Origin of the sequence: Amycolatopsis sp. TNS106, assembly GCF_019330265.1 — a bacterium.
GTDB lineage: Bacteria > Actinomycetota > Actinomycetes > Mycobacteriales > Pseudonocardiaceae > Amycolatopsis > Amycolatopsis lurida.
The window spans coordinates 8543074-8598573 of the sequence record NZ_CP024972.1 but is presented as its reverse complement, the minus strand read 5'-3'; the positions used below and the strand labels follow the sequence as shown (position 1 = coordinate 8598573).

Genomic DNA, 55500 nt, shown 5'->3' with positions numbered 1-55500 from the left:
GCGCAGCAGGTTTTCGTGCTCGTGCAACGAGTTCATCGAGTTCGCCAGCCGGTCCCGTCGAGATCCGGCCGATCCCGGGTCGAGTGCGGCGAGGAAGTCCACGGCCGCCGTCGCGCCCGCGAGCGTTTCGTAGGGCAGCGTCCCGAATTCGAACCGTTCCGGGACGGTGCCGGGCGACGGCACGAGCTTGTCCGGCTCGACGGTTTCCAGGAGGGCCGGCGACGCGCCGAGCACCCCGCAGTGCGGGCCGAGGAACTTGTACGGCGAGCAGACGAAGAAATCCGCTCCCAGCGCGGGAACGTCCACCAGATCGTGGGCGGCGTAGTGCACTCCGTCGACGAACAGCAGCGCCCCGGCGTCGTGGGCGAGATCGGCGATCCGGCGGATGGGCGGCTTCGTGCCGAGGACGTTCGAAGCGGCCGTGACCGCGACCAGCCTGGTCCTCTCGGTGAGGACCAGGGAATCGAGGTCGAGCTCGGTGGTCAGAGGATCGATGTCGAGCCAGCGGACGGTCATCCCGGTTCGCTCCGCGGCCTGGACCCACGGCCTGACGTTGGCGTCGTGATCGAGACGGCTGACGACGATCTCGTCCCCCTCACGCCAGCTTTTGGCCAGGTGCCGGGAAAAGTCGTACGTCAGCTGGGTGGCGCTGCGGCCGTGGACGACACCTTCGGCGGGCACGCCGAAGAAGTCGGCATAGGCGGATCGGAACGCCGCGACGGCGTTCTCCGCGTTGAGTTCGGACGGGCTGACCTTGCCCCGGTTCGACAGCGGCCCGGTGAGTGTCCGGGCGATGGCGTCGGCGACGGGCCGGGGTGTCTGGGTACCCGCTGGTCCGTCGAAGAAGGCGGTTCCGTCGGCGAGGGAAGGGAAGTGGAGCCGGAGGGCGGCGACGTCGATGGCCATGCCCCCGACTCTGACATTCGAAGAGGGACCGAGTAAACGCTTCGTGGCCGGAACTTTCTCCGGCCACGAAGCGCTCGGACTCAGTACAGCTTCAACCGGTACGCGCCGGATTGCGCGGTGCCGGCGAACAGATACCGGCCGTCCGCGCTGATCGCCAGGGAGAGCACCCTGGGATCGGGCAGCGCGCCGGGCACGGGCGACCAGGTGCGGCCGAAGTCCGTGCTGCGCAGCACGCCTCCCCCGGTCGCGTTGCTCGCGAACCACACCCGGAAATCGAACGGATCCGGCAGGATCCGGCTGATCTCACGGGGGTCCTCGCCGTCGTGAACCCGGCGGAACGTCCGGCCGCCGTCCTCGCTCAGGTGGATGCCCGCGCCGCCGATGAGCACGCGGCCGCCACCCCACCGGCTGACCGAGATCGAACTGACCGGTTGGCTCGTCACATGGGTCCAGGTCTTGCCGCCGTCGTCCGACCGGGACAGGCCGTCGAAGTCCCCGCCCCAGACCCGGTCCGGGTTCCACGGATCACCGGCGAACGCGATGAAGCCCTTGTCGGACGCGAGCTTTTCCCAGGTCTTCCCGGCGTCATCGCTCCGGTAGAGCACGTAGCCGCTGGGCGCGAAGGCCGAGACGAGCAGCCGGTCCGGGTCGGCCGGGTGAGTGAAGATGGCCCTGGGGAGCCCCTCCTTCGCCTTCGCCGCGAACTGCCAGGTCCGCCCGCCGTCACCGCTGCGGAGCACGTCGAGCGCGAACCCGTTCCGGGTCACCTGCCAGACGACGTCGGGCCGTCCCGGCGACACGGACAGGCGCGCGTCCTCGTGCAGCCGGTCGGTGGGATGCGACTGCCACACGCGGTCCGCCGCGGAGACCTTGCCGCGCGGGAGCGGGGTGTTGTAGATCTCCTGCACACCCGCCGCGACGACGCTCTCGCGCAGGAGGTTCCCGGTGGTCACGAGGTCGCGGATGGATTCGGCAGGCACGCCGATCTGCTGATACCCGCTCTTGCCGCCGTCCGCGTACACGCCGCGGTAGAACGAGGAGATGAGCGTGGTGGCGGGTTTGCCCGGCGAGGCAGGAAGGTCGATCATGTCGCTGATGCCCTCGCCCGGGGCGGGCACCGGTTTGCGCGTCCAGGTGCGGCCGAAGTCCGAGCTGACGTCTATGTCGTTATACGTCGCGATGTACAGCCGCCCGCCGACGAAGTGCGGTTCACGCAGGGGCTGCTCGCCGGGATCGCGCCGTAGCACCGTCCACGTCTTGCCCCCGTCGGTGGATCCGTGCAGCTCGGGGCCGACCGTGACCACGAACCGTTCGCCGTCCGAGGCGACCTGATTGATCTCGCCGTTGGTCCGGTAGACGAGTTCGGCCCGCGGCTCCTTGCCGCTGACCCCGCGGACCGCCCACAGCGCGTACTCCGGGTACACCGTCGTGAAGTAGGCGTCGTCGCCGACCATCGTGAGCCTGAGCCCGCCGGTGGGCGCGGCGATCCCCTCGCGGGGCCAGGTCCTCGGCACGTCGTTCCAGTGCTCGCCGCCGTCGATGCTGACGCTCAGCGTATCGAGGTTCTGCACCACGACGACCCGGCCCGCCGGGTCCGTGGCCATGCCGAACGCGCCGTCGGGGTACCACTCGCGCAGGGTCTCCCAGGTCTGGCCGCGGTCGGTGGTCCTCAGCAGCATCCCGTGCCACTCGCCGGGCATCCCGCCGGGCGAGTTGCCCACCGCGAGCATCCGGTCCGGGTTCACCGGATCGGCGAAGAATCCCTGGATGGCGGTGTCTTCCGGCAGACCCCGGCGCGCGGTCCAGGAGGCGCCACGATCGGTGGAGAGCCACAGGGCGGGCGGACTGGGCACCATCATCGCGAGCCCGGCGGGCGAAACCGCCAGCAGCCCGCCGACGCTGTTCGGGCCGACCGGGTCCCAGCCGCCGTGCGGCAGCCCGGTGGCGTTGACCTCGGCGGGCGGCAGCTGGGGTTCGGCGGTGGCCACCGACGTCGCCCCGGTGGTCCCGAGAGCCGTCAGCAGCCCGAGAACGAACATGCGTTTGGTGATCGATCTCAGTTTCATGCGGGAGATCTTGGCGCAAGTTCCCGAAAAGAGATAGAGGATTCGTCGGATCTTTGCTTGGCGATAACCCCTTGCCTGCTCGGCGATCCCTTGTCAAGGCTTGACAACGGACAAACTCATCCGATCACTAGCGGACGATGATCGCGATCAGCGCGGCGACGAGCAAGGCGAGGTACGCGATCGCGTGCGCGCGATCCGGGATCCGGCCGACCACGCGGCGCGTCACGGCGATGGTCGGCAGCGATCCGCACAGCAGCGCTCCCGCGGCCACCAGATCGATGTAGCCGAGGTGGGCGGGGGCCGGAGCCGTGCCCGTCGCCGCGAAGGCGTAGACCGCCGTGCCGATCACCGCCACCGGCAGGCTCAGCGGGTTCGCCAGCGCGGTCGCGTCGGCCATGGGCAGGCCCTTGCGCCGCATGAGCGGGACGGTGAGGACACTGCCCCCGACCCCGAGGAAGCTCGCCACGGCACCGATCCCGGTCCCGCCCGCCGTGGTGGTGATCCCGCCGAGCGCACGCGGCAGGCTGTCGTCCCGCCTGCTCACGAAGCCCTTCCGGAGCACGCTGTCGGCGATCGTCAGCGCGAGGTAAGCGACGAAGAGCCAGCGCAGGACACTCTCGTCGGCCACGGTGGCCGCGAAGGAGCCGAGCACGGCACCCAGGCCGATGAACGCGACGAGCGGCCAAAGGTAGTCGCGGCGAAGCCGTCCCGCCCGCAGTTGCGCGAGGGTCGCGCTCCCGGCGTTGACCACCATCACCGCGGTCGACGTGGCCACCGCCACGTGCATCGCGCCCAGCGCGTGCTCCGGCTGCGCGAGCGCGAAGGCGTAGACGACGGGCACGGTGATGAAGCCGCCGCCGAATCCGAAAAGGACGGTGGTGACCCCGCTCAGGCAACCGAACCCGAGGAGCACCGAGATCTCGATCAGCACCCCGTCGACGGTAGGCGTCCACGGCGCGGCGGGCATTCGAAAGAGCGCCAGTTTCTTTCGTGGAACGGACACCCGGCGTAGGCTCGGTGAGATGCGCGGCATCCCCATCGACGAGGTCGACCACCTCGACCGCGCGGTGGTGGCGATCCGCACCGATTACCCACCGGGGCACCGGATCCGCCCGCATCGGCACCGGCGGGCCCAGTTCCTCTACAGCGCGACGGGATCGATGCGGGTCGAAACGGCCGACGGCACATGGACCATCCCGACGCGGCGGGCGGTGCTCGTGCCGCCGGAGACGGTCCATCAGGTCTTCACCACGACCGTGAGCACCCGGAGCCTGTACATCGAGCCGAAGGCGGTGCCGTGGTTCCCGCGCCGCTGCCAGGTCGTCGAAGTTTCCGCGCTGCTCCGGGAACTTCTGAACGAGGCCGTCGTCGTGCCGGAGCTGTACACCCCGCGTGGACGGGACGCCGCGATCATCGGCCTGACCCTGCACGAGATCCGCCGCTCCGCCCCGGTCCGGCTCGATCTCCCGCTGCCGAGGCACGACCGGCTGCGCACCCTCTGTGAGTCCTTTTTGGACGATCCGGACATCCATGATCCGGTCGCCGGCTGGGCCGACCGGCTGCACGTGAGCGAGCGGACGCTGAACCGGCTCTTCACCGCCGAAACCGGACTGAGTTTCGCCCGCTGGCGGCAGCGAGCCTGCGTCCTGCATTCCTTGTCGCTGCTGTCGGACGGCCTTCCCATCGCCGGGATCGCCGCCTCGCTCGGCTACGAGAGTCCCGCCGCGTTCTCCACGATGTTCACCCGGCTTCTCGGCACCTCGCCGAAGGACTATCGCGCCGCTGTCTCGCGGTGAGACACGACACCCCTCCGACCCCGGCGGACAAGGGAGTTCAGCCGGTCACGATCGACGGAGGAATCCGGTTTTCCTGAGCGTCCGCGCGGGCTCAGCCCCGCTGCGCCCGCGCCGCCCCGAAGCAGTACACGCCGAAGGCCGCGACCCCGGCGGCCACCACGAGGAGCAGCACCGTGCCGAACGGCTGGGCGGCCAAGGTCCGCAGAGCGGCGTCGAGCCCGCCGGAGCGGGCCGCGTCGTGCGTCAGCGCCGCGAAACCGACGAGTACCGCGACCACTCCGAACACGACACCCCTTGCCACGTAACCGATCCTGCCGAGCCGCTCCACCCACCGCCGAGTACCCGACGGGAGCCGCGAGAGGTCGAGATCCTGCTCGAAGGTCCGGCGTACGCCCTTCACCACCGAGCCCACCGCGACGCCGAACACGACGACGGCCACCACGGTCACCAGGAACGGCCCGGCCGGCAACCCGAGCAGGCGCGCGGTGAACTCCTGCTGCTTCTGGTCGCCGCTGCCCTGCTGCCCCGCGCCCGCGGCGACCCTGGCCGCGTAGACGCCCAGGGAAATCCCCACCACGCACCGCACTCCGGACGTCACCCGCTTGACGGTCCGGGTCCTGCGCTTGTCGATCCAGGTGTAGCCGACCGCGGCCAGCAACGCCTGCCACAGGCCGTAGGCGACCAGTCCGGCCGCCAGCACCCACAACAGCACACCGCCCACCGCGGTCGAGCCGACCTCGGTGATCGCGCCGCGGCCGTCGGCCTCCTGGCCGCCACTGCCGACGGCGACGCGCACCGCCAGGTACCCGATGAGCAGATACACCAGGCCGTAGCACCCCATCCCGATCCGTCCGAGCACCTGGACGGCCGTGTTGTGCCGCACCTGTCTCGCCTTGGTCGCGGACATCCGGTCCACCTCCTCCTGAGTCACCATCGAGTGTCACGGCCGACGGCCATGACCGCCGCGTGACTGCTCCGTCCGGCCCAGCGGGCGAGGGAGGTGGTGCCGCTTAAGCCGGAAGCCAGTCGCCGGTGTCGCGATGCCGGCCGAGCCCGACGGCCCCTGACCACGCCGAGCCGTCGAAGCTCCCGGGAATCGGACCGACGCCGGCCGGGGCGGCGTCGCCTTCGGCCAGGTGCAGCGGGCCGAGGACCGTCTCGTCGCCGTTTCACACCTGCTCGAAAGCCGTACCTTCGACGGCGGGTCCAGGAACTCGTCTACCGGCCCACCCGGCGCGAATCGCACCGACCATCCACAAAGGACGGTCGCGTCGACCCGCTCAGACGGTGCCCGACGCGACCGCCGGACGGCGGTGAGCACCGAGCCAGGGCGCCAGGAGGGCTTCGAGGTCGGCGTCCGACAACGCGTACGGCCCGCCGTGGAACTCGTGCCACCGCGAAGCGTCCCGCGCCGCCATGTACTCCACCTCGAACGCCCGCATCAGGACGTACATGAAGGTCACCGAGCTGAACCGGTCGCCGAGCAACGTCCTGGCCTCGCGCGCGACACCGGTCGCGCCGTGGCCGATCACGTCCGCGAGCTTCAGCTCCTCCGCAGCCGGGTCCAGCAGGCTGGGGGCATACATCACGACAAAATCTCCATCACTGAAAGGGAAGAACTCAGTTCTCGGCGGCGAGCTGACCGCAGGCCGCCGCGATCTCCTGACCACGCGTGTCACGGACCGTGCACGCCACTCCGCCCGCGTTCACCAGCCGGACGAACTCCCGCTCCACCGGCTTCGGCGAGGCGTCCCATTTGCTGCCCGGCGTCGGGTTCAGCGGGATCACGTTCACGTGCACCAGCTGGCCGAGGTGCTGCCGAAGCCGCTTCGCCAGCAGCTCGGCACGCCAAGGCTGATCGTTGACGTCCCGGATCAGCGCGTACTCGATCGACACCCGGCGGCCGGAGGTGTCCGCGTAGTACCGGGCCGCGGACAGGACCTCGTCCACCGACCAGCGCTCGTTCACCGGCACCAGCGTGTCCCGCAGCTCGTCGTCCGGCGTGTGCAGCGAAACCGCGAGCCGCACCTGCATCTTCTCGTCCGCCAGCTTGCGGATCGCCGGCGCGAGACCCACCGTCGACACCGTCACCGAACGCTGGCCGATGCCGAGCCCGTCCGGCGCGGGATCCGTGATCCGCCGGACCGCCGCCACGACTCGTTTGTAGTTCGCCAACGGCTCGCCCATGCCCATGAAGACGATGTTCGACAGACGGCCGGGGCCACCGGGCATCGATCCGTCGCGCATCACCGCGGCCGCGGCGCGGACCTGGTCGACGATCTCCGCGGTCGACAGGTTCCGGTCGAGACCGCCCTGACCGGTCGCGCAGAACGGGCACGCCATGCCGCAGCCTGCCTGGCTGGAGATGCACAGCGTCGCGCGGTCCGGGTAGCGCATCAGCACGCTCTCCAGCAGCGTCCCGTCGTGCGCGCGCCACAACGTCTTGCGCGTGGTGCCGTCGTCGCACGCGAGCGCCTTGATCTCGGTGAGCAGCGTCGGCATCAGATCGCCGACGAGCTTCTCCCGCGACGCCGCCGGGATGTCGGTCATCTCCTCCGGGTTCACCGTGAGCCGCGAGAAGTAGTGGTTCGAAAGCTGCTTCGCGCGGAACGGCTTCTCCCCCAGCTCGGCGACGGCAGCGGCCCGCTCGGCGGCGGAAAGGTCGGCGAGGTGGCGCGGCGGGAGGCCGCGCTTGGGCGCGTCGAAGACGAGAGGGAGGGCAGTCATAGCTCACTCAGTGTCCCATGTCCACCTTTGCCGCGCCTGGGCCGCCCCGGATCGCTGTTTCCCAGGTCACGTGAACCGCACCCGGGCCGACCGTGCGGATCGCACATCAGGAGACGTCGGGAGGTCACGGCCGGCCCGAGACTTGGTCATGTCACGCCACGGAGCGTGACGACCCCGAGTGAATTACCGGAGGAACCATGATCTCGACCTACGAGCGTCCCGCCGCCGTCGTCGTCCACAACCGGGCCGTGGTCCACAACCGCGCGGTCGTCCACAACCGGGCCGTCGTGCACAACCGCGCGGTCGTCCACAACCGTTCCGCCGCCAAGTAACCGGCCGACAAAGCCGCCCGCGCCGCCGCGGTCCCGCGCACCGGGATCGCGGCGGCGAGGCGGGAGTCCTGGAGACGATGGGGTTGCCATGGGGTCCGAAGAGGTCAGACCGCGGCTCGACGGAATCGAGATCACCGATCTCGAACCGGAGCTCTGCTTTCTCGTCACGCCCAACGGCGGGCAGTTCTACATCGCCGCGCCCACCCGGGAGTTCCGCGCTTGGGCGAGCCGCTGCGACGGCACCCGGACTCGCGCCGAACTCCTGGCCGGCATGCCTCCGGACTACGAGGAAATGATGGAGATCCTCGAAGCGGACGGCTGCCTCCGCCCCGGCCCGGACGCCGGGACGGAAGACATCGCCTCGACCTCGATCCTCCTCACCGGCTCGCCCGTGCTCATCGAGCCCTTGGCGGAAATCCTCGGCGGCAGCGGATATGCGAGCGTCGAGACGGTTCCCTACTTCCACGATCTGTCCGAACGGGACATCGGGAACACGGTCGTGGTCGCGGCCTTCGATCATCCCGCCTACACCGAATCGATCGCCTTGGACGCGTTGTGCGCCGGCAGCGGAGTGCGCTGGCTGCCGTTGCGCCGGGAACGCGGCCGCGTGATCGCCGGACCGGCCATCGCCCCCGGCGGCATCGATTTCGCCGACGTCGTCGCGCGGCGCCGCTCCGCCGCACAGGACCCGCGTGTCGTCGAGGCGTTCCTTTCGGCCTCCTCGGACTCCACCCCGCTTCGGCCCGGCGACGCACGCTGGGCCCTGACCACCTTCGCCGTCCATCTCGAACGCTGGCTCTCCGGCGGGCGATCCGGTATGACCACCGGCGAGATCGAACTGAATCCGGCCGACCTCACCGAGATCCGCCGCCCGATCCTCCCCGTACCCGACCGGGCCCGCCCCGTTCCCGACGCGACCGACCCCGAACTGCTGGTGGACGACCAGACCGGGATCGTGACCGGTGTCGGCGAGATCCCGCCCGCCCCGGGAATGCCCGCCCGGCTGCGGGTCTGCGCGGTCGATGTCGCGGACATGCGCCGCGTGACGAACTGGCCCAACGACCGTCAGGCGTTCGGCACGTCGTGGCACGACTTCGACCTCGCGCGCCAATCGGCCATCGGCGAAGCGGTGGAGCGCTACTGCGGAAGCTGGCTCGCTCCGGAGCGCGAAGTGTGCTTCGGCAGCTACAAGCAATTCGACCGCTACGGAGTCCCTGCACTCGATCCGCAGCGGCTGAATCTCTACTCGGCCACGCAGTACCGGTCCCGGGGTTTCCCGTTCGCACCACTGACCCAGGACACGGAATGCTCGTGGGTGGAAGGCTTCTCCCACACCACCGGCGAACCCGTCTGGGTTCCGGCGTTCCTGTTCTCGAACGAACGCCGACCGGGGGAAGCGTCTTTCGCCGATCCGCTGATCGCCGGCCTCGCCAGCGGGACCACCGAAGAACACGCCGTCACCTCCGGCCTCGAAGAGGTCCTCGAGCGCGACACGACCATGCTCTGGTGGGCGAACACGCCACGCCTCGGCAGGCTCACGATCCCGGACGAGATCCGGTCGCTCATCGCCGACGCCACCGACGACTACGACGTCACGCTCATCCATTTGGACAACGAGTTCGACGTCCCGGTGGTCGCCGCGGTGGTACTCGACCGCGTGAAACGCTGGCTGTCGATCGGCTTCGCGACCCGGCCGGACGCGTTGGAGGCCGCGAAGAAGGCTCTCGCCGAAGGGTTCACGCTCCAGCACACCTGCCGTGCCCTCGACGACGAGCGCGAGCTGTCCGGCATGCGCCGGGACCTGCCGCATCTGGGCAACCTCAAACCGCACCGGGCCGACCGGCGCTACCTGGACTCGTACCGCGAAGACTTCGCCGACGTCGTGGATCTCCTTTGCCAGCAACAGATCTACCTCGATCCGCGCGCCGTGAAGCGAGTGGCTCCCTGGGTCATGGACCTGCCGGCCCGCGGCTGGGACGACCTTCCCGCCCTCGGGGAACGGCGGCTCAAGGCCTACCAAGCCCGGGTCGAAGCCCGGGGGTTCGAGGTGATCAGCGTCGACCTGACGACCTGCGACGTCGCGGCCGCCGGATTCCGCGCCGCGCATACGCTGGTCCCGGGGCTCGTCTCGAACTTCCCCGCCGGATCACCGTTGTGGGGCAACGGAAGGATCGCCGGCGCGGCGGTGACCCTCGGCTGGCGGGACGAACCGCTCGCCGAGCACGAACTCAACGTCTTCCCGCTCCCCCACGCGTGATGGCCGCCGCCGATCTGCTCGGCCTGCCGAGCACTCGCGGCCGGTTCCCGCTCATCGCGGCGCAAAGCGTCGACGCGCTGGGGACCGGTTTGTTCCTGCCCTTCGCCGTCGTGTACTTCCACGCGGCGAAGGGGCTGTCGCTCACGGCCGTCGGAGCGGCCCTGTCGATCGCGGCGATGCTGGCCCTGCCGTCGGGACCGCTCGCGGGACGGCTGATCGACCGGTTCGGGCCGGGGCGGATGGTGATCACCGCCAACCTGATCCGCGCGGTGACCTTCACCGGCTACGTCTTCGCCGGCGAGGCATGGCACCTGGTCGTCCTGGCGGCGGTGACGTTCTGGGGCGAGGGCCTGTTCTGGCCGTCGACCGGCGCGCTGGTGGCACAGGTGGCCGACGACGGTCAGCGCGCCCGCTGGTACGCGATGGAACGCGCGCTGCGCAACGTCGGCATCGGGCTCGGCGGGCTCCTCGGCGCCGCGATGGTCGCCTGGGGCGGCACCGGCGGCTACACGGTGATCGTCCTGGTCAACGCGGCGAGTTTCGTCGTCGCCGCGGTTCTGGTCGCGTCGTGGCGGGCTCCGGCGAGCACCCCGCCCGAGACCGGATCCGAGGCGGTTCCCGCGGGTGGCTACCGGAAGGTGCTCGCCGACCGGATCTTTCGCGGCGTACTCGTGAGCGTCTTCGTCTTCGCGTTGTGCGACCTGGCGTTGACCGTCTTGCTGAGCGCGTACGTCCTCGACGGCTTGAAACTGCCGGCTTGGCAGCCGGGAGTCCTGTTCGCGATCAACACGGTGCTGGTCGTGCTGGCGCAGACCGTGGTGTCGCGCCGGGTCGAGCGGCGCCGCATGCCTCGCACGCTCCAGATTTCGGCCGCGGTGTGGGCGGTGTCGTTCGTCCTGTTCGCGCTGGTGCCCACCGGGCACCCCACGACGGCGTTCCTCGTGCTCACGCTCGCGGTGACCGTCTTCACCGGTGCCGAACTGCTCCAGGCGCCGACCAGCAGCGCGCTGACCGTCGCGATCGCCCCGGCACGCTTGCGCGGCCGCTATCTCGGCCTCGAAGAACTCGTGTGGAGCGCGGCGCGGGTGATCGCCCCGGCGACGTTCACCTGGCTGCTGTCCCACGGCGCGGCTTTGCCGTGGCTGGTGCTGATCGGCTGTTGTGGCGTGGCGATCGTGGTGCTGGGCAGACTGAATCGTGCGCTCTGAACTGGACGACGTCTATCGCCGCGTCTACCGCGAACCGCCGTACCTCGAAGGCGAGGACGACGTCGCCCGGTTCGGCGTGCTGTTCGCCGAGCACGCCACGCTCCCCGGGTTCGCCATGACGACAGTGCGCGAAGGCGGCGCACTCGGCGGCTTCGCCTACGGGGTACGCCAAGAAGCCGGCTGGTGGCCCGAACGTGCGACGCCTCCGCCGTCCTGGCTCGACGGCGAAGAGGTGTTCTACGTGTACGAGCTGGCGCTCCTCCCCGAGCTCCGTGGTCGCGGGCTTGGCCGCGCTCTGCTCGATGACCTGCTGAAAGAGCGGCCTGAGCGGTTCGCCGTCCTGGCGTCCCGCGTCGAGGCGCCCGCTCGGCGGCTGTACCGCCGTTGGGGCTGGCGGAAGGTCGGCGAGTTCGACTCCGGCGGCATCGACCTCCTCGCGCTCGACCTCTCCTGAGACCCAGATCACCGAAGAGAGGTTGCCGTACGACTGTTTCCGATATATCGTGAACGTGTCGAGACAGTACGTAGAAAGGATTCACCTCATGCGACGACGACCCTTCCCTCCAGAACACGGCCGACCGGCCTTCGGACCTTGGGCCCGCGGCGGCTTCGGCGACTTCCCGCCGGGCCCGGGCGGACCGGGCCATCGGCACCGGCACGGCCGCCGCGGTGGCCCCGGACGGCGCGGCAAACGCGGTGACGTCCGCGCCGCGATCCTGGCGCTGCTTTCCGAGCAGCCGAGGCACGGTTACGAGATCATCCGCGAGATCGGCGAACGCAGCGGCGGGTTCTGGAAGCCGAGCCCCGGCTCGGTCTACCCGACCCTGCAGTTGCTGGCCGACGAAGGCCTGGTGATCAGCAAGGACGAGAACGGCAAGAAGCTGTTCGAGCTCACCGAATCCGGCCGCGCCGCGGCCGAGCAGCAGGACGCCGTCCCGCCGTGGGAGCAGATCGCCCACGACGTCGACCCGGTCGAGGTCAACCTGCGCAAGGCGGGCGCGACCCTGGCCGCGGCGGTCGCCCAGGTGATGCACGCCGGCACCGAAAGCCAGCAGGCCCGCACCGTCGACGTGCTCAACGAGGCACGCCGGACGATCTACGGCATCCTCGGCGAGGCGGAGGACGCCGCTCCGGACGAGGACGCGGAGTGACCTGGCACGACGAGGCCGGTGGGCTTGGCGCGCGTATGCACGCGATAGCCCACCGGCAGCGTCATCCGCTTCTCCCCGGAAGCTGACGAAACCTCGTTCAGGCGCCGGACCTCCGCGATCGCCTTCGCCGCGACCGGAGCGCTGAACTCGATCTTCAGCACCGCTTCCATCGCGGCGGCGTCCTCGAACAGCCACCGCGTCATCACCTTGCGGCAGTCGAATCCCTGACGGGTGAAGAACTTCTCCACGCCGGGCGGGTCGTAGTGCGGCAGATCCAGCCGCATCCAGCGTCCGTAGGGCTCACTCGCCACATCGAGATCCACGACCATCATCAGCCCACCCGGCCGCAGCACCCGCTCCGCTTCACGAAGACCGGGTTCACAACCGGGGCCGAAGAAGTACGCGGTGCGTGCGTGGACGACGTCGAAAGCCGCGTCCGGCAAGGGAAGCCGCTGCGCACGCCCGTGCCGTACCTCGACGTTTTCCAGTCGCCCCACCCGTTTCCGCGCGTCACGGACGAGCGGCTCATGGGGCTCGATCCCGACCACCGACCGCGCCGTCGCGGCGAACCGCGGCAGATGGAAACCGTCACCACAGCCGATGTCGAGGACGTCCGCACCGGACCAATCACGATATCCGGCGAGCACGCGCCAGATCTCGTCGTCGACGTCCTGTGCGCGGTTCTCGACCTCGTAGGCCTTTTGGTAGTACCAGATGTTCGGGCTCGGCAACACCTCCTCACCGCCGCGGCGGAGGGAGGAGAGGGCTCGGGGAAACCAGCGCACGGAAGCTCCAACGAAGGGACACCGGGCGGGGTTCCGGGGTCATCCGGTCGAAATCTCTCACGGAAACAATGCGGTCAGCGACTAGACTTTACTCCCACCGGTAAGGGAGAACCGCATGTCGCTCGGCTCGGCCGCCCACACTTCCGTCATACCTTCGGGAATTCCGTGCTGGATCGAGCTCGCGTGCAGAGACGAAACGGCCGCACAAACCTTCTACAGCGGGCTTTTCGACTGGGAGTACGTCGTCCGGCGTGATCCGGCGACGCCGACCGGCCGCTACTCGATCGCGACGCTGAACGGCGTCCCGGCCGGTGGTCTGTACCGCGCGGGCTCGGGCGGGCCGTCCGGCTGGAGCGTCCACATCTCGGTGCCCCAGGCGGCGGCCGCCGCCGAATGGGTGGACAGTCTCGGTGGCCGGGTCACGCTCGGGCCGGTGGCGATCCCCCATCGCGGCAACATCGTCCACGCCGTCGACGCGTGCGGCGCACACGTCGTCTTCTGGGAGCCGCCCGCCACCTGGGAGTTCGCGACGGGAGTGCCGAACACCTTCAGTGGCGCGGATCTCAACACCCACGACGGAGCGGCGGCGGATCACTTCTACTGCCGCCTCTTCGACTACACCAGCCACCAGATCGGCGACGGTGCCACCCTCGACTACGCCGAATGGCTCATCGAGCACGAACCCGTGCTGTACCGGTACGTGATGGGTTCGGAGTATCGGCCGGACACTCCCCCGCATTGGATGGTCTACATCGAACTCGATCCGGCCCGCGGCGCCGACGCCGCGGCGGGACAGGCCTTGATGCTCGGCGGCGCCGTCGTGGTCCAGCCCTACGACACCCCGTACGGCCGGATGGCGATCCTGGCCGACCCGGACGGTTCGGTGTTCGCCGTGATCGACCACTCCCGGGCCGTCGAGGGCTGGGGCACCGCCGAAGTCGACGATCCCTACGACGACTGAGCCCCGCGCTCCGGTCAGATTCCCGCCCAGAATCGGCAATCGTGCACCGCCGCGAGGTCGACCGGGCCGATCGCGTCCGGCGCCAGCGATTGTGTCCGCGGCGAGGGACGCCATTTCGGCAGTTCTTCGCCGTTCGGGTCACCGGTGCGCGCGAACGCGGTCCAGTACCGGATCATTCGCGCTCCCAGTTCCCGCTGCGCGCGCGTCAATTCCGCCGGAGGCGCGACCACATCGGACAAATAGGCCAATTCGGCGCCATGAGAAGCGCCCATGGACATTCCGGGCGGAGCCGGGAGGAGCGAGGGTCCGTCGCGATCCGCGAACTCGTAACCGAAGGTCCGGGTGCGCTCGCGCAGCAGTCGCTCGGTCTCCAGCTGGGTGCAGCCCCAGATCCGGTCGGTCATCGCGTCCGCGAACGCCATCGACGGGCCGCCGTGCTTCGCCGACGGGTACCGGGCTGCGACAAGCGGCGCCTTCTCCCCGAAAGCGGTCCGTAGCAATCCTTGGTACTGCTGTTCGGTGAACGGATGCCCGGCGAACATGGCGACGAACATCCTCGCCTCGTCCCTCGTGATCCCCGTCAGCACCGGCACGCGGGCGAAGCGACCCGCCTTCAGTGCCTCGGCCGGATGCTCGGGCAGCAGGCCGGTGCCGAACGCGGGCGGCGCGAACGGCTGGTTCACCAAGGCCTTGACCGGAAGCCGCCGGAGACAGGCGACGTCGGCGCAGCCGAGTTTCCCGGCCGCGTCGGCACCCATCGCTTCGACGTCCGTCCGGGACAGGTACGGCGTGCCCGCGGGCAGGCCGGGAACGAACCCGCCGTCGGGCCAGTTCAAGGTGCACGGACTGCTCTGGATGATCACGCGGTGGAAGAGCCCCGCGGCCGACGGGGAGGCCAGCTGGGCGCAGGCGCTCATCGAACCGGCCGATTCGCCGAACAGCGTGACGTTCCCGGGATCTCCCCCGAAGGCGCGCGCGTTGCGCTGCACCCAGCGAAGTGCGGCTTGCTGGTCTTGAAGGCCGAACACGCCGGAGTCGCGGCCGAGTTCCGGATGCCCGAAGAAGCCGAACACCCCCAGCCGGTAGTTCACCGTCACCACGACGACGTCCCCGCCCAGCGCCATGCGCTTGAAGTCGTAGTCGCTGCCCGCCCCGTAGGTGAAGCTGCCACCGTGGACCCAGACCATCACCGGACGCGGCTTCCACGCCGGCTTGGCCGGGCTGATCACGTTGAGGTACAGGCAATCCTCATTGTCACTCGGCGCCGGACCGAGCCCCGCCTCCTGCGCGCACCGAGGTCCCGGTTTGCTCGCGTCCCGCACGGCGGTCCACGGTCCGGGACTTCGGGGTGGCGCCCAGCGCAGGTCGCCGACGGGTGGCGCCGCGAACGGAATGCCGTGGAAACTCCGGTATTCGCCCGTGTCCACGCCTCGAACGGGACCGGAATCCGTGCGGACGACCGGGCTTTCGCCCGCCTCCGCCACGGTCGTCGTCAAGGCCCCCAGCGTCATCACGCTCAGTGCCATGGACAGAAGCCGCTTACTCAGCCGTTGAGTGCGCATGCCCCCGACCATGACAGAGCGCCGGACTCGTCACAGGGACTTGGCCTAAAGAGGCACGAATGCGGAGAGCAGCAGCCAGGAGACGACGGCGGAAGGGAGCAACGAGTCGAGCCGGTCCATCAGCCCGCCGTGGCCCGGCAGCATGTTCCCCATGTCCTTGACGCCGAGGTCGCGCTTGATCAGCGACTCGACGAGGTCGCCCAGCGTCGCCGTGCAGACGATCGCCGCGCCGAACAGCACGCCCTGCCAGGCGTGACCGTCGAGGAGAAGGCTGAGGGTCAGGGAGCCGGCGACCACACCGGCCACGAGCGAACCGGCGAATCCTTCCCAGGTCTTCTTCGGGCTGATGCTGGGCGCCATCGGATGCTTGCCGCCCAGTACACCGGCGATGTAGCCGCCGGTGTCCGAAGCGACCACACCGATCATGAACGCCAGCACGCGGCCGACACCGTCCGCGGGCGGGACGAGCATGGCGGCGAAGGCACCGAAAAGCGGGATGTACGCGGCGGCGAAGACCGACGCGCTGATGTCGCGCAGGTAGCCGTCCGCGCCGCCGGGCAACCGCCACAGGAGGCAGACGAGCACCGTCAGCACGAACGCCGTCAGCGCGCCTTCACGGCCGTACGGCCACGCCAGCCAGATCATCGCCTGACCGCCGACGAGCACCGGGACCAGCGCGATCCGGATGCCCGCCGCGCGCTTCAGTGCCCCGGCCAGCTCGATCGTGCCGACCGCGATGGCGATCGCGATGATGCCGATGAACAGAAAGCGGACGGTGAGCAGGGACGTGACGATCGCCGCGCCCAGCAGCAGCCCGACCCCGATCGCGGCGGGCAGGTTGCGGCCGGCGCGGGAAACCTTCTTCGCCGGTTCCGGCTTTTCGGCCGGAACCGGTTCCGGGTTCTCCACCCGGTCCTCGCGTTCCTCGCTCACCTGGCTCATCAGACCTCGAGTAGCTCGGCTTCCTTGTGTTTCACCAGCTCGTCGACCTTGTGGCTGTAGGTGTCGGTGAGGTTCTGGAGTTCCTTCTCGGCGTGGACGACCTCGTCCTCGCCCGCCTCGCCGTCCTTCTTGATCCGGTCGAGCTCTTCCTTGGCCTTGCGGCGGACGCTGCGGATCGAGACGCGGGCGTCCTCACCCTTGGCCTTGGCGACCTTCACCATCTCCTTGCGGCGCTCTTCGGTGAGCTGCGGGATGACGATGCGGATCACGTTGCCGTCGTTGCTCGGGTTGACCCCGAGGTCCGACTCGCGGATCGCCTTCTCGATGGCGTTGAGCGAGGTCTGGTCGTACGGCTTGATCAACGCCATCCGGGCTTCGGGGATGTTGACGCTCGCCATCTGGTTCAGCGGGGTCGGCGCGCCGTAGTACTCGACGACAATGCGCGAGAACATCCCGGGATGAGCCCGGCCGGTGCGTACCGACGACAGGTCCTCCTTGGCGACGGACACCGCTTTTTCCATCTTCTCCTCGGCGTCGAGGAGGGTCTCGTCGATCACGGCAACTCCCGTAGTTGTGTATGCGTACCGATTGCGAAGATCAGAGCAGGCCTACGCGGGCACCCCGTCGGCGGGGGTGTCGACCAGGGTGCCGATCCTCTCACCACTGACCGCGCGGGCGATGTTCCCCTCGGTGAGCAGATTGAACACGATGATCGGCATGTTGTTGTCCATGCACAGGCTGAACGCGGTGGCGTCGGCGACCTTGAGATCCCGTTCCAGCACCTCGCGGTGGCTGATCTCGTGGAACATCTCGGCGGTCGGGTCGCTCTTCGGGTCCGCGGTGTAGACGCCGTCGACGGCCTTCGCCATCAAGACGGCCTCACAGCCGAGTTCGAGCGCGCGCTGCGCGGCGGCGGTGTCGGTCGAGAAGTACGGCATGCCGACCCCGGCGCCGAAGATGACGACGCGGCCCTTCTCCAGGTGACGCTCGGCGCGGCGCGGGATGTACGGCTCGGCGACCTGTCCCATGGTGATGGCGGTCTGCACGCGGGTCGGCAGGCCCTCCTTCTCCAGGAAGTCCTGCAACGCCAGGCAGTTCATGACGGTGCCGAGCATCGCCATGTAGTCCGCGCGGTCGCGGTCCATGCCGCGCTGCGACAGCTCCGCGCCGCGGAAGTAGTTGCCGCCGCCGATCACGACGGCGATCTGCACGCCCGTCCGCGCGACGTCGGCGATCTGCTGAGCGACCGAGTGCACCACATCCGGATCAACCCCGATGGAACCGCCGCCGAACATCTCGCCGCCCAGCTTCAGCAGCACCCGCCGGTATCCGCCTTCGACCCGGACACCCATGTCGCCCTCCCTAATGCTCTGAACCCGACTGTGCCCCGTCCCCGATGGACGGAGACGGGGCACAGTGGTGATTCTTGTGTTCCGCGCCTGGATCAGGCCTGGCCGACCTCGAACCGGGCGAACCGGCTCACGGACACGCCGGCCTCGTCGAGCAGGGCCTTGACGGTCTTCTTGTTGTCCTTGACCGACGGCTGCTCGAGCAGGACGTTGTCCTTGTAGTACGCGTTGACCTTGCCCTCGATGATCTTCGGCATGGCCTGCTCCGGCTTGCCCTCTTCACGGGCGGTCGCCTCGGCGACGCGGCGCTCGTTCTCGACGATCTCGGCCGGGACCTCTTCGCGGGTGAGGTACTTGGCCTTGAGCGCGGCGACCTGCATGGCGGCGCCACGAGCGGCTTCGGCGGCGGCTTCGCCCTCACCGGTGTACTCGATGAGCACGCCGACGGCGGGCGGGAGGTCCGCACCGCGACGGTGCAGGTACGTGGTGGTGGTGCCCTCGTAGGCGGCGACACGGCGCAGCTCGAGCTTCTCGCCGATACGGGCGGCCAGCTCCTGGACCTGCTCGTCGACGGTCTTGCCGTCGAGCGAGGCGGCCTTCAGCTTCTCGACGTCGCTGGTCTTCTCGGCCTTCGCGACCTCGACGATCTTCGCGGCGAGGGCCTGGAAGTCCTCGTTCTTCGCGACGAAGTCGGTCTCGGAGTCGAGCTCGATCAGCACGCCGCCGTCACCGGCGACGAGGCCCTCGGCGGTGGCGCGCTCGGCGCGCTTGCCGACGTCCTTGGCGCCCTTGATGCGCAGGAACTCGACGGCCTTGTCGAAGTCGCCGTCGTTCTCCTCCAGCGCCTTCTTGCAGTTCATCATGCCGGAGCCGGTGAGCTCCCGGAGACGCTTCACGTCTGCGGCGGTGTAGTTCGCCATCGTGGGTGTGTCCGTCCTTTTTCAGGTACGAGAAAGTCTTGTGGGGAAGTCACCCGCAGGGTCGCCGGGAGGCGGCCCTGCGGGCGGGGTCGATCAGGAGGAGGCGGTGGCCTGCTCGGCCGGAGCCTCGGTGGCGGCCTCGGTCGCGGCGGCGGCTTCCTTGGCGTCCGCGGCGGCGGTCTCGGAGCCGGCGAGCAGCTCCTTCTCCCACTCGGCCAGCGGCTCGTCCGTGGCGACGCCGGCCTCGGGCTTGGCGTCGGCGGAGGAACCGTTGCGGCTGGAGCGGGCCATCAGACCGGCGGCGGCGGCCTCGGCCACGACCTTGGTCAGCAGCGCGGCCGAACGGATGGCGTCGTCGTTACCCGGGATCGGGTAGTCGACCTCGTCCGGGTCGCAGTTGGTGTCCAGGATCGCGACGACCGGGATGTTCAGCTTGCGAGCCTCGCCGACGGCGATGTGCTCCTTCTTCGTGTCGACGATCCACACGATGCTCGGCACCTTGGCCATGTCGCGGATACCGCCGAGGGTCTTCTCGAGCTTGTCCTTCTCACGGGTGAGCGTGAGGATTTCGCGCTTGGTCAGGCCGGCGAAGCCGCCGGTCTGCTCCTGCGACTCGAGCTCCTTCAGGCGGAGGAGACGCTTGTGCACCGTCTGGAAGTTGGTCAGCATGCCGCCGAGCCAGCGCTGGTTCACGTAGGGCATGCCCACGCGCGAGGCTTCGGCCGCGATGGCTTCCTGTGCCTGCTTCTTCGTGCCGACGAACATGATGGTGCCGCCGTGCGCGACGGTTTCCTTGATGAACTCGTACGCACGGTCGATGTAGGTCAGCGTCTGCTGCAGGTCGATGATGTAGATGCCGTTGCGCTCGGTGAAGATGTAGCGCTTCATCTTCGGGTTCCACCGACGGGTCTGGTGCCCGAAGTGCACGCCGCTGTCGAGCAGCTGCTTCATGGTGACGACGGCCATTGCCGGAATCAACCTCTTCTGTGTCGTGCGCGCCCGGCTCCGCCGGAACGCGCTTGCTCGGTTCGTCGCTCTCGGCCGGGTGGCCGATCGCCCTGGTGCCGATGCTCGGGCCCGGACCCGGGAGCGAAGTACCCCAGGGACCGCCGGGCCGTGTGCCCCCGGCTGTCCTGACCCTCCGTGAGGAGATCGGCCATCGGGAGCGCGCACGTGCACGCGAAGTCAGTCCGCTGCCGCGGACCGCGCAAAAGAGTCTACTCCCTGTCGCCACCGGGTACCGCACCGGCAGGCCCTGATGAGAGGGGTTGTCCACAACCGCCTCGGTTATCCACAGATTCCACCGGCGCGCCCCGCACGCCACGCCGGTACCCCAACCTCGAACACATGACATCCACGACTTCTTCTCGCCCTGTCACCAGGCATTCCTTCGCGATCGACCGCACCGGCGGCAGGCACCGCCGCCCCGGGCACGTCCGGCCCCTTCCCCGCCTCGCGATCCTCGCGACCGTGCTCGCGATCCTCACGTCCGCGACGATGCCCGGGACGGCTCGAGGGGCGCCCTCGCCACAGGGGCGCCTCTCCTGGCCGCTCTCGCCGACACCGAGCGTCACCAGGTACTTCGAGCCGCCGTCGACCCCGTACGGCCCCGGCCACCGGGGCGTCGACCTCGCCGCTCCACCGGGCACGCACGTGCTCGCGGCCGCCGAAGGAGTGGTGATGTTCGCCGGGCAGGTGGCCGGTCGCGGGGTGGTGTCGATCGATCACGACGGAGGACTGCGCACCACCTACCAACCGCTCGCCCCGACGGTCACCGCGGGTGACCAGGTCTACCGGGGCCAGGTGCTCGGCACCCTCGCGGCGGGCCACCCGGGCTGCCCGAAACCGGCGTGCCTGCATTTCGGCGTCCGGCGGGGCGAGGAATACGTCGACCCGCTCGCGGTACTCGGAGAGCCGTCCGAGATCCGCCTCAAGCCCTGGGAGGGAGACTGAGTGCCCTCTGCGAGATCGGGCGGTGCCCGCTTGTCCACGTGATCGGCGGGACCTGCGCTCCGGCTTCGCCAGTGTGGGCCTCGCGCTCCTACTTTGTCGCCGGCGCGGCGCTCCTCGCCCTTGTCTCCGTCCGTGGCGGATCGGGGTGATTCACGTGTCCAGGCACGGGAGACACGTGACCGGAGAACGAACATGCGTGCTCAGGGAGCGATCACGCCGACGGGGCTCCGCATCGCGTGTTCGGCCCAGGCACAGTTGTCGTCCGCCCAAACACGCGCCGTCCGCCCAAACACACGCGCCGTCCGCCCAAACACAGGCGTCGTCCGGCTGCGCCGAGAGCATGCGAATGAATCCGCGAGAGAGGGATCCCGAACCACGCCGAGGCAGCAAGGCGGGCTTCGCAGCCCACACGAAGCGGCTGCCGAACCTTGGGCCCGGCGGCGTATCGGCTAGGCCTGCTCGACCAGTTTGGCGCGCAACCGCATGACGGCGCGGGTGTGCAACTGGCTGACCCGCGACTCGGTGACGCCGAGGACCTTGCCGATCTCGGCGAGCGTCAGGCTTTCGAAGTAGTAGAGCCCGACCACGATTCGGTCGCGTTCGGTGAGCTGGGCGATCGCCTGCGCGAGCTGACGGCGGTTGTCCTGGTCGACCAGGACGGCCACCGGGTCGACGGCGCCGTCGTCGGGAAGGGTGTCGACCAGCGAGCCGCTGTCCTTGCCCGCGGCGACCAGGTCTTCCAAGGCGATGACGCTGGTCAGCTGCATCTGGCCGTAGAACTCGCGAAGGTCGTCGACGCTGATTTCGAGCTCGGCCGCGAGTTCGGCGTCGGTCGGGGTGCGGTTCAGCCGGGCGCCGAGGCGTTCCAGGGCACGTTCGGCCTCACGGGCCTTGCTGCGCACCGCTCTGGGGACCCAGTCCTGGGAGCGGAGGTCGTCGAGGATCGCGCCCCGGATGCGCTGCATGGCGTAGGTCTCGAACCGCAGCCCCCTGGCGGGTTCGAACTTTTCGATCGCGTCGACCAGGCCGAAGATTCCGGACTGGATCAGGTCGCCGACGTCGACATGGGTCGGCAGCCCGGTGCCGACCCGGCCGGCGACGTATTTGACGAGCGGGGCGTAGTGCAGCACGAGCCGGTCGCGCACGACCTGGTCCGGAGACTCGGTGAACTCACGCCACAGCGCCTGGATCCCGGCGTCCACCTCGTAGCCGGTCCGCGCTTCGGGCGTGACGGCAGGACCGTCCCCGCCGGGGCGGTGTTTCCCGGCGGCTTCGGTGACATGTGGGTCGGCGGTCATCGGGCCGCCGTTCTCAGCATGCGACTCAGAGTGGTCTCCGTGCTCGTGCGGATGCGCGTGCGCCGCCGGTTCGGGCCGCCGGGTCACCTGCCGAGTCCTCCCCGGCATCATCGGGCCCGGGGGTGCGCGCGGTCGTGGATCGCCTTCAGCCGATCGACGGTCACATGAGTGTAGAGCTGCGTTGTCGCCAGCGTAGCGTGACCAAGCAGTTCCTGAACGCTCCGAAGATCAGCGCCGCCTTCGAGCAGATGGGTGGCCGCGGAATGCCTCAGACCGTGCGGCCCCATGTCGTTCGCACCCGGCACCGAACCGACGGCGTCGTGGACGACCCGGCGAGCCGTCCGGGGATCCAGCCTGCCTCCCCGCGCCCCGAGGAACAGGGCCTCCTCCCCCGGCCCCTTCTTTTCGACGGCGAGCTTTCCCCTGCCCTCGTCCAGCCACGCCCGCAAGGCGGCCTCCGCGGGGACGCCGAACGGCACGACACGTTCCTTGCCGCCCTTGCCCAGCACGAGCACCACCCGGCGGGAGAAGTCGACGTCAGCCACGTCCAGTCCGCACAGTTCCGAGACCCGCACACCGGTCGCGTAGAGCAGTTCCACGATGGCACTGTCCCGCAAAGCCACCGGGTCGCGCTGTTCGGCACCGGCGGCTGAGAAGCGCATGACGTCACTTGCCTGCTCCGCGCGGAGGACGCCGGGAAGCTTGCGATGCGCACGCGGCGCCACCAGCCGCCCGCCCGGATCAGACGCGAGCGCCCCGCCTCGGTGGGCCCACGCGGTGAAGGTGCGGGCCGCCGCCGCTCGCCTCGCCAACGTCGTCCGGCTCGCCCCTTCCTCGCGTTGCCGGGCGAGCCAGCCGCGCAGCGTCCCGATGTCGAGATCGGAGAACCGGCCGCCGTTCCCGTCCACGAATCCCATCAGCGAGACCACGTCGCCGAGGTAGGCACGCACCGTATGCGCGGAGAGCCCGCGTTCGAGGGAAAGGTGCCGCTCGTAGTCGTCGATCAGCTTCCGGACAGGCTCCGGCAGCGCGGCACGGGCGGCGCGCAGATCGGGTCTGCGGGCGCGTTTCCCCGTGCCGTGGGGACCTTCGGTCGACGGCATGCCGATCACGCTGCGCGATGTACGGCGGATGGTCAAGTATCGCCGCACCCTGTTGCGGTGTCCGTGGTCGGATCGTGCCGGGATGGCGTCTCATGGGTAGGCCAGTCAGGTCTTGGCGGCCTTTCTTCGCCACCCTGTGTCACCCCTTTCCGCGAAGCCGTCGAGTTCGAGTGCCGGAAGCAATGAACGGACCCGTTCGACCGGGATGCCGGACTCGGCGGCGATCCGCTCCACGGGCCTCGCCGACCGACCCGACAGCGCGTCGTGCACTCGCAGCGCCTCCGGACCGAGCCGATCGGTGCGGCGGCGCGGTTTCGACGGATCCGCTCCCGCCACGCCGAACCGTCCCGCCGTCTCGAGGATCTCGTCGACCGAGGTCACCAGCGTGGCCTCCCCTTCACGGATCAGCGCGTGACAACCGGCGGACATCCCCGAAGACACCGGCCCCGGCATGGCCATCACGACCTTGCCGAGCGCTCCGGCCGTCGTCGCGGTGTTCCGCGCGCCGCTGCGCCTGCCCGCCTCGACCACGACGGTCCCTTCCGTGAGCGCCGCGATGAGCCTGTTCCGGACGAGGAAGCGATGCCTCGCGGGTGTGGTGCCCGGCGGGTACTCGCTGACCACCGCGCCGGTCTTCCCGATGGAACGCAACAAGGTCGCGTGCTGGGCCGGATAGCCGACGTCGACACCGCAGCCGAGCAGGGCGACCGTCGTTCCGTCGGCGCTCAGCGCGCCGCGGTGGGCCGCGCCGTCGATGCCGAACGCCGCCCCCGAGAACACCGGGATCCCCCGGCTCGCGAGGTGGTAACCCGCCTCGGCCGCGTTGTGCTCGCCGTAGCCGGTCGCCGCACGGGCACCGACGATCGCGATCGCCTGGTCCACGGCCTCGTCGAGCCTCACGGGGCCGCGTACCCACAGCGCCAGCGGTGGTGCCACGCCGGAAACGCCCCTGCGCTGGGCCACGGCCAGCGAGAGCAGCGGCCAGGCGGGCCATTCGTCGTCTTCCGGGATGACGAGACGGGCCTCACCTGCCTCGGCTCGCTCCAGATCCCGCTCGGCGTAGTCGTGTGCTCGCCGCGCGGCGGTCTCCTCGCGGACCTTCGGCGGGCAATCGGCGCTCCGCACTCGTTCCGCGGCGGCGACGGGGCCGAGTTCGCCGACGAAATCGGCCAAGGCGGGTGCCGGCGGCTCGGCCACGCGCAGGAGATACGACCGGGCGACGCGTTCGGCGTCGAGTTCACTCATCCGGATGACCTCTCTCGGAAGTTGAGGGCAGCCGCGACCTCGTCCGCCTCCGGTTTGTCGGCGCCCTTCAAATCGGCGAGTGTCCAAGCGATGCGAAGGCAGCGGTCGGCGCCGCGCGCGGTGATCGCGCCTCGCTCCAACGCCCGGTCCAGCAACGCCGTGACCTGCGACGGCAGCGCGAACTCACGGCGCAGCGCCGGGCCGGGCACCTCCGCGTTCGTCAGCCAGCCCTGCTCCGCCCAGCGCTTTCCGGCTCGCTCGCGGGCTTCCAGCACTCGCTCACGGACAGGCGCCGACGCTTCGGGCGGCTCGCTCAGGTGCGCGCTGAGCGCGGAAAGCGGGCGCAGCCGAACCCGTAAATCCACCCGATCGAGTAAGGGACCGGACAAGCGGCTCAAGTACCGCCTCCGCACGGTCGCGGAGCAGGTGCAGTCGGCGTCCTTCGCCGGAGCACAAGGGCAGGGATTCGTCGCCAGCACCAGTTGAAAGCGCGCTGGATACCGCACCGCGCCCTTGACCCTCGCGATCCGCACTTCGCCCTCTTCGAGCACCGTGCGCAGCGACTCCAGCCGCTCCGGGCCGAATTCGCACACCTCGTCGAGGAACAGGATTCCCCGGTGCGCCCGGCTGATCGCGCCGGGCACGGCGAGGCCGCTTCCCCCGCCGATCAGCGCGGGCACGCTGATCGAGTGATGCGGCGCGACGAACGGCGGCACCGTCACGAGCGGCGCGGACCGCGAAAGCGAACCGTCGATCGAATGAATCGCTGTCACCTGCAACGACTCTTCGGCGGTCAGCCGCGGCAGGAGGCCGGGCAGGCGTTTGGCGAGCATCGTCTTGCCCACCCCGGGAGGCCCGGTCATGAGCAGGTGATGCCCGCCCGCCGCGGCCACCTCCAGTGCCCACCGCGCTTCCGGCTGTCCCACGACGTCGGCGAGGTCGGGCACCCGCGGCGGCTCCTGGACGACGGACGGCTCGGGACGGGCGAGTTCCCCTTCGCCCTTGAGCCAGTCCACGAATTCGGTCAGCCGCGCTACCCCGCCGACCTCCAAGCCGTCCACAAGAGCGGCCTCGAACAGCGACTCGGCGGGGACGACGGCCCTCCGGTACCCGGCGTTACGTGCCGCCAGCAGTCCCGGCAGGACCCCACGGACCGCTCGCACCCGGCCGTCCAAGGCGAGTTCGCCGAGCAGCACGGTATTCAGCAGCTTCGTGGCGGGAACCGATCCGGTCGCGGCCATGATCGCCGCCGCGATCCCCAGGTCGTAACCGGATCCGACCTTCGGCAGATTCGCCGGTGACAGGCCGAGGATCACCCGCTCGTCCGGCCAGGTGCGCCCCGAATTGCGGACGGCGGAGCGGACCCTGTCCTTGGCCTCTTTCAGCCCCGTGTCGGGCAGTCCGACCATCGTCACCTTCGGCGAGCCACCGCCGATGTCGGCTTCGATCTCGATCATCCTGCCCTCGACGCCGAGCAACGCGACGGACCAGGCCCTCGCCAGCGCCATTCAGAACGCCGCCTTGATATGCCGCACCTTGGGCTTGGCGTCGGGCCGGGCGACGATCGCGATGATGTCGTAGCGAACGGGGCACCAGCGGAGCATGAACTGACGCTGCCATTGGTACGCGAGACGGCGGATGCGGTCCGCCTTGTCCGGGGTCACCGCCTCGGCAGGCGTGCCGAAACCGACCCCGCTCCTCGTCTTCACCTCGCAGAAGACGAGGCGTTTGGTGTCGGTCGCGATGAGATCCAGCTCGCCGTCGCGGCAACGCCAATTGCGGCTCAGGACGACATAGCCCGTCTTTTCCAGATGCCGGACCGCGAGCTCCTCGCCCCATCTGCCCAGTTCGATATGTGGTGCTCCGGCGGACGGCTGTTCGGCCGTGCTCGTCATCTCGATCCCCCTCAGCGATCGTCACGGTGCGTGTGCGATCAACGCTGCCAGGGTGAGGGGGCGGCGGACAGGCCCGATTTCGTCGCCTGTGGACAACCGGGGTGTTGTGGATGGTTCGGCCGTCGCGGAAGCTCGCCGGGCGGAATTGTCGGCGGGCTGTGCTAGGCGACCCGGAGATACGTGAAGGCCCCCTTCACGCGATGAAGGGGGCCTTCACGTACTTTTCGAAGATCAGCCGGAGAACGGCCCGTCTTCCGGCAGCCGGAGATCCGGTTTGTCCAGTTCTTCGACGTTGACGTCCTTGAACGTGATGACCCGGACGTGCTTGACGAACCGCGCGGGCCGGTACATGTCCCAGACCCACGCGTCGGACATGCGGACCTCGAAGTACACCTCACCGCCGCCGTCGCGCACCTGCACGTCGACGGCGTTGGCCAGATAGAACCGCCGCTCGGTCTCCACCACGTACGAGAACTGGCCGACTATGTCGCGATACTCGCGGTAAAGCGAGAGCTCCATCTCGGTCTCGTACTTCTCGAGATCCTCTGCGCTCATGAAATCCGCGCCCCTCCTCGCGATTTTGCTGCTGTTCCAGCGGCGGAGCGTTCATTGTTACCCACGTACGGGCCGAGGGCACGTATCGGCACGCTCGGGTTTTCCAGCGCCGCGACGGTCAGCACCACCGGGTGAGGCGGCGGCACGCGGTGCGCGGCGGCCGCGGTGGCCACGTTCGTGTACGACCAGCGATGAACCGGGCTCGGACCGTGAGTGTTCAGTGCCGCGCTGTGGTCGGTGGTGCTGTATCCCTTGTGCACGTCGAAACCGTAATGCGGGTGGACGTCGTGCAGGTCGCCCATGATCCGGTCCCGGGTGACCTTGGCCAGCACGGACGCCGCCGCCACACACGCGACGGCCTTGTCGCCTTTGAGCACCGGGATGCTCGGGGCGGGCAGCCCGGACACGCGGAATCCGTCGGTCAGGACGTAGCCAGGCGTGTTCCGCAGCGCCGAGACGGCGCGCCGCATGCCTTCGAGGTTCATGACGTGGATGCCGAACAGGTCGATCTCGGGCGCCGGGATGACGATGACCGAGTAGTCGACGGCACGCTGGACGACCCGGTCGTACACCCGGTCGCGAGCCTTGGCCGTGAGCACCTTCGAGTCGGTGAGCTCGGGCAGACGGGCGGCATCACCCGGACGCAGGACACAGGCGGCCACGACGAGCGGGCCGGCGCAAGCACCGCGCCCTGCCTCGTCGACTCCGGCGACGGGCCCGAGGCCTCGCCGGTCCAGCGCACCCTGCAACCCCCAGAAGAGGTCGCCGCGCACCACTGCCCGCGGGGGCCGAAGCGGCTCGGCCGGTGTGAGCGGTACAGGAACTCTCAAGGCCTTACCGCCTCCGGTCGACCGCCTTGCGCACTCCGGCCGTCATCCGCCTGCCGAGGAAGAGCACGGGCCACGCCGAAGCGATACCGACGCCGAGGGGAAGCCCCTGCTGCCAGGCGGGCGCACCGAGTGCCACCGGCTGGGCGTTCGCCTGCGGGTTGTGGTCCGAAACGCCACCCCAGCGGCCGGGCGGGAGCACGATGATCCGCGCCTTGCCGATGATGTTGTCGACCGGAATCGCGCCATTGACTCCGCCGCCGCCCTGGCGCCGTGAGTCGCTCGAGTTGTTGCGGTTGTCGCCCATCACCCAGACGTAGCCGGCAGGCACCTTGACCGGAGCGAACGTGTCCTGGACGGGCTTACCGCTCTCGTCCACCTGAGAACCCGGTTCCCAGTGGATGTACGGCTCGTCGAGCGCCTTGCCGTCCACGATCACGCGGTTCTGCGGATCGCAGCACTGCACCGTCTGCCCGGCGGTCGCGATGATCCGCTTGACGAAGTCACGCTCGTCCGGCGGCGCGAAGCCGATCAGGGAACCCAGCGTGCGGAATCCGGTGACGAAGATGTTGCTGGACTCCGGCGTGTCGATCTCGCCGACCCAGGCGGGCGGTCCCTTGAAGACCACCACGTCGCCCGGGCCGGGATCGGTGAAGTCGTACGTGATCCGGTCGACCAGGATCCGGTCGCCCGTGCATCCCGCGCAGCCGTGCAACGTGGTCTCCATCGACCCCGAGGGGATCATGTAGACCTTGGCGAGGAACTGCTGGATCAAGATCGTCAGCACGAGTGCCACGACGATCAGGATCGGCAGTTCCTTCCAGAACGACCGCTTCTTGTTGACCTTGCCGAATTTCTTGGAGCCGGACCGGCCCCGCCGGGAGGCCCTGGTAGGGCGCTCCTCTTCGGGGCGATCGGGTTCGTCTTCGGAGGTGTTCTGGGACACGGGTTCGACCACGACGCCAGGTTACCGGTAACCGTGCGGCTACCTACTTGGCGGAGGTCGTCTCGCGGTTTTCGCGGCGTTCCTTGATCTTGGCGGCCTTGCCGCGCAGCTCGCGGAGGTAGTAGAGCTTCGCCCGGCGGACGTCACCGCGCTTGAAGACCTCGACCTCGGCGATGTTCGGCGAGTGCACCGGGAAGGTGCGCTCCACGCCGATGCCGAACGACACCTTGCGGACCGTGAAGGTCTCGCGGATGCCGCCGCCCTGGCGACGCAGCACGACGCCCTGGAAGATCTGGTTGCGCTCGCGGTTGCCCTCGATGACGCGGACGTGAACCTTGAGCGTGTCGCCCGGTCGGAAGTCCGGGATGTCGGAACGCAGTGACTGCGCGTCCAGCGCGTCCAGGGTGTTCATCGGTGGTCCGTCCTCGTCTTCGTATGGCTTACGTGCAGCTTGGGCGCGCAGTGTCGGGCACTGCGACCTACCCGGGGGCTGATGGCGTTCCGGTGTACGGCGCCGGCTGCGAAGCCGCGCGTCCACTCACGCCAACCTGTCAAGTATTGCAGACCAGGTCTCAGGCGTTCGACCCGGCCTGGCCGCCGTCCTCGTGCAACCGCTCGAGGACGGCGAGATCGTGCTTGTCGAGACTACCTTCCGGCAGCTGCCCGATGAGTTCGGGCCTGCGCCGCACGGTGCGTTCCAGCGCCTGGTCGCGGCGCCAGCGGTCGATCAGCGCGTGGTTCCCCGAACGCAGGACGTCCGGCACGGCCAGGTCCCGCCAGACCTCCGGCCGGGTGTAGCTGGGGCCTTCGAGCAGCCCGTCGGAGAACGAGTCCTCCTCGGCGGAGCGCGCGTTGCCGAGGACTCCGGGCAGCAGCCGGACGACGGCCTCGACCATCACCAGTACGGCGGCCTCGCCGCCGACCAGTACGTAGTCGCCGATGGAGACTTCGTCGACGGGCATCCGCTTCGCGGCGTCGTCGATCACCCGCTGGTCGATGCCCTCGTAGCGGCCGCACGCGAACACCAGGTGCTCCTCGGCGGCGTACTGGTGGGCCATGGCCTGGGTGAACGGCCGCCCGGCGGGGGTCGGGACCACGAGGCGGGTGTTCTCGCCGCAGACGTCGTCCAGGGCGGGGCCCCAGATCTGCGGTTTCATCACCATGCCGGGCCCGCCACCGTACGGCGCGTCGTCGACCGCGCGGTGGACGTCGTGCGTCCAGTCCCGCAGGTCGTGCACGCCGACCTCGATGAGGCCGCGGTCGATCGCGCGCCCGAGCAGCGCGGCGCGGAGCGGGTCGAGGTATTCGGGGAAGATCGTGACTACGTCGAGGCGCATCAGGCGTCCAGCAGGCCTTCCGGCGGGTCGAGGACGACGCGGCCACCCGGGACGTCGACCGCCGGGACGATCGCCTTCACGAACGGCACCAGCACCTCGCGTCCGTCGTGCTCGATCGACAGCAGTTCGCCGGCGGGCGAGTGCACGATTTCGAGCACCTTGCCGACGACCGTGCCGTCGGTGAGCTCGGCCCGCAGGCCTTCGAGTTCGTGGTCGTAGAACTCGTCGGGGTCTTCGGTCGGCGGCAGCGTCGAGGTGTCCGCGATCAGCAGCGCGCCGCGAAGGGTCTCCGCGACGTCCCTGGTCAGGACCTCTTCGAAACGCACCAGCAGCCGCCCGCTGTGTTCGCGGGCGGCTGCGATGGTGAGGTTTCTGCTGCTGCCGTCACGCAGCTTCGTCGTGACGGCCGAACCGACCGCGAACCGCTGTTCCGGCGAGTCCGTGCGCACGTCCACCGCGAGTTCCCCGCGGATTCCGTGCGCCTTGGCGATCCGGCCTACTACGACGTCCATCCCGTTATGTCCTTGGTCAGCGATCGGTGTCGACGACGTCCACGCGGACGCCGCGGCCACCGATGCCGCCCATGACGGTGCGCAGGGCGGTCGCGGTACGACCGCCCCGGCCGATCACCTTGCCGAGATCGTCGGGGTGCACGTGCACCTCGAGCGTGCGGCCACGACGCGTGGTCAGCAGCTCGACCCGGACCTCGTCCGGGTTGTCGACGATCCCGCGCACCAGGTGCTCGAGGGAGTCAGCGAGGAAGCTCACGCCTCGGCCTTGTCACCCTCGGCGGCCTCGGCCTTGTCGGCTTCGGCCTTCTTCGGGGCGGACTTCTTCTTCGGCGTGGTGGCCTCGGCGGAGGCCGAGTCACCGGCGGCGGCGAGCGCGGCGTTGAACAGGTCCTGCTTCGACGGCTTCGGCTCGGCGACCTTCAGGGTGCCCTCGGCGCCCGGCAGGCCCTTGAACTTCTGCCAGTCACCGGTGATCTCGAGGATGCGCTGGACCGGCTCGGTCGGCTGGGCACCGACGGACAGCCAGTGCTGGGCCCGCTCGGTGTCGACCTCGATGAAGCTCGGCTCTTCCTTGGGGTGGTACTTGCCGATCGTCTCGATGGCCTTGCCATCACGGCGGGTGCGCGCGTCGGCGACGATGATGCGGTAGTACGGCGCACGGATCTTGCCGAGACGCTGCAGCTTGATCTTGACGGCCACGGGTGTGGGTACTCCTCAGTTCTCTCTGATGCATGTGGAAGGCGCACGCCAGCCGAGTGGGGACACGGCTGCGCACACCCGAAGGGTGAGCTCGGGCGCGGTGAGAGGGTCCGGCCAAAGCAGGCAAGCGTACATTCTGCCAGACGCCGGGCGGGCGTCAGAACGCGGCTATCCCGAGCGAGGCGAGCAGGATGGTGACGGCCGGGAGGAAGTTGTTCACCTGATGGGCGACCACGCTGCCGAGCAGCCGTCCGGTGAACACCCTGGCCAGCCCGATCGGGATCGCGATCACCAGCAGCAACGTGGTGCGCAGCGGTTCGAGGTGACTCGCCGCGAAAACGGCCGTGGAGACCAGGAAGGCCGCGATCCTCCCCCAGCGTTCGGTGCGCCAGGTCAGCCGTTCCACCGCGCCCCACAGGAGACCGCGGTAGATGATCTCCTCGCAGATCGGCCCGACCAGCCACAGGTAGATGAACATGACCACGGCCGCCGAGACCGACATCCGCCGGTCCTCGACGAGCGCGCTGATCGCCGAAGTCGCGTTCTCGTTGCCGACGACCTGCGTCCAGACGTAGGCGGCGAGCGAGGTCAACCCGAGCCCGAGCACGCCGAGTTTGAGCCCGACCTTGACGTCGGCCCAGCTCCAGCCGATCCGCAGATCGGTGAAGGGGCCGTTGCCGCGCAGGCGGGTGATCAGCAGCGCGACCCCGGCGGCGATCATCGTCGGCAGCATGGTGCCCAGCAGCACCATGCGCATCGGCAGGGGCTGGCCGGGCTGGACGTCGCCGAGCAGGACGCTGATGAACGCCGCAGACGCCAGCAGGACGGCTTCCACCAGGAGGAAGGCCCCGAATCCCCAGCGATGCGGCGGTGGCGTGTCGGGCGCGGCCACCTCACCTCCGGCAGTGACTTCTTCGGGGAGCTCGTCCGGCGGCGCGGCCTCGGGGATCGGCTCCCTGGGCTGAGATACGGTCACGCCGATCCCTCCGGTGATCGTTCGGTTACTCAAAGACTCTAGCCGCCTGGACCGGCGATCACCTCGCCGCGAAGAGCAATACAGCCGGTGGGAGGTTGTTGGCCGCGTGCGCGATGACGGACGCGCTCACCCGGCCGGAGAGATAGCGGGCGAGACCGATGGCGATGCCCTGGCCGAACAACGCGATCGTCCGCGCGGCCTCGCCGTGCAACTGGGCGAACACCAGCGCGGTGACCAGCAGGATCACCCACGAGGGCAGACGGTGGAAGCCCATGGCGTTCCACAGCGTGCCGCGGAAGAGCAGTTCTTCGGTGACCGGAGCGGCGAGGACGACGATGACCGCGGCCAGCACGAGCCAGATCGTGTCGCCGTCGGCGGTGCCCGACAGCTCGGTGATCGGGCCGGGCGCGACGTCGGAGAAGGTCCTGTCGTCGCTGTCGGTCCCGTAGACGGCGAGCAGGAGCAGGTTGAGGAGGTAGCCGGCGGCGAGCGCGGCGGCCCCGCAGGCGAGACCGATCCGGACGTCGCGCCAGGTGGGCTTGAGCCCGAAGTCCGTGCGGAGCCCTTGCCCCCAAACGCGTGAACCGACCGCGGGACCGAGACCGAGGACGAGGGTCGGCAGGAACGCCAGGATCAGCAGCGGGCCGACGTCACGCAGTTCCAGCGGGTCATAGCCGCCGAAGCGGCCTGACATCAGGAAGCTCATGACGAGCGTGACGAGGTGGTATCCGGCGATGCCCGCGAAGAACGCTACGAAGCCCCAGTGCGCTCCGAGCACCAAACGCTCGCGAGCCTGCCCGTCGTCCACCACGCCTCCACGCTAAGTGCCGCTCCGGTCACAGGTGGAGTCGGGTCAGGCGTAGATCTTGCCACGCAGGACGATATGGCTCGGATGGCGGAGTACCGCGAGATCCTCGCGCGGATCGGCCGGGTAGACGAGCAGATCGGCCGGAGCGCCGTCGACGATTCCCGGCACGCCGAGCCATTCGCGGGCCGCCCACGAAGCCGAAGCCAGCGCCTGCTCCGCGGACATGCCCGCCTTGTGCAGCGCCTCGATCTCGTCGACGAGCCTGCCGTGCTCGACCATGCCGCCCGCGTCGCTTCCGGCGTACACCGCGACGCCCGCCTCGATCGCCGTCGAGACCATCTCCCCCACACCGGCGTGCAACGCCCGCATGTGGTCGGCGTACACCGGGTATTTGCCCGCCTTGTCCGCGATACCCGGGAAGTTCTCGATGTTGATCAGGGTCGGCACGAGGGCGATCCCGCGTTCGGCGAGGACGTCCAGCTGGTCCGGGAGCAGTTCGGTGCCGTGTTCGAGGCAGTCGATCCCCGCTTCGATCAGACCGGGCAACGCGGCCTGGCCGAACACGTGCGCCGTCACCTTGGCGCCCTCGGCGTGCGCGACGGCGATGGCCTCGGCGAGGACGTCGTCGGGCCAGAGGGGCGCGAGATCGCCGGCCCCGCGGTCGATCCAGTCGCCGACGAGTTTGACCCAGCCGTCGCCGTCACGCGCTTGCTCGGCGACCGCCTTCGGCAGCTCGGCTGGGTCTTCGAGTTCGATGCCGAGGCCGGGGATGTAGCGCTTGCGCAGGGCGAGATGCCGTCCGGCGCGGATGATCCTCGGCAGATCGGCCCGCTCCTGCAACGGCCGGACGTCGATCGGCAGCCCGCAGTCGCGGATCAGCAGCGTCCCGGCGTCGCGATCGGTGATCGCCTGTTCGGCGGCCTCTTCCAGCGTGGTCGCGCCGCCGACGCCGATGCCGGGGTGACAGTGCGCGTCGACCAGACCGGGAACCAGAAAGCCTTCCCGGACAACGGTTTCCGCTCCGGCGACCGGCTCGGTGGTGATGCGGCCGCCGGTGACCCACAGCTCGCGGTGCTCGCCGTCCGGCAGGACGACGCCGGCCAGGTGCAGCGCCTCCACGGGCTACTTGTCCTTCGGCAGCTTGAACTTCTTCGGGTCGAAGCCGGGTACGTCGTTCATGCCGCCGAGCTGGGAGAGGTCGGGCATCCCGCCACCGGGCATCCCGCCACCGGGGGGCAGCATCGGCATGCCGCCGGGGAAACCGCCGCGGACCTTGGGCTGCGTCGGGCCGCGCCCCTTGCCCTTCTTCCCCTTCTTGCCCTTGCGGTTCTTGCTGCCGCCGCCTCCGCCGCCGAAGCCGAACCGGCCCGCCATCTGCGCCATCATCTTGCGCGCTTCGAAGAACCGGTTGACCAGGTCGTTGACGTCACGGACGGCGACACCGGACCCCTTCGAGATCCGGACCCGGCGCGAGGCGTTGATGATCTTCGGGTCGGCCCGCTCGGCGGGGGTCATGCCGCGGATGATCGCCTGCAGCTTGTCGAGCTGCTTGTCGTCGACCTGCGCGAGCTGGTCCTTCATCTGCCCGGCGCCGGGCAGCATGCCGAGCAGGTTGCCGATCGGGCCCATCTTGCGGACCGCGAGCATCTGCTCGAGGAAGTCTTCGAGGGTGAGCTGGCCGCTGCCGAGCTTGGCCGCCGTCTGCTCGGCCTTCTCCTGGTCGAAGTGCTGCTCGGCCTGCTCGATGAGGCTGAGCACGTCGCCCATGCCGAGGATCCGGCTGGCCATCCGGTCCGGGTGGAAGAGGTCGAAGTCCTCGAGCTTCTCACCGTTGGAGGCGAACAGGATCGGCTGGCCGGTGACCTGGCGGACCGACAGCGCGGCACCACCGCGGGCGTCACCGTCGAGCTTCGTGAGCACGACACCGGTGAAGCCGACGCCGTCGCGGAACGCCTCGGCCGTGGTGACCGCGTCCTGACCGATCATCGCGTCGACGACGAACAGCGTCTCGTCCGGCGAAACGGCGTCGCGGATGTCCGCGGCCTGCTTCATCAGCTCTTCGTCGACGCCGAGACGGCCGGCGGTGTCGACCAGGACGATGTCGTGCTGGGCGCGCTTGGCCTCGTCGATGGCGCGGCGGGCGACGTCGACCGGGTCGCCGACACCGTTCCCTGGCTCGGGCGCGAAGACCGCGACCCCGGCCCGCTCGCCGACGACCTGCAGCTGCGTGACCGCGTTGGGGCGCTGAAGGTCACACGCGACCAGCATCGGCGCGTGGCCCTGCTTCTTCAGCCACATCGCGAGCTTGCCCGCGAGCGTCGTCTTACCGGCACCCTGCAGACCCGCGAGCATGATGACCGTCGGCGGGTTCTTCGCGAACGTGAGCCGCCTGGTCTCGCCGCCGAGGATGGTGACGAGTTCCTCGTTGACGATCTTGATGACCTGCTGCGCCGGGTTCAGCGCGCCGTGCACCTCGGCGCCCTTGGCGCGCTCCTTGATCCGGGCGATGAAGTCCTTGACCACAGACAGCGCGACATCCGCCTCGAGCAGCGCGATACGGATCTCGCGCGCGGTGGCGTCGATGTCGGCGTCGGAGAGCCTGCCCTTGCGAGACAGGGTCTGCAGGGCGGACGTGAGCCGATCGGAGAGGGTGTCGAACACGGGTGTGCACGCTCCAGCTGGGTCGTTGTGGCTCGCCGGTACCAACCGGCGGCTTCCCAGGGTAGTCGGTGTCCGGGGTCAGCGTTTGACGCGGTTGCGCACGGCCAGGAGGGTCAGGCCGAGCAGCAGTGGCCCGAGGACGCGCGTGACCAGCCGCAAGACCTCTCCGAGCGGCGTCAAGTCCTTCGGCAGCGACGCCAGTTTCGTTTCCAGCGAAACGGTGCTTTGGGCGACGTAGATCAAGGTGTCTCCGAAGGCGGGCGTGGTCTTGAAGCCGCCCAGCCGGAAACCGACGGTGGCCGACCCGATGAGGACCGCCAGGGTCGCGAGGGCTCTGAGGGCACGGAGGCCGTAGCCGGAGACGAGCCAGTAGAGATGGAGGATGACGCGCTCGGACCACGGGGTGGCCCGGCTGCGGCGGCGCATCTCCATCTCGCCGTAGTAGAAGTCGGCGGCACCGGGTTCGTTCTTGCTGTCTTCCTGTGCCTTGCGGAGCTGGCGGTAGAGGTCGGCGACGCGACGGGGGCCGACCTCTCCGTCTTTGTCAACTCGCCAGGCGCGTTCCTCGGCGAGGACCTGCCGATTGCCGTACGAGCCGAAGGTGCAGTCGCCTTCCAGCCGCAGCTTGTCCAGGTGATGCGCGCCGGCGAAATGGCAGTCCGCCAGGTCGACGTCGGTGAACACGAGGTCGGCGACATCCACTCCCTCGACAGACGTCACGGCCGCGGCTCCCGTGACCGCCGACGCCTTGCCGAACACCGACCTTTCCAAGGCGACCATCGACTGACGGACCAGCCTGAGCGTGACCCCTTCCTCGAACCTGGTCTCGAAACAGTCCATGTTCGGCGACGCGGCGAAAAGGTTCATCCGTTTTCGGAACGTCGCGCCGCCGAAGTCCAGCCGCTGGGCGCTGACCGGGCCGAGACGTTCGGCCGCGGTGAAGACGGCTCCCCGAAAACGGGCTTCCGCATGGAATCTCACGTCGTCGAAGGTCGCTTCCCCGTCGAACGCGGCATCGTCGAACCGCGCGTCGTCATCGAACACGGCACCGTCGAAGAGCGCGGCCGCGGCGAATTTCGCCCCGGTGAACGTGGCACGGCCGGTGAACCGCGAGGACTCGAATCCCGCCTCTCCCGCGAATTCCGCTTCGTCGAACGAAACAGCACCGAATGCCTGGCGGGAGAACGACACGTCACTTCCGAATTTCGCCCGGTCGAACACGGCGTCGCCGGAGAAGGTCGCGGTCGTGAACCCGATCTCGTCGAAGGCACAGTCCCGGAAGGAGACCAGGCCACCGAACCAGGTCCCGTGAAAAGAGGTGCTGTCACGGAAACCGGCTTTGTCGAATCGCACGCCACCCTCGAACCTGGCGTTCGTGAAGTCCGCGTCGAAGAACGTCACGTCTTCGAAAGCCACGGGTCCGGGGAATCGCGCTTCGGCGAACTCCGCCCGGCCGAACTCCGCGCGACGGCCGTCGATACTCCCGACGGCGTCGACGAGCCTCTCGACCAGCTCCCCGGAAAGCTCGGTTCCTCGCAGGTCGACTTCCGCGCCGAGCGAGAGACCGTCGAAGTACTCGTCCCGCTGTCCGGGTTCGAGGTGCCGGAGACAGTGATCGAAATCAGGGATGCGCACGCCGCGGCAGTCTTCGAGTCCGCATACCGGCCAGGCCTCACCCATGCGTCATTACTAGCGCACAAAACAGGGCTCCGGGACCGGTCGCCCCTCGCAGACCGGTACCGGAGCCCCTACGGAAGGCTCGCCTCCCCGCGAGCCGACCGTAAGCACACTTGGACAGCTTCGCGGGACTCGGTATCGCCGGACCCCCAGTACCAGGCGATTCGCTGCCCGCGCTCTCTCCGCGCGATGGCATAACCATGCCTGGTCACCCTGGGGTCACGGCAGCGTGAAGACCCCCAACTCCCCCTGAGTAGATCTACTCAACTGGTCTTGGCCGACGACGAAGCCCGCTCCGCCCGCGTCCGCGCCTGGCGCGCCTTGTCAGCCGCTTCCTTGGCTTTCTCGACCGGCCCCTGCTGCAAGGCCGCCAGCAGCCGCGTCACGCCTTCGGCCTGTTCGGCGGCGGTCGGCTGGAGGACGTCGTCGCCGTCCAGCTTGGCCTGGATGAGCGCTTCGAGCGCTTCACGGTAGTGATCGGTGTACCGGCCGGGGTCGAAATCCCGCGTGAGGTCCTCGATCAGTGAAACCGCGTTCCGCAGTTCCCCGCGCCGAAGGTTGACGTCCTCGTGCAGGAACGGGAAGTCGGGCCGCCGGATCTCGTCGGGCCACAGCATCGTCTCGAGCAGGATCACCTGGTCCCGCACGCGCAGCGCACCCAGCGTTTCGCGCTGCCGCAAAGTCACCTTCACGATCGCGATCCGCCCGGACTGCTGCAGCGCCTCGCTCAACAGCACGTACGGCTTCGTGCCGGCCGGCTCCGGCTCGAGGTAGTAGCTGCGCGCGAAGTACATCGGGTCGACCTGCTCGGCGGGGGTGAAGCCGACGACGTCCATCGACTGGGTGGTGGGCGGGAGCAGCGACGCGAAATCCCCGGCGGTCAGCAGGACGACGTCACCATTGGGGACGGGGTAGCCCTTGGCGATCTCGGCCGCGGGCACCTCGGCCCCGTCGACCTCGCAGACCCACTTCACCCGCACCCGGCCGCCGTCGGGCTCGTGCACCTGGTGGAGGGGGACGTTGCGCTCGTCGGTCGCGCTGTACGCCTTCACCGGAATGGCGTAGGTCCCGAATCCGATCGTGCCTTTCCACACCGCTCGCATGGCCCACCTCCGCCTGGTCAGCGTATCCACGCGCCGAAGGGGCGGGACAGCTACAAACGGGTGTCAGGGGCGACCGATTCGCTCACACATTCGAACGACGGGCGGGATTCGGCGAGTGCGTCGGCCGAACAGTCGACAGCGGTGGCCGCCGCACGGAGCACTTCGGCGACGACCTCGACGTCGACCATCGGGGCGGTGGCCAAGGCGCCTTCCCCTCCCCCTTCGACCCGGCCCGCCATACCTTCGAGCGCGATGGCGAGAGCCTGCTGCCCCGCGACGAGGTGCCGGACCACTTTGAGCAGTTCGGGCACGGTCGCGGCGGTACCGGAAGCGGTGAGGGAGACGGCGAGGTCGTCCGCGCACGCGCGGAGGTGGGAGGCCACGACCGTCGGCGGAAGCGTGATCCGCTGTGGTCCGGGCGAGTCCTGCTCGTGGTCGAGCACGTGCTCACCGCCCCTCCGGCTCCTTCGGGTCTCGACCGCGCACATCCTGCCACCGCTACCCTCCGCGATTCGCGCGACACCCCGATCCCGGCCCGCGGGCTCAGGAAGCGGCGGCCAGCAGCGCGGCTTCGATCTTCGACCGCCACTCCTGGTCGACGCGGCCCGCCCGCGGCGCGACGGCGAACGAGTCGACGACGGCGCCACCGAGCGTGGCCACCTTCGCCCAGCGCACCTCGGCCTCGCACCGGCGCAACGCGCCCGCGACCCGGTACAGCAGCCCGATCCGGTTCGCGGCCCGCAGTTCGACCACGACCGTGTCGTGCCCGCTGGTCTCGTCGTCGAACCAGATCACCTTCGCTCCGGCCGACGGTGTCTCCCCTCCGCCGTAGTCCCGTTCCTTGGCCGCGAGCCGCTGGGTGAGCGGCAGCGTCCCGGCCACCGCCCGCGCGAACTGCTCACGCAGCAGGGTGACGTCGGGCAGCGAGCCGAACTTCGGCGACGCCGTGAACACGCCCGCCCGGCCCCCGTCGTGCCCGCGCAGCACCGCCGCGTGGACTTCGAGCGAGTTCAGCGCGAGCACCCCGGCCGCGGGAGCCAGCAGTTCCGCACGGGCCGGGACCGCCAGCACCACGGTCACGACCTTGCCGGCGGCGGTGATGCGCACCTCGCCACGGCCGGACGCGACGGCTTCGGCGACGAGTTCCCGCTGTTCGGCACCCATCGGCTCCGGCGGCACGAAACCCTTGCCGTGCAAGGCTTCTTCACAACCGGACACCAGTTCGGCGAGCAGCCGTGCCTTCCAGTCCGTCCACACGCCAGGCCCGGTGGCCAGCGAATCGGCCGTCGTCAGGGCGTGCAGCAGTTCCAGCAGGACGAGGTTCTCGTCGAGCGTCTTCGTCACCCGCTGGATCGTCGCGGGATCGCTGATGTCCCGCCGCGTCGCGGTGTGCGGCAGCAGCAGGTGATGCCGGACCATCGCCGCGACCAGCGCCGAATCGGCGTCCGTCAGCCCGAGCCGCGCCGCCACCTGGGCGCTGATCTTCGCGCCGAGTTCGGAATGGTCCGCGTCGCGGCCCTTGCCGATGTCGTGCAGCAGCGCGCCGATGAGCAGCAGATCCGGCCGCGAAACGGTGGTCGTCAGTTTCGATGCCTCGACCGCGGCACGCACGAGATGCCTGTCGACGGTCCACGAGTGCACGGGCGACCTCGGCGGGAGATCCCGCACCGCCCCCCATTCGGGGAACAGGCGCGCCCACAGGCCCGTGCGGTCCAGCGCCTCCACGGCGTCGACGAGTCCCTCGCCCGCGCCGAGCAGTTCCACCAGCGCCTTGAGGGCGTCGGCGGGCCAGGGCGCGCGCAGTTCCGGCGCGGTTTCGGCGAGGGCCCGCAGGGTCCCGTGCGCGATGGGCTTCCGGATCCGCGCCGACGCCGCGGCGACCCGCAGCAACAGGGCCGGATCCTTGGCGGGCACCGCGTCCCGCGCCAGCGCGACCTCGTTCCCATGCAGGACGACACCCTCGTCGAGCGGCGTCCGCGCCGGCCGCCGCCCGAACCGCGCCTTGGGCGGTTCCACAGTGGACCGGAGCGCGACGTCCACCGCGTACGCGATCGTCCGGCCGACACCGGAAAGCTTGCGCGCCAAGGTGAACCGGTCGCCGAACCCCAGCTCACCCGCGACCGTCTCGGCCTCAGGCGCGCTGAGGATGTCCCGCTCCCTGCGGAGTTCCCGGCGCAGTTCCGTCCGGACGTCGAGCAGCAGGCTCTTGGCCGCCAGCAGCTCCTCACCGGGTCTCGCCGTCAGCTGTGCCGCCGCCAGCGCTTCCAACACGGCGAAGTCGCGAAGGCCGCCCCGGCCGTGTTTGAGATCCGGCTCGGCGGACTGCGCGATCTCGCCACTGCGGGCCCAGCGCTGCCGCACCGCGTCCGCCAGTTCGTCCATCCGTTTCCTGGCGGTCCGCCGCCACTGGTCCCGTGCCGCAGCCGCCAGCCTCGCGGTGATCTCGGCGTCCCCGGAGATGTGGCGGATGTCGAGCAGCCCCATCGCGGTCCGCAGATCCTCGGACGCCACCTTCAGCGCCTCACCCGGAGTGCGCACCGAGTGGTCGAGGCCGATCTTGGCGTCCCACAACGGGTACCAGATCGCGTCGGCGATCTCGCCGACCCGCGAGTTCCCGTTGTGCAGCAACAAGAGATCGAGATCGGAGAAGGGCACCAGCTCGCTGCGCCCCAGGCCGCCGACGGCGGCCAGCGCGACACCGGGTTCAGCGGTGTCGACGCCGGCCGCCGAAGCGCCCTTGCCCAACCAGAATTCGTAGAGGTCGACCAGGGCCGCCCGCAACGCGGTCGCCCCCAGCCTCCCGTGCCTGCCCTCGAGCAACCGCTCGGTGGCCTTGACCAGTTCACCCCCGTCGGCCATCCGTGACGCCTATAGGGCGTCCGAGCCGCGCTCACCGGTGCGTACCCGGATGACCGTCTCCACCGGCGTCACCCAGATCTTGCCGTCACCGATCTTGCCGGTGTGGGCGGCCGTGGTGATCGCGTCGAGCACCTTCTCGACGTTGGAATCGTCGGTGACGACCTCGACCCTCAGCTTCGCCACGAAGTCCACGGAGTACTCCGCACCCCGGTAGACCTCGGTGTGGCCCTTCTGCCTGCCGTAGCCCTGCACCTCGCTGACCGTCATGCCGAGCACGCCCAGCTGCTCCAGCGCGGAGCGGACGTCGTCGAGCGTGAACGGCTTCACGATCGCGGTGATCAGCTTCATGCCTTGCTCTCCTCGAGTTTCGTGGCCGCGTTTCCGGTGGACGACTTGACCGGAATGGAGCTCTGCTGGCCGAGGCCGCCGCCCGATCCGGTGAAGTCGTACGCGCTCTCCGCGTGCTGGGCCTCATCGATACCACTGACCTCGTCCTCCGCGCTGACGCGGAACCCGCCGAGCTTCTTGATCACCCAGCCGATGACGAAGGTGAGCACGAACGAGTAGCCGAGGACGACGGCCGCCGCGAGCGCCTGCTTGCCCAGCTGGCCGAGGCCTCCGCCGTAGAACAGGCCGTCGACGCCGAGCGAGTTGACGCTGGTGGTGCCGAAGAAACCGATGAGCAGCGTGCCGACGAGACCACCCACGAGGTGGACGCCGACGACATCGAGGGAGTCGTCGAAGCCGAAGCGGAACTTGAGGCTGATCGCCAGCGCGCACAGGGCACCGGCGATGAGGCCGATGGCGATGGCACCCAGCGGGCTGACGAAACCGGCCGCCGGGGTGATCGCGACGAGACCCGCGACGGCACCGGAGGCGGCGCCGAGGGTGGTCGGCTTGCCGACCTTGATCTGCTCGACGATCAGCCAGCCGAGGATGGCGGCGGCGGTCGCGACGGTGGTGTTGGTGAACGCGACGGCGGCGAGGTCGTTGGCGGCCAGCGACGAACCGGCGTTGAAGCCGTACCAGCCGAACCACAGCAACGCGGCACCCAGCAGCACGAACGGGACGTTGTGCGGACGTCCGGTGCCCTTCGGCCAGCCCTTGCGCTTGCCGAGCACGATCGCCAGCGCCAGGCCCGCCGCACCGGCGTTGATGTGGACGGCGGTACCACCGGCGAAGTCGAGCGCCTTGAGCTGGTTGGCGATCCAGCCGCCGACCGAATCCGCGCCGATGAAGCCGTTGAACGAGAACACCCAGTGCGCCACCGGGAAGTACACGATGGTCACCCACACCGCGACGAACAGCGTCCAGCCCCAGAACTTGGCGCGGTCGGCGATGGCACCGGAGATCAGCGCGGGCGTGATGATCGCGAACATCAGCTGGAACATCACGAAGGCGAACAACGGCAGCGCGTCCGCACCGGGCCAGGCGACCTCGGGCGCGGTGTCGGTGGCGGCGGTCGCGAACCCGGCGAGCTTGCCGGAGATGTCCGTGAGACCGGCGAAGTCGAAGTTACCGAGCAATCCTCCGCCGATGTCGTTGCCGAACGCCATCGTGAAGCCGTACAGCGTCCAGAGGACTCCGACTACGGCGAGCGCGATGAAGTTCATCATCAACATGTTCAGGACGCTCTTCGCGCGGACCATGCCGCCGTAGAAGAACGCCAGTCCCGGTGTCATGAGCATGACCAGCGCGGCGCTGATCAACACCCATGCGGTGTCTCCTGCGTTCAGCACAATCTTCCTCCCGTGCCTGGGGTGTACTGCGCAGGAATCTTTGGACCGCGGTGTTTCCTCGGGCGGCGATTCAGGTTTCACCCGCGTGAACTGTCGGTGCGGCGTTGTTACGTCCAGGTTTCCGGAGACCTGGTGCGTTCTGTCCGGTTGCGAAACCTCATGGTCGAATAGGTCCATGAACGCACGTGTATCCGGCCATGCCCCTCTGCCACCGGAGATCGTCCGGTCGCTGCGGTGTTCGCTCTGCGGTGACCCGGTCGGGGCAGTGGACCGCACGGTGCGTTGTGGGAGAGGCCACTCGTTCGACGTAGCGAAGCAGGGTTACGTCAATCTTCTGCACGCGCGTATCCCGGCCGGCACCGCGGACACGGCGCCGATGGTCGCGGCACGCGTCGACCTCCTCTCGTCGGGTGTCTATCTGCCTCTCGCCGACGCCCTGGCGAAGGTGGCTTCGGACCACGTCCAGAACGGGATGGTCATCGACGCCGGGGCGGGCACGGGGTACTACCTCGCGCACGTGCTCGACGCCGTCCCCGCCGCGTACGGACTGGCGCTCGATGTCTCCGCCGTCGCCCTGCGCCGGGCCGCTCGCTCGCACGCGCGCGCGGGCGCGGCCGTGTGGAATCTGTGGGAACCCTGGCCGGTGGCGGACTCGAGCGCGTCACTCGTCCTCAACGTCTTCGCGCCCCGCAACGCCCCGCAGTTCCACCGCGTCCTGACCGCGGACGGGCTGCTGGTCGTCGCGACGCCGAACCCAGGACACCTCGGGGAACTGGGCGACCTGGTGATCTCCGTCGGCGGCGGGAAGGACGCGCGGCTGGAGGACACCCTCGGCGAACGCTTCACCCGGGTGGACCGGCACGAGGTCACCCGGCAGGTGACGTTGGCGCCCGCCCAGGTCCGTCAGATCGTCGAGATGGGACCGAGCGCCCACCACCTCCACCGCGACGGCCGCCGCGACCGCCTCGACGCGATCGACGCGCCGGTGGACGTCACGACGTCGTTCAGTGTCACGCTGTACCGGCCGGTGCCCTGATGGAGGCGCCCGCGACCCTGCTCGCCGACGCCGCATGGGTCAGCGCCCGCGTCGGCGGGGCCGCGAAACTCTACGGCTGCTCGCGGCCCGAAGTGCTCGGCACGATCTGGTGGTACTCGCTGTCCTCCGTTCTCGTCGCGCCCTCCGTCGAGTCGTTCGTACGCGGTGAGCCGCTGGACCCGTCGCTCGACGCCGTCACGATCGACCTCGTCCCGGACGGCCGCTTCACCGGCGCCCGGTCTTCACGGCTCCTCGACGGTGGCCTGGCCGAACTCGGTGCCGCGTTCGCCGGGGCGCTGGGCACGGCGATCGACACCATTTCGGCCGTCACGGGGGCGAATCCGCGCGCGCTGGGCGCGATCGCGACGGATTCGATCGGCAATCGCCTGCTGTGGACCGGCGACACCGAACGAGCGATCGCACTGGCGGCACCGCTCGTGGCCGCCATCGGGCTCGGGATGCCGGAGCCGCGGTTCTCCCGGATCGGGCGGAACACCGTGGTACGCCGTGCTTCCTGTTGCCTGATCTACGAAGCCGGCAACCCGAAGTGCACCAGTTGCCCCCGGCAGACCCCGGCGGAACGGGACCGGCGGCTGCGCGCCGCACTCGGCTAGTGCGCGTGGGTTTCGATCACCGTTCCGTGAAGGCCCCCTTGAGGGCCCCAAAGTCCCCCGAAGTTCCCCTCAGCGGCTTGGATCACGCCTTGAACCCGGCAAGCACCACCAATCACACCTGCGGCGCATGACGGGCCCTTCCTCGCGGCTGGAACTCGACCTTCACACCATCCCCGGTACCTGAAGGCCCCCTTCCTTAGGCCTAGATACTTGAAGGGCCTTCATGTACCGCGCCCCCGTCGATTCGGGCGCTCACAACCCACGCACACTTTCCCGTTCACACCGCCGCGAGATTCTCACCGGTCAGCGCGGCCACCATCGCCGCACGGGAGCCGACCCCCAGTTTGGTGAAGATCCGACGCATATGCGCGGAAACGGTGTTCAGGCTGATTTCCAGCACACCGGCGATCTGTTTGTTCGTATAGCCCCGGCCGACCATGCGCGCCACTTCGTGCTCGCGCGGGCTGAGCAGATCGTGCGGCTCCGGTGCCACCGGCACGAGCAGGCATCGGACGCCGTGCTCGGTGACGTCGAGCAGCGGCTTCCGCTGCACGGCGGCGCCGTCGTTCAGTTCCATGACACGTCTGACGAGTGATCTCGCCAGGCTTCGTACGGCTTCGTCCTCCGTGACGACCACCGCCTTCTGCCGTGCGAGGTCGTGTATCGATGAAGCAGGAAATCCCATCACCGGGCTCGTGGACACAGACCGGCCTCCCCCCTCTTGGTCTCCCTCCCTCTCTAGCAAACCCCTCCGACAGGAAAAGCGCATCGTCGATTTGTGTGACAAGTACGAACTAGTCGATTCATGTCACGCGAGAACGTGTGACTACCGAGGCGCACGGTGCACGGGCAGTCTCGGATCCGTGCTCACCGACGCACCGCGCCGGCGATCGCGGATTTTCACCGGAGCAGAGGAGAACGGTTATGAGCCGTGGCTATGCGGCAGTGGACGGCGAGCTGGAAGACGAGCTGAGCCGTGAACTCGAGGCCGAGTTCGAAAACGAACTCGAGGACGAACTGGAAGGCGAATTCGAGGACGAGGACGAGTTCGAAGACGAGCTCGGCGGCCTGGCCCGGGAGCTCGAAGACGAGCTGGAGGACGAGGTCTACGGCGAGTACGAGGACGAAGACGAATTCGAGTCCGAGTTCGAGGCCGTCGTCCGCGAGCTCGAGGACGAGTTCGAACTGGAGTCCGAGGACGAGGACTTCGCGCATCCGGCGCGACGGCAGTATCCCGACGCCGAAATGATGGCGCAGCTGGCCTTCCAGGCCGAGAACGCGGAGACCGAGGACGAGGCGGAGGCCTTCCTCGGCGCGCTCGCACCGCTGGCGTTCCAGGCGGCGAAATGGGCGGCGCCGAAGATCATCAAACACGGTCCGCAGCTGATCCGCGGCGCGGTCAACCTCGGCCGCAAGCTGTGGCGGAACCCGGCGACCCGCCAGGCCGTCCGGCACCTCCCCAAGATCATCGGACGCACCGCTCGCGACGTCGGCCGCCGGTACGCCGACGGCCGCCCGATCAACGCCAGGTACATCACGCGCAGGCTGGTCGGCCACACCGTCGACAGCGCGCAGAACGCGCCCGCGAACCGCCGGAGCCGGCAGCGCCGTCGCGGACGTCCTCAGCAGCGCCGCCGTCGCCCCGCCGCCCGCGGCGGGCGCAGGAAGCAGCCCCGGGCCCGGGCGGGCGCCGCCCGTCGTGGCAAGGCGCGCGGCCGTGCGCGCCGCCGTTGAGGCGCTGCCCGCGGCATCCGGTGAACCGGCCTCGTCCACCGGGTTCCGGCGGGCGAGGCCGTCCGGGGAAGACGAGCTGACCGCTTGGCTGCTGTCCCAGGCCATCAACGTGGAACGGCATCTGGAGGCACTGCGGCCGTTCCGCTGGTCGGAGTTCGGTGACCCGGCCACCGGCCCGAGCCGGGCACACCTCGCGGCGGTCAACCGAACGATGGCGACGTTGCGGAAGCCGCTGTACTCCGCGACCCACGCGGTTCGCCGTGCCGCGGACGAGGCGGTGGCGCGGCGGGGGCAGGCCGAGCTCGCGCGGCTGCTGCGGGCGAAGTCCCGGGCGCAGCGCTGGGTCAGGACCACCGAGCGGGTGTGGGACTTCTACCTCGATCTGTTCAACCAGCGGCAGGGCGCGTTCGCCCCGTGGCTGGTGGCCTGCGACCGGGTGGCGCTCGACTGTTACCAGTACGCGTACCTCGGGATCGGGCGCTGGCGATCGATCCCGACCCCGCCACCGTTCTGTTACCTGCGCACCGGGTCCGGCCCGGCCACCTCGCGCCGCGGGATCCCCTTGCGGCGTTTGGGGAACCGGCTCAATCCCTTCCCGCTGATCCAGCTTCCGTACCACCGGCTGGTGAACCCGTGGACACTCGGCGCGGTGCTGCACGAGGTGAGTCACAACCTGCAGAACGACCTGGGCCTCGCCAGGGCGATCCCGCTCCAGGTGGCGGCGAGGCTCGTCGAGGCGGGGGTCCCGCGCGAGGTGACCTCGGTCTGGGTCAGGTGGAACCGGGAGACGTTCGCCGACCTGTCCGCGCTGTTGCTGGGCGGCCCGGCGGTCGTCGGTTCGCTGTTCGACGTCATCGGGCGTACCGAACTCGAAACGACGGGGTTCGCCCCCCGGGCGGTCCACCCGGTGCCGTACCTTCGCGCGAAGATCTCCGTGGAGTTGTTGCGACGCATGGGTTTCACCCGGCACGCGGAGTCCTACGCGTCGATGTGGCACAAGCTGTACCCGCGGGCGAAGCTGGTCGACGCGCCGCCGGCGCTGCTGAAGACGGCGGACAAGGCGATTCCCACGGTGGTGGACGCGATGTGCTTCACGTCGTTCCCTTCGCTGGGTCACCGCCCGCTGGCGAAGGTGCTGCGGTTCGAAGCCAAGGAACAGGCGATGATCGAAGAAGCCGCGGAGAGACTGGCCGACGGGGTGTCCCCGGGCGTGGTGCCGGAACGGTTCCTCATCGGCGCGGTCCGGTTCGCGCTCGACGAGCGGATGGCGCCGCCGAAACGGCTTTCCGGTTTCTTCATGGAAGAACTCGGCAGGAGGGCGAGATGACGCTCCACACCGAATTCTCCCGGCTGGGCAAGGAAGTGAACCAGGTGGCCGCGTGCTGGCGGGCTTTGGAGATCAGCGTCGCGGAGGACCGGCCCGCCGGTGTCGGGCTCGCCGCGGCGGATCACCTCGCCGAAGTTGTCCTGGACGGCACCGGAGAGGTCGAGGCGGCCACGCGCGCGACACAGCGCCCGGTGAGCGCCGAATCGTTGCACACCACGGCGTCGTCGCTGCTGAAGCTGCGACGGCGGGTGGACGGGCAGTGCCGTTCGCACCACGCGGTCTCCGGGCTGCTGCGCGCGGTGCACGGGCGGGAACAGGAATGGCGGGGCTGGGCGAAGAGCTTCCACGCCGGGGTGGACCACTGCGCCGCCGCCCTGACCTCGGCGGAGGACGTGATGGTGCGGTGCTGGCGTGAAGCAGTGGAACTGGCCGAATTCAAGGGATGTGGGGCGACCCGATGACTATCGACGACGACCGCGGCGCGACGTTGCCGCGCGCACAGGACATCGACAGCGCGTATCCGCTGTCGACCGGGCAGTACCCACCGCAGGCGGCGGCACCCGGCAAACTCGCCGAACAGACGATCAGCGACATGCTCGGCTGGAAATGGCGCGAAGGCGACACGAAAGGTTTCGTGGCCGCGCTCACCGGGAGCTTCGAGCTGAAAGAGGTCCAGGGGCGTACCGAGGCGAACTGGACTCCGCGCGGGTACGCGATCCAGGCCGATCTCGGCGCCGTCACCGGCGGCCAGGCCTCGCTCGCGGCCAGGGCAAGGAGCGCGGTCAAGGATTCGCTGGCGCTCCTCGACTCGCTCCGTCCACTGAGGACGGACGCGGATCCCGAGAACGCCGAGGGCTTCCGCGCCCTCGTCCGGCATGACCTCGAACAGATCCGGCAGGAGCTGGAGAGCCCGCTGATCCGGGTGGCCAGGGTCGATCAGCTCTTCCTGCTGCTGCTCGGGAACAGTGGTCTCGCGGCCGGCGCCGGGGACCGCACGCAAGGGCACCTCGGCCAGCTGCGGGACGAGTTCGGCCTGGTCTCGGGCAAGGTCAACACGATCGAGGAAGAACGGATCCAGACCTCCTTCATCACGCTGACGGATTGGGTGGTCTCGTTGTTCAGGGGCTGGCAGGACGCACGAGACAAGATCGACCCCTTCTCGCAGCCCGCCGGCGGTCAGCCGTTCTTCGGCCCCGCCGTGGTCGCCCTCTCCCGGCTGCTGTCCGCGACGGCGTCACAGGTCGACGAGGTCGTCGCGATGCTGCGGTCGGTGTTCGTCCAGCAGGAGGACCTCGAAGTGCTCCGGGTCCCCGATCCGCAGGGCGGGACGATGTCGCTCGGCGGGCTGCTGCGCTGGATCCGCGAGTTCGCCACCTTCGAGGGCGGCAAGCTGATCGAGTCGGCGGGCAAGGAGGGGGTCGGCACGTCGTTCCTCCAGATCGCGACGCGGCTGCAGCGGATCGTGGCGAACCTTCCCCGGCAGAGCACCGGCGGTCCCAACGGGGACGTGCCGGGCAACTTCCGCGCGTCGCTTCCCCCCGGCTTCTTCAGCTCCCGTGTGCAGCGGGCCATCGACGAACTCGACGACCACCTCCAGGAGGTCGTCCGGATCGCCGAGCCGATCGGCCGGGGCGGCGCACCGTCGTCGGCCGATCCGAACCCGCCCGCCCCGCCCACCCCGCAGCTCACGCCGTCGCCCGGCCGGACACCACCGGTGCCGTCGGTCGCCGAACTCCGTGAGGGGCACGGCATCCAGGAAGGGCAGGCACCACCCGAGGCGGAGGAACCGCCGAAACCCCGGACCACGCGCAAGCGGACCGGGCAGTAGCCGGACCCGTACGGGAGGAAGACGATGGGCACGGAAAAGGAATACCGGGAACTCTTCGACCGGGTCGCGGCCTTGCGCGGCCAGGTCGCCGGGAAGCTCGCCAACGAGCTGGGCAGCGATCCGAAACTCGGCGACGCGGTCCTCAAGCAGCTGGACGACATGCTCACCGCGGTCGAGGCCGAGCAACGGGGCAAACCGGGGCCCGCGGACGGCGGGATCGCGCAGCTCGTCGGTCTCGGCGACGGTTCGGCCGCGGATCTCGGCGCGACGGCGATGCCACCGGGTGTCGACGCCTACGACGAGACGGTCGCTTCGGAGCGGGTCATCGCGGTCGGCGACCTGTACTACCTGTACCAGCACGAACGGATCGGCGTGTTCCGCGTGGTGCAGAAGCTGCAGGAGCTGTTCCAGGGCGGCGCCATCCGGCTTTCGGACGGCCCCGGCGCGTTCGGCCTGTACCGGTTCGACCGGCGGGACGTCCTGCGCTACACCCGGCGGGACCGCGTCAGCGCTTATCGGCGGGTGCTCGGCTACGGCAAGGGACTCGGTTCGGCGAACTCGCGGCCGAACACCGATTTCCACCAGCTGTTCACGCAGTTCAGCAACCAGGTCGCGTTGTTCTGGCGGGACAAGCGGATCTCGGACGTCGTCCGGGAACGCGCGTACGACCCGAGCTTCGGCAGTGTCGCGGTCGTCCGGCGCAGCGGTCTCGACCTGCGGAACAACCTGAAGTTCACCTCGTACGGCCATCTGAACGTGCTGCGGGTGGAGGTCATGCAACTGCTGACCGAGGCGTTCAAGATCCTCGGTTCGGAAGACGTGCTCGATCTGTTCGGCGCGGCGAACGCGTGGGACACCGTGGACGAGGTGCTGATCCGCTACTTCGATCAGCGGCTGGTGTCGTCGCCGCGGCAGCGGATGGCGGTCACCGGACGTCAGGTGCTGCGCTGGCTCGCGGCACCGCACATCCTCGAAACCACGCGCTCGGAGTTCGAGGCGCTGCTGCTCGAAATCGCGGAGCCCGCCGAAGAGTGGCTGACCTCGGCGCAGTCCCTGCGGCTGGCCGACCGGACGAACTCGCGGGAGGTCCTGCCCGCCGATCGGCAGCGGCCGGCCGGGGTCGCGGTCTCCCGTGAGCCACGTCCGGTCACGCCGCGCCGGAACGGCCACCGCCCCGGCGCGGTGATCACCCTGGACCGCAAGTAGCCACGGGCTGGGAACGATGGCCACGGGGTGGGACGCGAGGTAGCGTCGGGCGCGATGAGTGAACGCACCTGGGGCTTCCGCACCCGCGCCCTGCACGCGGGCGGGACGCCCGACCCGGCGACCGGCGCCCGCGCCGTGCCCATCTACCAGACCACGAGCTTCGTCTTCGAAGACGCGGCCGACGCGGCGAACCTGTTCGCGCTGCAGAAGTACGGCAACATCTACAGCCGGATCGGCAATCCGACGGTCGCGGCCTTCGAGGAGCGGCTGGCCAGCCTCGAAGGCGCGATCGGCGGGGTCGCGACCAGCAGCGGCCAGGCCGCGGAGTTCCTGACCTTCTCCGCCCTCGCGGAGGCCGGCGACCACATCGTGTCGGCGGGCGGGCTCTACGGCGGGACGGTCACGCAACTCACCGGGACACTGCGCCGCTTCGGTATCGAGACCACCTTCGTCGACGGAGACCGCATCGAGGACTACGCGGCCGCCGTCACCGACCGGACGAAACTCATCTTCACCGAGGTCATCGGCAATCCGGGCGGCGGGATCGCCGACATCGCCGGGCTGGCCGAGCTCGCGCACGCGCACGACATCCCGTTGGTCGTCGACGCCACGCTGGCGACGCCATACCTGTGCCGTCCCATCGAGCACGGCGCGGACATCGTGTTGCATTCGGCCACGAAGTTCCTCGGCGGGCACGGGACCACACTGGGCGGCGTGGTCGTCGAGTCCGGGAAGTTCGACTGGGGCAACGGGAAGTTCCCGCGGATGACCGAGGTCGTCGAGAGCTACGGCGGCCTGAAGTACTGGGAGAACTTCGGCGAGTACGCCTTCTGCACCCGGCTCCGCGCCGAGCAGTTGCGCGACATCGGCGCGGTCCTTTCCCCGCATTCGGCCTTCCTCCTGCTGCAGGGGGTCGAGACGCTGCCGCAACGGATGGACGCCCACGTCGCCAACGCGCGAGCCGTCGCGGAGTACCTGGCGAACGACAGCCGGGTGGCGTGGGTGAACTACGCTGGCCTGCCGGATCATCCCCATCACGACCGGGCGAAGAAGTACCTGCCCGCCGGTCCCGGCGCCGTGTTCTCCTTCGGTGTCGACGGCGGCCGGGCCGCCGGGGAGACGTTCGTGAACTCCGTCGAGCTGCTGTCGCATCTGGCGAACGTCGGGGACGCGCGGACCCTGGTCATCCACCCGGCGTCCACCACGCACCAGCAGCTCTCCGAAGACCAGTTGCGCTCGGCTGGGGTGGGAGCGGATCTGATCCGCCTGTCGGTCGGGCTGGAGGACGTCGACGACATCCTGTGGGATCTCGATCAGGCACTCGGCAAGGCGGTGGCGGGATGACCTACGACGTCGGCGCGGTCGAACGCCGCCGCATCCTTGCGCGCACGAGGTCGGTGACCATCGTCGGCGCTTCGAACAACCCGGCGAGGCCGAGCTATTTCGTCGCGACGTACCTGCTCTCCTCCAGCAAGTACGAGGTCAACTTCGTGAACCCGAGGCTGGACGAACTCCTCGGGCGCCCGGTGTACCCGTCACTGGCGGAGGTGCCCGGCGAGGTCGACCTGGTCAGCGTCTTCCGCAAGCACGACGACCTCCCCGGCGTCGCCGAGGAGGTCGTCAAGGCCGGGGCGCGCACGCTCTGGCTGCAACTGGGCCTGTGGCACGAACCCGTCGCCGACCGCGCGAAGGAAGCGGGCCTGGACGTGGTGATGAACCGCTGCGTCAAGATCGAGCACGCCCGGTTCGCCGGTGGGCTCCACCTCGCCGGGTTCGACACCGGTGTGATCAGCTCCCGTCGCCAGTCCGCCCCCTGACCAGCGTGACCGCCGACCGTGAGAGGGTGGCGGCATGGCCAAACCGACGCCGCTGCAGATCAGGAACATCGTCATGGCGGTGCTCATGGTGGGTGCCCTGGTGTGGAACCTGTCGATCGGCGGGGCTTGGTGGCTCACCGCGATCTTCTCGATCGGCACCGTCCTCTCGCTGCTCTCCGCGTACCTGAACCGTCCCGGCGCTCAGCCCTGAGCCGCCTCGAAACGCGAAGCGAGATCGGCGCGGCCTCGCTCGGAAAGCGCCCCGAAAAGCCGTAGGCGCGCCATCCCGCCGTCGGGATAGATGTCGAGACGGACCTCGGTCACCTCGGGTCCCTCCGCGAGGGCGAACCGGTGCCGGGTGTCAGGCTGCAACCGCGTCTTCGGCAGGAGTTCGACCCACTCGCCGTCGCCGTCCCGGCCGCTCAGCGACGCCCAGCCCGGCGCGTTGCCCTTGAGGTTGCTGTTGTCCAGTTCGGCGAACCGGACGACGCCCGCGCCGGCGAGCCGCACCGTGACCCAGTCGTTCCCGTCGTCCCGGCGCCGCGCGGTCTCCCAGCCCTCGGCCTGATGCGCGGCGAGCCCCGGCGAGAAGAGGTTGTTGGGCGAGGAATAGAACATGTTGCTGCAGCCGGTGACCACCGCGCCGTTCTCCAGCGCGGCGAGGTCGAGCGCACCGAGGTCGAGCAGGCGCGGGTCCGGGATCGGCGTGCCGTGCACGCGGAGCCGGGCCACGCCGCCGTCCGGATGCATGGTCAGCCGGACGTGCGTGTAGCGCTTGCTCCCGCCGATTTCGAAGAAGTTCTCCGTGTGCCCCGCCGCCGCGCCGCGTTTCACCAGCACGTCCCAGTCCGCTTCGGCCAGTTCGGCCGCGCTGGGATATCCGTCGACGACGCACGCCTCGACCGAGACGAACGGCGGGTAGTTTCCCTTGAAGAACGCGGTGTCCACGATGACGCCGGTGATCGCGCCCGCCAGGCCGAGCCGGATCACCGCCTGGTCGTCGCCGGGTTCGCGATGCCGCCGGGTCTCCCAGCCGTCGTAGACCTGGCCCTTGGGGCCGAAGGTCTCCGTCCGGTGCGCGGGCACCCAGGGGTTGACCAGGTTCTCCTTCTCGGCGAACAACTCGTCCGTCGCCCACATCACGGTCCCGCCGAACCTGCGCGAGGCCAGATCGGGCCGGGCTGTCCACTCAGGACGGTCGTGCACGGCATCCTCCATCTCAGCAGTCTCCCCGGGTCAGCAGAACGCCTGCCGGGTCTTCACCGGTGATCTCCTCGCCGCGCAACCACGTGCTCCGGACGACACCGGCGAGCGGCCGTCCGTGGTAGGCGCTGACCGGGTTGCGGTGCTTCAATTTCGCGACGTCGACGACGAAGGCCTCGTCGGGGGCGAACACGCTGAAGTCGGCGTCGTAGCCCGGCGCGAGATGTCCCTTGCGCCGCATCCCCGCCTGCGCGGCCGGATGTTCGGCCATCCAGCGGACGACGTCGGTCAGGGCGAATCCGCGCTGCCGCGCCTGCGTCCAGACGGCGGGCAGGCCGAGCTGCAAGCCGGCGATCCCGCCCCAGGCGAGCCCGAAATCGCCGCTGTCGAACCGTTTCAGTTCGGGTGTGCACGGCGAATGGTCGGTCACCACACAGTCGATGACGCCGTCCGCGAGGCCCTTCCACAGCAGTTCGCGGTTCCCGGCCTCGCGGATCGGCGGGCAGCATTTGAACTGCGTGGCACCGTCGCCGATCTCCTCCGCGGTGAAGCTCAGATAGTGCGGGCAGGTCTCGGCGGTCAGCCGGACGCCGTCGCGCCGCGCGCTCTCGACCATCGGCAGCGCGTCCGAAGAGGACAGATGCAGGATGTGCGCGCGGACGCCGGTCTTCCTTGCCAGCTCGATGACCTGCGCGATCGCCACGTTCTCCGCGCCGCGCGGCCGCGAGTGCAGGAAGTCTTCGTACTTTTCGCCGTGCGGGTCGGGCGCATGGTCGATCGCGTCGGAGTCCTCCGCGTGCACGATGATCATGCCGTCGAAGGTCCGCAGCTCGGTCATCGCCTCTTCGAGCCCGCGCGCGTCCAGCGGCGGGAACTCGTCGACCCCGGAATGCAGCAGGAACGACTTGAAGCCGAACACTCCGGCCTCGTGCAAGCCGCGCAGCTCCGCGAGGTTGCCGGGAATCGCGCCGCCCCAGAACCCGACGTCGACGTGCACCCGCCCCTCGGCGGTCTTGCGCTTCACCTCCAGTGACGCGACGTCGACCGTCGGCGGCAGGCTGTTCAGCGGCATGTCCACGATCGTGGTGACCCCGCCCGCGGCGGCCGCGCGGGTCGCCGAGGCGAACCCCTCCCATTCGGTGCGGCCCGGATCGTTGACGTGCACATGCGTGTCGACGAGCCCCGGCAGCAGGACGACGTCCTCACCGAGTTCGAGCACCCGATCGCCGTCCAGATCGGCTCCGGTGGGTTCCACCGCGACGATGCGGCCCTCGTCGACCCCGACGGTCGCGGGTACTTCCCCGGCGGCTGTCACAGCCCGGGCGGCCTTGATCACCAAGTCCATCTAGAGCCTCCAACTTCCACTCAGTGGAATCGAGGTTTCGCACTCCGACATTAACTCCGGCCACCCTGCTCGTCAACGAGCGCGAGCGGCGCTACCTTCGCTGGGTGCAGTTAGAAGCCGAGTTCACCAGCGAACCGTTCCACGGCGAGGGTCCACCACCCGAACACGCCGTCAAAGCCCGCGACACCGCGGAGGACGCGGGCCTGTCCGCCGACTTCGGCCCGCTCGGCACGCT

At 69.4% G+C, this 55500-nt stretch carries 58 protein-coding genes (2 of these 58 cut by a window edge); 19 read left to right on the top strand and 39 right to left on the bottom strand.

Features of this window, described 5'->3' with window-relative positions; translation table 11 throughout:
- The 3 genes from CVV72_RS39965 to CVV72_RS39955 all read right to left on the bottom strand — a co-directional run.
- Positions 1-906: the 5' portion of a cysteine desulfurase-like protein gene (locus CVV72_RS39965; RefSeq protein WP_219149872.1), read on the bottom strand. The gene continues 276 nt to the left of window position 1, outside the view; the window shows 906 of its 1182 coding nt (coding positions 1-906); it begins with the start codon at positions 904-906; its stop codon lies off the left edge, out of view.
- An 80-nt stretch (positions 907-986) separates the two neighbouring features.
- Positions 987-2972: a peptidase S8/S53 subtilisin kexin sedolisin gene (locus CVV72_RS39960; protein WP_219149870.1), complete on the bottom strand. Its 1986-nt coding sequence runs from the start codon at positions 2970-2972 to the stop codon at positions 987-989.
- 127 nt (positions 2973-3099) lie between these two features.
- Complete coding sequence (locus CVV72_RS39955) at positions 3100-3903, bottom strand: sulfite exporter TauE/SafE family protein (protein WP_219154418.1); 804 nt, start codon at positions 3901-3903, stop codon at positions 3100-3102.
- 91 nt (positions 3904-3994) lie between these two features.
- Between CVV72_RS39955 and CVV72_RS39950 the strand changes: the two genes are divergently transcribed.
- On the top strand, positions 3995-4768 hold the full coding sequence (locus CVV72_RS39950) for a helix-turn-helix domain-containing protein (protein WP_219149868.1): 774 nt from the start codon (positions 3995-3997) through the stop codon (positions 4766-4768).
- 91 nt (positions 4769-4859) lie between these two features.
- Here CVV72_RS39950 and CVV72_RS39945 read toward each other — a convergent pair whose 3' ends face one another.
- From CVV72_RS39945 to rlmN, 3 genes are all read right to left on the bottom strand, one after another.
- Positions 4860-5675, bottom strand: coding sequence for a DUF1206 domain-containing protein (locus tag CVV72_RS39945; RefSeq protein WP_219149866.1), 816 nt, complete (start codon positions 5673-5675; stop codon positions 4860-4862).
- Between the two features lie 373 nt (positions 5676-6048).
- Complete coding sequence (locus CVV72_RS39940; protein ID WP_219149864.1) at positions 6049-6354, bottom strand: hypothetical protein; 306 nt, start codon at positions 6352-6354, stop codon at positions 6049-6051.
- A 34-nt stretch (positions 6355-6388) separates the two neighbouring features.
- Entirely contained in the window at positions 6389-7495 is a 1107-nt protein-coding gene (gene rlmN, locus CVV72_RS39935) for a 23S rRNA (adenine(2503)-C(2))-methyltransferase RlmN (protein WP_034310951.1), read from the bottom strand.
- Between the two features lie 197 nt (positions 7496-7692).
- Between rlmN and CVV72_RS41840 the strand changes: the two genes are divergently transcribed.
- The 5 genes from CVV72_RS41840 to CVV72_RS39915 all read left to right on the top strand — a co-directional run bounded on the left by CVV72_RS41840 (position 7693) and on the right by CVV72_RS39915 (position 12443).
- On the top strand, positions 7693-7827 hold the full coding sequence (locus tag CVV72_RS41840; protein ID WP_255632411.1) for a hypothetical protein: 135 nt from the start codon (positions 7693-7695) through the stop codon (positions 7825-7827).
- 88 nt (positions 7828-7915) lie between these two features.
- Positions 7916-10084: a YcaO-like family protein gene (locus CVV72_RS39930; RefSeq protein WP_219149862.1), complete on the top strand. Its 2169-nt coding sequence runs from the start codon at positions 7916-7918 to the stop codon at positions 10082-10084.
- On the top strand, positions 10084-11292 hold the full coding sequence (locus CVV72_RS39925) for an MFS transporter (RefSeq protein WP_219149860.1): 1209 nt from the start codon (positions 10084-10086) through the stop codon (positions 11290-11292). Before CVV72_RS39930 ends, CVV72_RS39925 begins: the two co-directional genes overlap by 1 nt.
- Positions 11282-11746, top strand: coding sequence for an N-acetyltransferase (locus CVV72_RS39920; RefSeq protein ID WP_255632410.1), 465 nt, complete (start codon positions 11282-11284; stop codon positions 11744-11746). Before CVV72_RS39925 ends, CVV72_RS39920 begins: the two co-directional genes overlap by 11 nt.
- Positions 11747-11834: 88 nt before the next feature.
- A complete protein-coding gene (locus tag CVV72_RS39915; protein ID WP_219149858.1) occupies positions 11835-12443 on the top strand; it encodes a PadR family transcriptional regulator in 609 nt (202 codons plus the stop codon).
- On the opposite strand, the gene CVV72_RS39910 is transcribed toward CVV72_RS39915, so the two are convergent.
- A complete protein-coding gene (locus CVV72_RS39910) occupies positions 12389-13228 on the bottom strand; it encodes a class I SAM-dependent methyltransferase (protein WP_219149856.1) in 840 nt (279 codons plus the stop codon). The two genes, CVV72_RS39915 and CVV72_RS39910, sit on opposite strands and share 55 nt — an antisense overlap.
- 115 nt (positions 13229-13343) lie before the next feature.
- Here CVV72_RS39910 and CVV72_RS39905 point away from each other — a divergent pair, with 115 nt between their 5' ends.
- On the top strand, positions 13344-14189 hold the full coding sequence (locus tag CVV72_RS39905) for a VOC family protein (protein ID WP_219149854.1): 846 nt from the start codon (positions 13344-13346) through the stop codon (positions 14187-14189).
- A gap of 14 nt (positions 14190-14203) precedes the next feature.
- Here the strand turns inward: CVV72_RS39905 and CVV72_RS39900 are convergent, their stop codons facing one another.
- The 6 genes from CVV72_RS39900 to rpsB all read right to left on the bottom strand — a co-directional run bounded on the left by CVV72_RS39900 (position 14204) and on the right by rpsB (position 19928).
- Positions 14204-15751 carry a carboxylesterase/lipase family protein gene (locus CVV72_RS39900; RefSeq protein WP_255632409.1) on the bottom strand — a complete coding sequence of 516 codons (1548 nt, stop codon included), beginning with the start codon at positions 15749-15751 and terminating at the stop codon, positions 14204-14206.
- 45 nt (positions 15752-15796) lie between these two features.
- Positions 15797-16693, bottom strand: a complete 897-nt coding sequence (locus tag CVV72_RS39895; protein ID WP_219149852.1) for a phosphatidate cytidylyltransferase — start codon at positions 16691-16693, stop codon at positions 15797-15799.
- Positions 16693-17250 (bottom strand): ribosome recycling factor, encoded by a 558-nt coding sequence (gene frr, locus CVV72_RS39890; RefSeq protein WP_034310934.1) that lies wholly within the window; start codon positions 17248-17250, stop codon positions 16693-16695. The genes CVV72_RS39895 and frr overlap by 1 nt, the downstream gene beginning before the upstream one ends.
- Before the next feature lie 51 nt (positions 17251-17301).
- The gene (gene pyrH, locus CVV72_RS39885; RefSeq protein ID WP_005154669.1) at positions 17302-18045 is read right to left on the bottom strand and encodes a UMP kinase; all 744 of its coding nucleotides are present in this window, start codon (positions 18043-18045) and stop codon (positions 17302-17304) included.
- Positions 18046-18137: 92 nt separating this feature from the next.
- Positions 18138-18962, bottom strand: coding sequence for a translation elongation factor Ts (tsf, locus tag CVV72_RS39880; protein WP_044850881.1), 825 nt, complete (start codon positions 18960-18962; stop codon positions 18138-18140).
- 93 nt (positions 18963-19055) lie between these two features.
- The gene (rpsB, locus tag CVV72_RS39875; RefSeq protein WP_034310929.1) at positions 19056-19928 is read right to left on the bottom strand and encodes a 30S ribosomal protein S2; all 873 of its coding nucleotides are present in this window, start codon (positions 19926-19928) and stop codon (positions 19056-19058) included.
- A 381-nt stretch (positions 19929-20309) separates the two neighbouring features.
- Between rpsB and CVV72_RS39870 the strand changes: the two genes are divergently transcribed.
- A complete protein-coding gene (locus tag CVV72_RS39870) occupies positions 20310-20915 on the top strand; it encodes a murein hydrolase activator EnvC (RefSeq protein ID WP_219149850.1) in 606 nt (201 codons plus the stop codon).
- A 449-nt stretch (positions 20916-21364) separates the two neighbouring features.
- Here the strand turns inward: CVV72_RS39870 and CVV72_RS39865 are convergent, their stop codons facing one another.
- The 23 genes from CVV72_RS39865 to CVV72_RS39755 all read right to left on the bottom strand — a co-directional run bounded on the left by CVV72_RS39865 (position 21365) and on the right by CVV72_RS39755 (position 43155).
- Positions 21365-22300 (bottom strand): FliA/WhiG family RNA polymerase sigma factor, encoded by a 936-nt coding sequence (locus CVV72_RS39865; protein ID WP_219149848.1) that lies wholly within the window; start codon positions 22298-22300, stop codon positions 21365-21367.
- Positions 22301-22320: 20 nt separating this feature from the next.
- A complete protein-coding gene (locus tag CVV72_RS39860; RefSeq protein ID WP_219149846.1) occupies positions 22321-23316 on the bottom strand; it encodes a tyrosine recombinase XerC in 996 nt (331 codons plus the stop codon).
- A 105-nt stretch (positions 23317-23421) separates the two neighbouring features.
- Entirely contained in the window at positions 23422-24561 is a 1140-nt protein-coding gene (gene dprA, locus CVV72_RS39855; RefSeq protein ID WP_219149844.1) for a DNA-processing protein DprA, read from the bottom strand.
- Positions 24558-26069, bottom strand: a complete 1512-nt coding sequence (locus CVV72_RS39850; protein WP_219149842.1) for a YifB family Mg chelatase-like AAA ATPase — start codon at positions 26067-26069, stop codon at positions 24558-24560. The genes dprA and CVV72_RS39850 overlap by 4 nt, the downstream gene beginning before the upstream one ends.
- Positions 26070-26456: a YraN family protein gene (locus CVV72_RS39845; RefSeq protein WP_034310918.1), complete on the bottom strand. Its 387-nt coding sequence runs from the start codon at positions 26454-26456 to the stop codon at positions 26070-26072.
- Between the two features lie 231 nt (positions 26457-26687).
- Positions 26688-27011 (bottom strand): DUF2469 domain-containing protein, encoded by a 324-nt coding sequence (locus CVV72_RS39840; protein WP_003096226.1) that lies wholly within the window; start codon positions 27009-27011, stop codon positions 26688-26690.
- On the bottom strand, positions 27008-27787 hold the full coding sequence (locus tag CVV72_RS39835) for a ribonuclease HII (protein ID WP_219154414.1): 780 nt from the start codon (positions 27785-27787) through the stop codon (positions 27008-27010). Before CVV72_RS39835 ends, CVV72_RS39840 begins: the two co-directional genes overlap by 4 nt.
- Before the next feature lie 58 nt (positions 27788-27845).
- Entirely contained in the window at positions 27846-28796 is a 951-nt protein-coding gene (lepB, locus tag CVV72_RS39830; protein WP_219149840.1) for a signal peptidase I, read from the bottom strand.
- Positions 28797-28827: 31 nt separating this feature from the next.
- Positions 28828-29196 (bottom strand): 50S ribosomal protein L19, encoded by a 369-nt coding sequence (rplS, locus tag CVV72_RS39825; RefSeq protein WP_005154717.1) that lies wholly within the window; start codon positions 29194-29196, stop codon positions 28828-28830.
- Positions 29197-29356: 160 nt separating this feature from the next.
- Positions 29357-30121: a tRNA (guanosine(37)-N1)-methyltransferase TrmD gene (trmD, locus tag CVV72_RS39820; protein ID WP_219149838.1), complete on the bottom strand. Its 765-nt coding sequence runs from the start codon at positions 30119-30121 to the stop codon at positions 29357-29359.
- Positions 30121-30633, bottom strand: a complete 513-nt coding sequence (rimM, locus tag CVV72_RS39815; protein ID WP_034310909.1) for a ribosome maturation factor RimM — start codon at positions 30631-30633, stop codon at positions 30121-30123. Before rimM ends, trmD begins: the two co-directional genes overlap by 1 nt.
- Positions 30634-30649: 16 nt before the next feature.
- Positions 30650-30889, bottom strand: coding sequence for an RNA-binding protein (locus CVV72_RS39810; protein WP_003103110.1), 240 nt, complete (start codon positions 30887-30889; stop codon positions 30650-30652).
- A complete protein-coding gene (gene rpsP, locus CVV72_RS39805; RefSeq protein ID WP_005154724.1) occupies positions 30886-31332 on the bottom strand; it encodes a 30S ribosomal protein S16 in 447 nt (148 codons plus the stop codon). Before rpsP ends, CVV72_RS39810 begins: the two co-directional genes overlap by 4 nt.
- A gap of 157 nt (positions 31333-31489) precedes the next feature.
- Positions 31490-32308: a CPBP family intramembrane glutamic endopeptidase gene (locus CVV72_RS39800; RefSeq protein ID WP_219149836.1), complete on the bottom strand. Its 819-nt coding sequence runs from the start codon at positions 32306-32308 to the stop codon at positions 31490-31492.
- A 58-nt stretch (positions 32309-32366) separates the two neighbouring features.
- A complete protein-coding gene (locus CVV72_RS39795) occupies positions 32367-33116 on the bottom strand; it encodes a CPBP family intramembrane glutamic endopeptidase (RefSeq protein ID WP_219154412.1) in 750 nt (249 codons plus the stop codon).
- Positions 33117-33161: 45 nt separating this feature from the next.
- Positions 33162-34235 carry an amidohydrolase family protein gene (locus tag CVV72_RS39790; protein WP_219149833.1) on the bottom strand — a complete coding sequence of 358 codons (1074 nt, stop codon included), beginning with the start codon at positions 34233-34235 and terminating at the stop codon, positions 33162-33164.
- 3 nt (positions 34236-34238) lie between these two features.
- Positions 34239-35777, bottom strand: coding sequence for a signal recognition particle protein (ffh, locus tag CVV72_RS39785; RefSeq protein ID WP_038509855.1), 1539 nt, complete (start codon positions 35775-35777; stop codon positions 34239-34241).
- A 78-nt stretch (positions 35778-35855) separates the two neighbouring features.
- Positions 35856-37457: a pentapeptide repeat-containing protein gene (locus tag CVV72_RS39780; protein ID WP_255632408.1), complete on the bottom strand. Its 1602-nt coding sequence runs from the start codon at positions 37455-37457 to the stop codon at positions 35856-35858.
- 260 nt (positions 37458-37717) lie between these two features.
- Positions 37718-38557 (bottom strand): Ku protein, encoded by an 840-nt coding sequence (locus tag CVV72_RS39775; protein ID WP_219149831.1) that lies wholly within the window; start codon positions 38555-38557, stop codon positions 37718-37720.
- Positions 38558-38607: 50 nt separating this feature from the next.
- A complete protein-coding gene (locus CVV72_RS39770) occupies positions 38608-39000 on the bottom strand; it encodes a hypothetical protein (RefSeq protein ID WP_219149829.1) in 393 nt (130 codons plus the stop codon).
- Positions 39001-39100: 100 nt separating this feature from the next.
- A complete protein-coding gene (locus tag CVV72_RS39765) occupies positions 39101-41416 on the bottom strand; it encodes a [protein-PII] uridylyltransferase (RefSeq protein WP_219149827.1) in 2316 nt (771 codons plus the stop codon).
- Between the two features lie 9 nt (positions 41417-41425).
- Positions 41426-41764, bottom strand: coding sequence for a P-II family nitrogen regulator (locus CVV72_RS39760; RefSeq protein WP_020630602.1), 339 nt, complete (start codon positions 41762-41764; stop codon positions 41426-41428).
- Positions 41761-43155 carry an ammonium transporter gene (locus CVV72_RS39755; RefSeq protein ID WP_219149825.1) on the bottom strand — a complete coding sequence of 465 codons (1395 nt, stop codon included), beginning with the start codon at positions 43153-43155 and terminating at the stop codon, positions 41761-41763. Before CVV72_RS39755 ends, CVV72_RS39760 begins: the two co-directional genes overlap by 4 nt.
- 175 nt (positions 43156-43330) lie before the next feature.
- On the opposite strand from CVV72_RS39755, the gene CVV72_RS39750 reads away from it, so the two are divergent.
- Entirely contained in the window at positions 43331-44191 is an 861-nt protein-coding gene (locus tag CVV72_RS39750; RefSeq protein ID WP_219149823.1) for a putative RNA methyltransferase, read from the top strand.
- A complete protein-coding gene (locus tag CVV72_RS39745) occupies positions 44191-44805 on the top strand; it encodes a (2Fe-2S)-binding protein (protein ID WP_219149821.1) in 615 nt (204 codons plus the stop codon). The genes CVV72_RS39750 and CVV72_RS39745 overlap by 1 nt, the downstream gene beginning before the upstream one ends.
- 277 nt (positions 44806-45082) lie before the next feature.
- On the opposite strand, the gene CVV72_RS39740 is transcribed toward CVV72_RS39745, so the two are convergent.
- Positions 45083-45382 (bottom strand): helix-turn-helix transcriptional regulator, encoded by a 300-nt coding sequence (locus CVV72_RS39740; RefSeq protein ID WP_219149820.1) that lies wholly within the window; start codon positions 45380-45382, stop codon positions 45083-45085.
- Between the two features lie 347 nt (positions 45383-45729).
- Here CVV72_RS39740 and CVV72_RS39735 point away from each other — a divergent pair, with 347 nt between their 5' ends.
- Genes CVV72_RS39735 through CVV72_RS39700 form a run of 8 tightly spaced genes read left to right on the top strand, consistent with a single transcriptional unit; the run spans position 45730 to position 52928 of the window.
- Positions 45730-46539, top strand: a complete 810-nt coding sequence (locus CVV72_RS39735) for a hypothetical protein (protein ID WP_219149818.1) — start codon at positions 45730-45732, stop codon at positions 46537-46539.
- Positions 46523-47866: a hypothetical protein gene (locus CVV72_RS39730; RefSeq protein ID WP_219149816.1), complete on the top strand. Its 1344-nt coding sequence runs from the start codon at positions 46523-46525 to the stop codon at positions 47864-47866. Before CVV72_RS39735 ends, CVV72_RS39730 begins: the two co-directional genes overlap by 17 nt.
- The gene (locus CVV72_RS39725) at positions 47863-48327 is read left to right on the top strand and encodes a hypothetical protein (protein ID WP_219149814.1); all 465 of its coding nucleotides are present in this window, start codon (positions 47863-47865) and stop codon (positions 48325-48327) included. The genes CVV72_RS39730 and CVV72_RS39725 overlap by 4 nt, the downstream gene beginning before the upstream one ends.
- On the top strand, positions 48324-49694 hold the full coding sequence (locus tag CVV72_RS39720) for a hypothetical protein (protein ID WP_219149812.1): 1371 nt from the start codon (positions 48324-48326) through the stop codon (positions 49692-49694). The genes CVV72_RS39725 and CVV72_RS39720 overlap by 4 nt, the downstream gene beginning before the upstream one ends.
- Positions 49695-49718: 24 nt before the next feature.
- Positions 49719-50900, top strand: a complete 1182-nt coding sequence (locus CVV72_RS39715) for a hypothetical protein (RefSeq protein ID WP_034310873.1) — start codon at positions 49719-49721, stop codon at positions 50898-50900.
- A gap of 54 nt (positions 50901-50954) precedes the next feature.
- The gene (locus CVV72_RS39710; protein WP_125673205.1) at positions 50955-52244 is read left to right on the top strand and encodes an O-acetylhomoserine aminocarboxypropyltransferase/cysteine synthase family protein; all 1290 of its coding nucleotides are present in this window, start codon (positions 50955-50957) and stop codon (positions 52242-52244) included.
- Positions 52241-52717, top strand: coding sequence for a CoA-binding protein (locus CVV72_RS39705; RefSeq protein ID WP_219149810.1), 477 nt, complete (start codon positions 52241-52243; stop codon positions 52715-52717). Before CVV72_RS39710 ends, CVV72_RS39705 begins: the two co-directional genes overlap by 4 nt.
- A 34-nt stretch (positions 52718-52751) precedes the next feature.
- Positions 52752-52928 carry a hypothetical protein gene (locus tag CVV72_RS39700; RefSeq protein ID WP_167373560.1) on the top strand — a complete coding sequence of 59 codons (177 nt, stop codon included), beginning with the start codon at positions 52752-52754 and terminating at the stop codon, positions 52926-52928.
- On the opposite strand, the gene alc is transcribed toward CVV72_RS39700, so the two are convergent.
- The gene (gene alc / locus CVV72_RS39695) at positions 52919-53935 is read right to left on the bottom strand and encodes an allantoicase (protein ID WP_219149808.1); all 1017 of its coding nucleotides are present in this window, start codon (positions 53933-53935) and stop codon (positions 52919-52921) included. The two genes, CVV72_RS39700 and alc, sit on opposite strands and share 10 nt — an antisense overlap.
- A 1-nt stretch (position 53936) precedes the next feature.
- Positions 53937-55265 (bottom strand): allantoinase AllB, encoded by a 1329-nt coding sequence (gene allB, locus CVV72_RS39690; RefSeq protein ID WP_219149806.1) that lies wholly within the window; start codon positions 55263-55265, stop codon positions 53937-53939.
- A gap of 104 nt (positions 55266-55369) precedes the next feature.
- On the opposite strand from allB, the gene CVV72_RS39685 reads away from it, so the two are divergent.
- A protein-coding gene (locus CVV72_RS39685) for a helix-turn-helix domain-containing protein (protein ID WP_219149804.1) crosses the window boundary here: on the top strand, positions 55370-55500 show its 5' end (the start). The gene runs 346 nt beyond the window's last position; 131 of the gene's 477 nt are visible here — the first part of the coding sequence; the start codon lies at positions 55370-55372; the stop codon falls past the right edge of the window.

What these genes read in the sequence shown, in the direction of transcription:
- CVV72_RS39960 (WP_219149870.1), bottom strand. Translation starts at nt 2,972, where the DNA reads ATGAAACTGAGATCGATCACCAAACGCATGTTCGTTCTCGGGCTGCTG.
- CVV72_RS39950 (WP_219149868.1), top strand. Translation starts at nt 3,995, where the DNA reads ATGCGCGGCATCCCCATCGACGAGGTCGACCACCTCGACCGCGCGGTG.
- CVV72_RS39945 (WP_219149866.1), bottom strand. Translation starts at nt 5,675, where the DNA reads ATGTCCGCGACCAAGGCGAGACAGGTGCGGCACAACACGGCCGTCCAG.
- CVV72_RS39940 (WP_219149864.1), bottom strand. Translation starts at nt 6,354, where the DNA reads ATGTATGCCCCCAGCCTGCTGGACCCGGCTGCGGAGGAGCTGAAGCTC.
- rlmN (WP_034310951.1), bottom strand. Translation starts at nt 7,495, where the DNA reads ATGACTGCCCTCCCTCTCGTCTTCGACGCGCCCAAGCGCGGCCTCCCG.
- CVV72_RS41840 (WP_255632411.1), top strand. Translation starts at nt 7,693, where the DNA reads ATGATCTCGACCTACGAGCGTCCCGCCGCCGTCGTCGTCCACAACCGG.
- CVV72_RS39930 (WP_219149862.1), top strand. Translation starts at nt 7,916, where the DNA reads ATGGGGTCCGAAGAGGTCAGACCGCGGCTCGACGGAATCGAGATCACC.
- CVV72_RS39925 (WP_219149860.1), top strand. Translation starts at nt 10,084, where the DNA reads ATGGCCGCCGCCGATCTGCTCGGCCTGCCGAGCACTCGCGGCCGGTTC.
- CVV72_RS39915 (WP_219149858.1), top strand. Translation starts at nt 11,835, where the DNA reads ATGCGACGACGACCCTTCCCTCCAGAACACGGCCGACCGGCCTTCGGA.
- CVV72_RS39905 (WP_219149854.1), top strand. Translation starts at nt 13,344, where the DNA reads ATGTCGCTCGGCTCGGCCGCCCACACTTCCGTCATACCTTCGGGAATT.
- CVV72_RS39900 (WP_255632409.1), bottom strand. Translation starts at nt 15,751, where the DNA reads ATGCGCACTCAACGGCTGAGTAAGCGGCTTCTGTCCATGGCACTGAGC.
- CVV72_RS39895 (WP_219149852.1), bottom strand. Translation starts at nt 16,693, where the DNA reads ATGAGCCAGGTGAGCGAGGAACGCGAGGACCGGGTGGAGAACCCGGAA.
- pyrH (WP_005154669.1), bottom strand. Translation starts at nt 18,045, where the DNA reads ATGGGTGTCCGGGTCGAAGGCGGATACCGGCGGGTGCTGCTGAAGCTG.
- tsf (WP_044850881.1), bottom strand. Translation starts at nt 18,962, where the DNA reads ATGGCGAACTACACCGCCGCAGACGTGAAGCGTCTCCGGGAGCTCACC.
- rpsB (WP_034310929.1), bottom strand. Translation starts at nt 19,928, where the DNA reads ATGGCCGTCGTCACCATGAAGCAGCTGCTCGACAGCGGCGTGCACTTC.
- CVV72_RS39870 (WP_219149850.1), top strand. Translation starts at nt 20,310, where the DNA reads ATGACATCCACGACTTCTTCTCGCCCTGTCACCAGGCATTCCTTCGCG.
- CVV72_RS39860 (WP_219149846.1), bottom strand. Translation starts at nt 23,316, where the DNA reads ATGCCGTCGACCGAAGGTCCCCACGGCACGGGGAAACGCGCCCGCAGA.
- dprA (WP_219149844.1), bottom strand. Translation starts at nt 24,561, where the DNA reads ATGAGTGAACTCGACGCCGAACGCGTCGCCCGGTCGTATCTCCTGCGC.
- CVV72_RS39850 (WP_219149842.1), bottom strand. Translation starts at nt 26,069, where the DNA reads ATGGCGCTGGCGAGGGCCTGGTCCGTCGCGTTGCTCGGCGTCGAGGGC.
- CVV72_RS39845 (WP_034310918.1), bottom strand. Translation starts at nt 26,456, where the DNA reads ATGACGAGCACGGCCGAACAGCCGTCCGCCGGAGCACCACATATCGAA.
- CVV72_RS39840 (WP_003096226.1), bottom strand. Translation starts at nt 27,011, where the DNA reads ATGAGCGCAGAGGATCTCGAGAAGTACGAGACCGAGATGGAGCTCTCG.
- rplS (WP_005154717.1), bottom strand. Translation starts at nt 29,196, where the DNA reads ATGAACACCCTGGACGCGCTGGACGCGCAGTCACTGCGTTCCGACATC.
- trmD (WP_219149838.1), bottom strand. Translation starts at nt 30,121, where the DNA reads ATGCGCCTCGACGTAGTCACGATCTTCCCCGAATACCTCGACCCGCTC.
- rimM (WP_034310909.1), bottom strand. Translation starts at nt 30,633, where the DNA reads ATGGACGTCGTAGTAGGCCGGATCGCCAAGGCGCACGGAATCCGCGGG.
- CVV72_RS39780 (WP_255632408.1), bottom strand. Translation starts at nt 37,457, where the DNA reads ATGGGTGAGGCCTGGCCGGTATGCGGACTCGAAGACTGCCGCGGCGTG.
- CVV72_RS39775 (WP_219149831.1), bottom strand. Translation starts at nt 38,557, where the DNA reads ATGCGAGCGGTGTGGAAAGGCACGATCGGATTCGGGACCTACGCCATT.
- CVV72_RS39765 (WP_219149827.1), bottom strand. Translation starts at nt 41,416, where the DNA reads ATGGCCGACGGGGGTGAACTGGTCAAGGCCACCGAGCGGTTGCTCGAG.
- CVV72_RS39760 (WP_020630602.1), bottom strand. Translation starts at nt 41,764, where the DNA reads ATGAAGCTGATCACCGCGATCGTGAAGCCGTTCACGCTCGACGACGTC.
- CVV72_RS39750 (WP_219149823.1), top strand. Translation starts at nt 43,331, where the DNA reads ATGAACGCACGTGTATCCGGCCATGCCCCTCTGCCACCGGAGATCGTC.
- CVV72_RS39745 (WP_219149821.1), top strand. Translation starts at nt 44,191, where the DNA reads ATGGAGGCGCCCGCGACCCTGCTCGCCGACGCCGCATGGGTCAGCGCC.
- CVV72_RS39740 (WP_219149820.1), bottom strand. Translation starts at nt 45,382, where the DNA reads ATGGAACTGAACGACGGCGCCGCCGTGCAGCGGAAGCCGCTGCTCGAC.
- CVV72_RS39735 (WP_219149818.1), top strand. Translation starts at nt 45,730, where the DNA reads ATGAGCCGTGGCTATGCGGCAGTGGACGGCGAGCTGGAAGACGAGCTG.
- CVV72_RS39725 (WP_219149814.1), top strand. Translation starts at nt 47,863, where the DNA reads ATGACGCTCCACACCGAATTCTCCCGGCTGGGCAAGGAAGTGAACCAG.
- CVV72_RS39720 (WP_219149812.1), top strand. Translation starts at nt 48,324, where the DNA reads ATGACTATCGACGACGACCGCGGCGCGACGTTGCCGCGCGCACAGGAC.
- CVV72_RS39715 (WP_034310873.1), top strand. Translation starts at nt 49,719, where the DNA reads ATGGGCACGGAAAAGGAATACCGGGAACTCTTCGACCGGGTCGCGGCC.
- CVV72_RS39710 (WP_125673205.1), top strand. Translation starts at nt 50,955, where the DNA reads ATGAGTGAACGCACCTGGGGCTTCCGCACCCGCGCCCTGCACGCGGGC.
- CVV72_RS39705 (WP_219149810.1), top strand. Translation starts at nt 52,241, where the DNA reads ATGACCTACGACGTCGGCGCGGTCGAACGCCGCCGCATCCTTGCGCGC.
- CVV72_RS39700 (WP_167373560.1), top strand. Translation starts at nt 52,752, where the DNA reads ATGGCCAAACCGACGCCGCTGCAGATCAGGAACATCGTCATGGCGGTG.
- alc (WP_219149808.1), bottom strand. Translation starts at nt 53,935, where the DNA reads ATGGAGGATGCCGTGCACGACCGTCCTGAGTGGACAGCCCGGCCCGAT.
- allB (WP_219149806.1), bottom strand. Translation starts at nt 55,265, where the DNA reads ATGGACTTGGTGATCAAGGCCGCCCGGGCTGTGACAGCCGCCGGGGAA.